The following is a 56780-nucleotide window of genomic DNA, read 5'->3' as shown; positions in this document are numbered from 1 at the left end:
GCGCTGACCCACGCGGGCCAGTACGACGCCATTTTGCTTGATGCGCCCTGTTCGGCCACCGGCACCATTCGCCGTCACCCCGACCTGCCTTTTGCCCATGAGGGCGAGCGGATTGCCGATCTGATCGGGTTGCAAGCCGCAATGCTGGACCACGCGCTGACCCTGCTGAAGCCCGGCGGGCGGCTGGTCTTTGCCACCTGTTCGCTGATCCCCGATGAGGGCGAATGCCATGTCGAAGAGGCACTGGCGCGCCATCCGGGCCTGCGTGTGCTGCGCCCCGAGGCCCCTTGGATCGAAGACAGCTGGCGCTCTGACGAGGGCGGTTTGCGCCTCAGGCCCGATTTCTGGGCAGAGCGCGGCGGGATGGACGGCTTTTACATGGCGCTTTTGCAGCAAGGTTAACTCTTTGATGACTTCCTGAGGTGAGCGCGGTATCCTGACCGCAACAAGCCCGGAACGGGCGACCTTGAGGCAAATCGCAGAGCACCGGCACATGTCCACGGCGCGAAACTGGCGGACCACGCATGCGCGTTTGATGAACCGCATGCAGGCACGGATGGCAGCGCATGCGCGGCCAGCCGAGGGATTCGTATCGCAACCCGAACCGCGCACCGTCGGTTTTTTTGCCCGTGGCCGTCAGATGCTGGCGGGGAACCTGATGTTTGCCGGCCATCTGGTGCAGGCCGAGGGCCGCTCGATCTGGGCGATCGAGGCCCCGGATGCGGCCTTTCAGGAAGAAATACAGGGGTTTGCCTGGCTGGATGACCTGGCCGCCGTGGGCGACAGCAAGGCGCGCGCGCTGGCGCAGGACTGGCTGTGGGAGTGGATCCGGCGCTATGGCAAGGGCAAGGGGCCGGGCTGGTCGCCAGAACTGACCGGGCGGCGGTCGATCCGCTGGATTCATCACGCGCTGTTCCTGTTGCGCGGCCGCAAGGCCGACGACAGCGAGGCGTTTTACACCGCCCTTGCCGCGCAGACCCGTTTTCTAGCCAAGCGCGCCCATGTGGCCGCCCCCGGCTTGCCACGCTTTGAGGCGATGACCGGACTGCTGTATGCGGGCCTCTCTCTGCAGGGGATGGAGGCCCATGTGGCCCCCGCGCGGGAGGCGCTAGGCAGCGATTGCGCCCGGCAGGTGGATGCGCAGGGCGGCATTCCCACCCGCAACCCCGAGGAACTGCTAGAGGTCTTTACCCTGCTGACATGGGCGCAGCAGGCCTTGCATGAGGCTGATCTTGACCCCGACCCGCGCCATTTGGAAGCCATTCGCCGCATCGCGCCGACCCTGCGCACCCTGCGCCATGCGGACGGCGGGCTGGCGCGGTTTCACGGCGGCGGCCGGGGCCTTGAGGGGCGGCTGGACCGGGCGCTTGCGGCATCGGGAAACCGAAAAAGGCAGGCCGACGGGCTGGCCATGGGCTTTGCCCGGCTGTCGGCCCTGCGCACCTCGATCATTGTCGACGCGGCACCACCCCCCGGCGGGGCGGCCTCGGCCCATGCCCATGCCTCGACCCTCGCGTTTGAGCTGACCTCGGGCCGCAGGCCGTTGATCGTCAACTGCGGCTCCGGCGGTGGTTTTGGCGAGGATTGGCGCCGCGCGGGCCGCGCCACGCCGTCGCATTCCACGCTGTGCCTGCAAGGCTATTCCTCGGCCCGCTTGGGCGCGCCGCGCTGGCTGGGCGAAACCCGGCGCGAACTGCTGGAGGACGCGCCGCGCCATGTGCCGGTGCAGATGAGCCACCTGCCCGAAACCCTGCGCTTCGAGGGCGGGCATGACGGTTATGTCACTGTGCAGGGTCTGACCCATGCGCGCAGTCTTGAACTGTCGCTGGACGGGCGCGAACTCAAGGGCGAGGACTACCTCGTCGCGCTGGATGCGCCGTCGAAAAAGCGGTTCGACCGGGCGATGGATTCGATGAGACTGGCGGGCCTGCCGTTCGAGATCCGCTTTCACCTGCATCCAGAGGTGGACGTGGCGCTGGATATGGGCGGCACCGCCGTATCGATGGCGCAGCGCTCTGGTGAAATCTGGGTGTTCCGCTTTGACGGGGCGGCGGACATCTCTCTGGAGCCGTCAGTTTACCTCGAAAAGGGCCGTTTGCAGCCGCGTGCGACGAAGCAGGTCGTTTTATCCGGCCGCGCGATGCAGTATGCGACGCGCGTTCGCTGGTCGCTGGCCAAGGCGCAAGAGACGGCTTTTGCCGTCCGCGACCTTGTCCGCGACGAGGTGGACGAGACCGCGTAAGCGGCCTCTGGCCCGAGACAACTGAGACCCGAAGGAACATCCATGTCCGATCTGCAGCCCGTGCGCCGTGCGCTTCTTTCCGTATCCGACAAGACCGGCCTGATAGAGCTGGGGCAGGCGCTGGCCGCGCGGGGCATCGAACTGCTCTCGACCGGCGGATCGGCCAAGACGCTGCGGGATGCGGGGCTGGCGGTGCGCGATGTGGCCGACCTGACCGGCTTTCCCGAGATGATGGATGGTCGGGTCAAGACGCTGCACCCCAAGGTGCATGGCGGTCTGCTGGCGCTGCGCGACAACGGCATGCATGTGGCGTCGATGGCCGAACATGGCATCGTGCCGATCGACCTGCTGGTGGTGAACCTCTACCCGTTCGAGGCGGCGCTGGCGCGCGGGGCCGACTACGATGAGATGATCGAAAACATCGACATCGGCGGCCCGGCGATGATCCGCGCCGCGGCCAAGAACCACGCCTTTGTCACCACCATCGTCGATGTGCAGGACTACGACGCGCTGCTGGCGGAACTGGACGCCAACGATGGTCTGACCAGCATCGAGTTCCGCAAGCGGCAGGCGCAGATCGCCTATGCCCGCACTGGCGCCTATGACGCCGCCGTCAGCACATGGATGGCCGCCGCGATTGGTGAGCCCACCCCGCGCCGCCGGGTCTTTGCCGGGACGCTGGCGCAACCGCTGCGCTATGGGGAAAACCCGCACCAGAACGCGGCCTTCTACACCGATGGGTCAGAGCGCCCCGGCGTGGCGACCGCTGAGCAGCTTCAGGGTAAGGAGCTCAGCTACAACAACATCAACGACACCGATGCGGCGTTCGAACTGGTGTCGGAATTTCTGCCCACCGATGGCCCGGCCTGCGCAATCATCAAACACGCCAACCCCTGTGGCGTGGCCAAAGGCGCGACCATCAAGGAGGCCTACCAAAAAGCGTTCGATTGTGACCGCACCTCTGCCTTTGGTGGCATCGTGGCGCTGAACGGCGCGCTGGACGGCGAGACCGCAGAGGCCATCGCCGAGATTTTCACCGAGGTGGTGATTGCCCCGGCGATCCATCAGGACGCCAAGGACATCTTTGCCAAGAAGAAAAACCTGCGCCTGATCCTTGCCCCCGGTCTGGCCAACCCCGCACAGGCGGGCGTGGCGTGGAAACAGGTGTCCGGCGGTCTGCTGGTGCAGGACCGTGACAATGGCGCCCGCGCGCTGGACGATCTGAAAGTGGTGACCAAACTGGCCCCGACAGAGGCGCAGATGCAGGATCTGCTCTTTGCGTGGAAGGTTGCCAAACACGTCAAATCCAACGCCATCGTCTACGTCCGCGACGGGGCCACCGTCGGCGTCGGTGCAGGCCAGATGAGCCGGGTTGATTCGGCGATGATCGCCGCCAAAAAGGCAGAGCGCATGGCAGAGGCACTGGGCCTCTCCGCCCCCCTGACCCAAGGGTCCGCCGTGGCCTCGGACGCGTTTTTCCCCTTTCCTGACGGGTTGATGGAGGCCGCGGCCGCCGGTGCCACCTGCGTGATTCAGCCGGGCGGGTCGATGCGCGACGATGAGGTGATCGCCGCCGCCGATGAGGCCGGATTGGCGATGGTCTTTACCGGGATGCGCCACTTTCGCCACTAAGGGCAGGCCGGTACGGCGCGGGCAAAGCCGCTTGCGCCGCCTGCGGCAGGCCACTAGGTCTGCCGCGTCAAAACGGACAGTGCAGGAGAAACGGCAGTGGCACAGGCAAAGACAGGCGGCTTGCGACTGGTGTTCTGGGTGACGCTGGCTGTTTTCGTGCTGGACCAGGTGTCGAAATACCTTGTCGTACATGGCATGGGGCTGGCCAATCGTCTGTCGATCGAGGTTTTCCCGCCGTACCTGAATTTCCGCATGGCGTGGAATTATGGCGTCAACTTTGGCCTCTTTGCCGGGGACGCCACCGCAACCCGCTGGATCCTGATCTCTGTCGCGTTGGGCATCGTGCTGTTTGTCCTTGTCTGGATGCGCCGCGACCCGCCCGGGCGGCTGGGCCTGATCGCGGCGGGTTTTCTGATCGGCGGCGCGCTGGGCAATGTCATCGACCGGCTGATCTATGGCGCGGTGGCGGATTTTCTCAACATGTCCTGCTGCGGTTTCGACAACCCCTATGCGTTCAACGTGGCGGACATCGCGATCTTTGTCGGCGCATTCGGGCTGATCCTCTCTCCATCCGGCAAAAAGGCCCCGTGACGCCGGTTGCGAGATGGGTTAAGTCTGGCGAAACTCAAGTGGAGGACTGCGATGCGGCGGGCGCATCTTGTTGCAATCATTGGTCTGGCGGGCCTGGCCTCTTGCGCGGTTGTCGACCGCGACAAACCCCTGCGCGATCTGCGGACAAACAGTCCGCAGCCCGAGGAGTTTGCCATCGTCCCCAACAAGCCCTTGGTGCAACCTGAAAGCTATTCCGATTTGCCGCCCCCCACTCCGGGCTCGGCGAATCGCACGGATCTGACGCCCAAGGCCGACGCTGTCGCCGCCTTGGGGGGCAACCCCGCGCGGCTGGTCGCCCGGGGCGAAGGAGTGCCAGCGGGCGACGGTGCGTTGATCCAGCGCGCCAGCCGGTTTGGCCGCGACCCCAATGTGCGTCAGGAACTGGCGCAGACCGATGCACAGTTCCGCCGCTCCAAGTCGATCTTCAACTGGTCGATCGTGCCGCAGGACGACTATTACAAGGCGTACAAACGTGAGACGCTGGATGCCTATCGCTGGTTGAACATCTATCGCCGCGCCGGCGCAAAGACGCCGACCCCGCCGCCGCAATAACCCCTTTGGTCCCACACCCGGTCACGTCCGCGTCACACAGTGTCACGGCGGGTTGAAGTCGGGCCAGACCCGCGTACTTAATGCAGCATCCGAACAACATGAGGATGCTGCATGCGCCCCCTGACCCTGTTATTCGCTTTCGCCGTGTCTTGCGCGTCGACCATCGCCGCCTCTGCGCAGGAGGCGGGCAAAGTGACCACCTTCGGCCTCGACAATGGCATGGACGTGGTGGTGATCGAGGATCACCGTGCCCCCGTTGTTGTCCACATGGTCTGGTATCGCGCCGGATCGGCGGACGAACAGCCCGGCGTCTCAGGGGTTGCCCATTTTCTGGAACACCTGCTGTTCAAGGGCACCGATACGCTGGCCCCCGGTGAGTTCAGCGCCACGGTGGCGGCCAATGGCGGGTCGGACAACGCCTTTACCAGCTATGACACCACCGCCTATCACCAGCGCATTGCCGCTGACCGTCTGGGCCTGATGATGAAGATGGAGGCCGACCGCATGGTCAACCTCCGCCTGTCGGAGGCCGACATCCTGACCGAACGCGAGGTCATCATCGAGGAACGCAACCAGCGGGTCGAAAACAGCCCCGGTGCGCTGTTCCGCGAACAAAAGGACGCCGCCCTCTACCTGAACCACCCCTACGGCACGCCGATCATCGGTTGGCGCCATGAGATGGAGCAGTTGGATCTGGACGACGCGCTGGCCTACTACGGTGAGTATTACGCGCCCAACAACGCTATCCTGATCGTCGCAGGCGACGTGACCCCGGATGAGGTCCGCGCGCTGGCCGAAGAACACTATGCCCCGCTGCCGCCGAACCCGGACCTGCAACCGCGCGCCCGCCCGACAGAGCCGCGCCACCTGTCCGAACGCCGCATGACCTTTCGTGACCCGCGTGTTTCGCAGCCCTATCTGACCCGCAGCTACATCGCCCCCGCCCGCACCAGCGGCGCACAGCAAGAGGCTGCGGCCCTGTCCCTGCTGGCGCAGGTTCTGGCCGGTGGGCAGACCTCTGTCCTGACGCAAAAGCTGCAATTTGACAGCCGCAAGGCCGTCTACACCGACGCCTACTACGACGACACCTCGATGGATGTGGCCAACTTCACCCTTGTCATGGTGCCGACCCCCGGTGTCAGCCTTGAAGAGGGGGAGGCCGCATTGGACGCGGTGCTGGCCGAGCTGATCGAAACCGGCGTCGACGCCGGTCAGTTGGAGCGGATCAAGTTCCAGATCAAAGCCTCGCATATCTACGCGCTGGATAACCCCAACAGCATCGCGCGCCGCTATGGCAACGCGCTGACCACCGGGTTGACGGTGCAGGACGTGCAGGACTGGCCCGAGGTGCTGCAAGCGGTGACAGGGGATGACATCATCGCCGCCGCCAAAAAGGTCTTTGATCGCCGCCAATCGGTGACCGGCTACCTGATGGGCCCCGAGCAACAGACCCCGCTGCAGGAGGTGACGCAATGATCCGCCGTTTCGTATTGGCCGTCGGCCTGATCTGCGGCGGGTTCGCCGCCCATGCCGAAATCGACATTCAACAGGTCACCAGCCCCGGCGGGATAAACGCATGGCTGGTCGAGGAACCCTCGATCCCCTTTGTGGCGCTGGAAATCCGCTTCCTTGGTGGGGCGTCGCTTGACGAACCGGGCAAGCGTGGCGCGACCAACCTCATGGTTGGCTTGCTGGAGGAAGGGGCCGAAGGCATGGACGCCCGCGCCTTTGCCGAGGCCCGCGACGGCATCGCCGCGCGGTTCAGCTATGACGCAAGCGATGACACGGTGCGCGTGTCGGCCAAGTTCCTGACCGAAACGCAGGACGCGGCGGTCGATCTGCTGCGCGCCTCTCTGGTGGCACCCAGCTTTGACGAGGTGGCCATCGAACGGGTGCGCGAACAGGTGCTGTCCGGTCTGCGGTCCGACGCCACCGACCCGGATGAGATCGTGGGCAAGGCGTTCTACAGCGCGATCTTTGGCGACCACCCCTATGGATCGTCGGAAAACGGCACCATTGAAACCGTGACCGCATTGACCCGCGATGACCTGATCACCGCCCATCGCAACGCCCTTGCGCGCGACCGCATCTATGTCGGCGCGGCGGGGGACATCAGCGCCGAAGATCTTGGCGCGCTGCTGGACACACTTTTTGCCGATCTGCCCGAAACCGGCGCGCCGCAGCCTGCGGATGTGGACGTGCAAACCACCGGTGGCGTGACCGTGGTGCCCTTTGACACGCCACAATCGGTTGCCATGTTCGGCCACAAGGGCATGAAGCGCGATGACCCGGACTTTTTCGCCGCCTATGTGATGAACACGATCTTTGGCGGCGGCGGGTTCGAGGCGCGGCTGATGCATGAGGTGCGCGAAAAACGCGGCCTGACCTATGGCATCTATTCTTATCTCTCGCCGCGCGAACATGCGGAACTGTTCCTTGGCCGCGTCGCCTCGGCCAATGACCGCATCGGTGAGGCGGTCGAGGTGATCCGCGATGAGTGGTCCAAAATGGCCTCTGATGGCGTCACGCCAGAGGAACTGGACCGTGCCAAGACCTATCTGACCGGGGCCTATCCGCTGCGGTTTGACGGCAACGCGCCGATTGCGCAGATCCTTGTAGGGATGCAGATGGACGATCTGACGCCCGACTACATCACCACACGCAACGCCAAGATCGAGGCGGTGACGCAGGAGGATGTAGAGCGGGTGGCGGCAGAACTGCTGAAGCCTGAGGATCTGCTGTTTGTGGTTGTCGGTCAGCCAGAGGGGCTGGAGGCGACGGTGGGCCAATAGACACACGCCGCAACCGGAAACGAAAACGGGCCGGAAACTGTGCGGTTTCCGGCCCGACCTGTCTGTGGACTCCGTGCTGGCCTAGATCACTTCAGCAAACCGGCATGCACCAGCGCCACGTCCATCTTGGCCTTGGTGGCATCGGTCAGCGGCAGCAGCGGCAGGCGCACCTCTTCGGAACACAGCCCCAGCCGCGCCATGCCGTATTTCGCACCCACCAGACCCGGCTCGGTAAAGATGGCCTGATGCAGCGGCATCAGCTTGTCCTGAATTTCCAGCGCCTTGGCGTAATCCCCGGCAAGGCAGGCCTCTTGCAGTTGCGAACACAGCTTGGGCGCGACATTGGCGGTGACAGAGATACAGCCCACGCCGCCTTGGGCGTTGAACCCGTGCGCGGTGGCATCCTCACCAGAGACCTGGATGAAATCCGGGCCGCAGGTGATCCGCTGCATGCAGACCCGCGCCAGATCCGCCGTGGCGTCCTTGACGCCGACAATACGCGGCAGCTTGGCCAACTCACCCATGGTGCCGGGCAGCATGTCCACAACCGACCGGCCGGGGATGTTGTAGATGATGATCGGAATATCGGCGCTGTCATGCACGGCGGTGAAATGCGCGATCAGTCCGGCCTGGGTCGGCTTGTTGTAATAGGGTGTCACAACCAGCGCGCCATTGGCCCCCACGCGGGCGGCGTATTGGGTGAACCGGATCGCCTCGGCGGTGTTGTTTGACCCGGCCCCGGCGATCACCGGGATGCGGCCTGCCGCGGCCTCGACCACGCAGGCGATGACCTCTTCGTGCTCTCGGTGGGTCAGGGTCGGGCTTTCGCCGGTTGTCCCCACAGGCACCAGCCCGTGAGAGCCTTCGGCGATGTGCCACTCGACCAGCTTTTTGAGCGTGTCGAAATCCACGGCGCCGTCCTTGAACGGCGTGACCAGGGCAGGCATTGAACCTTGAAACATGACACGCTCCTTTCGTTTGTCGCTGTCCGGCGTTTGTTACGGTGGAAACCCGCCGACCCCTCAACTATGTGAGTTGCATGGCCGCGCGCCGGACGTATCCTCTGCAAGAAGCGTCTATTCCTTTTCATCACGGAAAAAGCAAGTCGATGTCACGTCTCCTTGCCTTGTTGTTGCTGCTTGTCACCGCTCTGCCCGTACTGGCGCAAGAGCGCGGTGCAGGTTTGGCCAAGGCCATGCAATCCATGCGCGAAGGCAACTGGGCCGCGGCCCGGATTGCGGCGCGTGCCGACGGGCAGGCGGCGGTGGATGTCATCCTGTGGCACGCGCTGCGCGCGGGCCGGGGCGACGTCCGCGAAGTGCAGGATTTCATTGCCCGTCACCCGGATTGGCCGGGGATGGATTACCTGCGCGAAAAATCCGAACCCACCATGTCAGAGGCCACGGCCGAGTCGATCCGCGCCTTTTTCGACGGTAATCTGCCGCAGACCGGCAGCGGCGCTTTGGCGATGGCGCGGGCGCATATGGCCGCCGGGGACGAGGGCGCAGCGCAGGCCGATATCGTGTTGGCGTGGCGCACCCTGTCGATGACCTCGGACGAACGGCGCGCTTTCATTGAAAACTGGGGCGATATCCTGCGCGACCACCACGTTGCCCGGCTGGACATGGCGCTGTGGCAAGGGTGGAGCGGCAATGCCGGTCAGATGATGAGCCTTGTAGACGACGGCTGGCAGGCGCTGGCACAGGCGCGGATCGCGCTGCGCACCTCTGCCCCCGGCGTCGACACGCTGATTGCCAAGGTGCCTGCCGAGCTTGCCGATCATCCGGGCCTTGCCTTTGAACGGTTCCAGTGGCGCGTGCGCAAGCGGCGCACAGCGGACGCGATCGAACTGCTGCGCCAGCAATCCACTAGCCGCGCGACACTGGGCGAACCCTGGGCCTGGGCGCCCGAACGGGTTGATCTGGCCCGCGAACGGATGCGCGACGGCGCCTACGCCGAGGCCTATGAGATCGCCGCCCACCACTGGCTGGTCGAAGGATCAGAGTTCGCCGAACTGGAATGGATCGCCGGTTTTCTGGCGCTGCGCTATCTCGACCGCACCGATCTGGCGGTCGCCCATTTCGAGAATTTCCGCGATGGCGTCTGGACGCCGATCTCTGTCGGGCGCGCGGGCTATTGGCTGGGCCGCGCCTATGAGGCCGCCGGTCAGGCCGACAAGGCGAAAGAGGCCTACGCCCACGGCGCGCAGTTCCAGACCTCGTTCTACGGGCTGCTGGCCGCCGAACGCGCCGGCCTGCCGCCCAGTCCGACCCTGTCGGGGATTGAGCCGTTCGGCGACTGGCGCAACGCGGAGTTCGCCAAATCCAGCGTCTTCGAGGCGGGCATTCTGCTGCTCGCCGCCGGTGAGATCAGCCTCGGCGAACGCTTTCTCACCCATCTGGCCGAATCGCTGGACCGCACCGGCATGGGCCAGATGGGTACCATGTTGATGGACATGGGCCGCCCGCATATCCAGGTCATGCTGGGCAAGCGCGCGGCACAATTCGGCATCGAACTGCCGGGGCCGTACTATGCGCTCGACCCGCGGGTGACAGAGGGCGAATACCCGGTGCCCAAGGAAATGGTGCTGGCCATCGCGCGGCGCGAATCTGAATTTGACCCCGGCGTGATCTCTGGCGCGGGGGCGCGCGGCTACATGCAGCTGATGCCCGGCACGGCGAAACTGGTCTCGGGGCAGTTGGGCATCGAATACGACATAGACCGCCTGCTCAGCGATCCGGCCTACAACGCGCGGCTGGGATCGAACTACCTTGCCGGTCTGGCGGACCGGTTCGATGGCAACGCCGTGATGATGTCGGCAGGCTACAACGCCGGTCCGGGGCGTCCAGTGGGCTGGATGGACCGCTTTGGCGACCCGCGCAAAGGCGACATCGACATCATCGACTGGATCGAAATGATCCCCTTTGATGAGACGCGCAACTACGTCATGCGCGTCACCGAAAGCCTGCCGGTCTACCGCGCCCGTCTGGGCAAACCGCCGCATCCGGTGCCGTTCAGCCAGGAACTGCTGGGCAACACGCTGCAATCGGCGGTCCGCTGAGGGCCGCGATTAGCCGCGCGCCTGCCGTTCCCGCCACAGGGTAAACAGCCCCGCCGCCACGATCAGCCCCGCGCCAAGGCCGACGTTCCAGCGGATGCTTTCGCCAAACACCGCGATGCCCAGCGTGCTGGCAAAGACCAGTTGCAGATAGGCAAAGGGTTGGACTGCGCTGGCCTCTGCCACCTCGAAACAGCGGATCATCAGGTAATGCCCGCTGGCCCCGGTGATGCACAACAGCCCCATCCACAGCCAGTCCGAACCTGTCATCGGCACCCAGAACCCGACCCCGATGGCCGTGGCCACCACCACCCCGGCGACCCCGGTGTAGAAAAACGATGTCGTGGCGCTGTCCGCCCGCGCCACATAGCGCGTCAACAGCGCGTAGAGCGCGAACATCGTGGCCGCCAGCAGCGGGATCGCCGCGTAGGGGGAAAACACCCCGCCCGACGGTTGCAGGATGATGATCACCCCGACAAACCCGATGCCGATGGCCACCCAGCGCCGCCAGCCCACGCGCTCACCCAGAACCGGGCCGGACAGAGCCGCCACCAGCAGCGGATAGACCGCAAAGACCGCATGGCTTTCGACCAGTCCCAGAAAGACAAAGGCCAGCACCATGACGTTGATTTCCACCACCAGCAGCGCGCCGCGAAAGACCTGCAACCACGGAAACGCGCTCTGTGCCGCCGCCCGCAACCCGCCCGACTTGCGCGCCGCCACCGCCAGCACAAAGGCGGCAAAGAACCAGTAGCGGATCATCACCACCATCATGGTGTTGTATTCCGCCGCCAGATGCCGCGAAATCCCGTCCTGCAAGGCAAAGACAAAGGTGGTGGCGACCATCAGCCAGATGCCAAGACGGGTGTTCTGCTCAGCCATGAGGCGCGCTTTCTGTGTGGTGGGTGGGGTGGGGGCGACCGCCCGCCGTCTGCGCCGCCGGGTCAGGCGCTCGCAATCGGTTTTGTGGCAATCGTCATGTGACGCTTTCGGCCATAGCCCGACACGCGCATGACCTCAAGCCCCGCAGCCGCCAGCGCCCGGCGCACATGGCCCGCCGCCGTATAACTCGCCGCCGTGGCGCCGGGGGCCATGTGGCGGGCCACCTGTGCCATCAAATCGGCGTTCCACAGCTCGGGGTTCTTGGCGGGCGAAAACCCGTCCAGGAACCATGCGTCCACCGCGCCGGGCCACTCGGGCAGGGTTTGCCGCGCGTCGCCCTCGATCATCTGGAACGTCAGGTCGGGCAGGGCAAAGGCGTGCTGCCCCCAAAGCGGCGCCAGTTCCTGCGCCAAGGGGGCAAGTTCGGGAAACGCCTGTTGCGCGCGGATCATCTGTTCCGGCGTCAGCGGATAGGCCTCGAACGTGGTGAAGAACAGCCTGCCGCGCTGGCCGCTCTGCCGCCACAGGTCCAGTGCCGCCAACAGGTTCAACCCGGTGCCGAACCCCAGTTCGGCAATGTGGAACCCGTCGCCAAATCGGTCCGGCAACCCGTTGCCGGTCAGAAACACATGCCGCGTCTCGGCCAGCCCGTTTTCCAGCGAGAAATATGGATCGTCAAACCGGGTCGACACCGGGGTGCCCTTCCGCCAGTCCAAACCTGCGCTCTGGTCGGCCATCGCATTGTTCCTTATCAACGGCCCCAAGTTCTGGCGAGGAGTGGCAGCAATGGCAAGCGTCGACGTGACGGTGCGCGGGGCAGGGATCTTTGGCCTGTCGGTGGCTTGGGCCTGCGTGCGGCGGGGCGCGCGGGTGCGCGTGGTCGATCCTCACGGTCCGGGGGCCGGATCATCCGGCGGAGTCGTGGGGGCGCTGGCCCCGCATGTGCCGGAAAACTGGAATGAGAAAAAGGCGTTCCAGCTCGACAGCCTGCTGATGGCCGAATCCTATTGGGCAGAGGTTCACGACACCGGCGGCGTCAGCGCGGGCTACGCGCGCAGCGGCCGGTTACAGCCCTTGGCCGATGAGCACGCGCTGACACTGGCCCAGCAGCGCGCCGCCGGGGCGGCGACGCTCTGGCAGGGTAGGGCGGTCTGGCAGGTGATCCCGCAGGTCGCGGCGGGTGCCTTCGCGCCGCTGTCGCCCAGCGGCTATCTGATCCACGACACCCTGACCGCCCGCATGTGCCCGCGCCGCGCCTGCGCCGCGCTGGTCGCCGCGCTGGAGGTGTCAGGCACTCAGATCGTCACAGAGGCGCCAGATGCCGGCGCGGTGATCTGGGCCACCGGCTGGCAGGGGTTGCTGGATCTGTCAGACGATTTGGGCCGCAAGATCGGCGATGGCGTCAAGGGACAGGCCGCGCTACTGCGCTTTGCCGCCCCCGACGCGCCGCAGCTGTTTGTCGACGGGTTGCACATCATCCCCCACGCGGATGGCACCGTGGCCGTCGGCTCTACCTCCGAGCGGGAGTTTGACGCCCCCACCAGCACCGACGCCCAATGCGATGCGCTGGTGGATCGCGCCTGCGCGGCAGTGCCTGCGCTGCATGGCGCTGCGGTGCTGGAACACTGGGCCGGCGTACGTCCGCGTGCCCGGACCCGCGCGCCGCTGCTGGGCGTATGGCCGGGACGCGACGGTCAGTACGTCCTCAATGGCGGGTTCAAGATCGGCTTTGGCATGGCCCCCAAACTGGCCGAGGTCATGGCTGATCTGGTGCTGGAGGCGCGCGACACCATCCCCGAGGGCTTTCGCCTGATCGCCTGAGGCGGCTCAGTAGACCCAGCCAACCCCCGGCTCCCACCGCAGTCCGGCGCGCGCCTTGCCGTCCGACAACCCGTTGGAATAGGGGAAATCAATCGCCGGACGCTGGCAGGTCAGCGTGGCAATCTCGCGCCCGCCCTTGGACACGGTCACGCCGCCATACATCGCATTCGCCAGGTTGTTGCCCTGGTACTGCCGATCGACGCCGCCGTGCACCAGATAGGTGTAGCCGCCGTTGTAAAACGCGACCTCTTCCCAGATGTCGCGCCCGACGCCGGGCCATGGGCGGTAATCCAACGTATCGTAGCGTTCCACCAGCTCCAGTTCGGGCCGCCCCTGCGGACCAAAGCGGTACACCGCGCCGTAGGATTCAGCGCAGACCTCCAGTTGTTTGGAACTCCCCTCCACCCGGCACCACAAAAACGTGGTGTCAGCAGAGGAACAGGCGGCGGCGGCAGGACCGGCGGCCAACAGGATCAGGGGCAATATGCGCAACATGGGAATACCTCGGGAGGAAAGATCCCCCCAAGGGTACGCCGATTTGCGGCCCGCGCGATAGAGTAGGTTTTCCCGACCTCAGTCGAATTTGCGCGACGGGGCCAGCACCTTGGCCTCGCCAATCAGGACTTTCTTGCCGTCCACCGCGCAATGGGTTTCCAGCGTCACCCGGCGCTTGGCATGGTCGATATCGACCACCTTGACCTCGGCATAGACCATGTCGCCGGGGCGGACAGGGCCGAGAAACTTCAGCGTCTGGCCCATGTAGACCGTGCCATGCCCCGGCAGTTGCTCACCGATCACCGCAGAGATCAGCCCGGCGGTCAGCATCCCGTGGGCGATCCGCCCCTCAAAGATGGTGTCCTGCGCATAGTCATCGTCCAGATGCACCGGGTTCCGGTCGGTCGACACCTCTGCGAACATCTCGATGTCCCGATCCGTCACCTGTTTGCGCAGGTAACGGGTCATCCCCATTTCGATGTCTTCGATGCAAATCGTGCCGCGAGGCATATTGTCCAACATCCGGCCCTCCATGTGCAGGTCGCTCGGTAATAAATGCGCGCCAAACCGGCGCTTTCGGTAATTTTATTACTTTGCGACCGCAGCAATGGCAAGCAAAATCTGACCTAGCGCAACATGCCGATAGAGTAGCTGGGGTTGATCATTTCCTTTTCCACATAGGCGTTTAGCGCCTCTGCCTCGGGCTGCTGCGACGTTTTGGTCTCTGCCCGCGCCAACCCGCCGGTGATGAACAGGGAATCGATGTCCTCGCCCATGGCGCCGTCAATGTCGGTGTGCGCGCCGTCGCCGATGGCGAGGATCTCGGCGTCCTGCACCCCCATGCGGTGCTTTGCCAGACGGCGGCGGGCAAGGTCATAGATCGGCGGATAGGGCTTGCCGAAGTACAGGCTCTCGCCGCCCATCTCGGTGTAGAGTTTCGCCAGCGCACCGGCGCACCACTCGCGCCGCTCACCCCGGTCCACGACAATATCCGGGTTGGCGCAGAGCAGCTTCAGCCCCTTTTGCTTGGCATACAGGAACTGCGGCCGGTTCACCGCCGGATCGGCGTGCGGGTCAAACGGGCCGCAACAGACGATGCCCTCGGCCTCTTCCAGCGGAACCTGTTCAATCTTGACCGGGTCGTCGATGATGTTGAGCGGGGCAAAAAACGTCTCGTCGAACGTCTGCCCCATGAACCACACCTTGGACCCCACCGCGCCCCGGAACATCGCGGCGCGCGCGCTGTCTCCCGACGTGGCGATATCGTCCCAGGCGTCCTGCGGCACGCCAAAGCGGTCCAGTTGCTTGGCCACCTCGTGGCGCGAACGCGGGGCGTTGGTCACCAACACAACACAGCCACCGCGCGCGCGATAGGCCTGCAGCGCCTCGACGGCTGAGGGGATCGCACTCAGGCCGTCATGAACACAACCCCAAAGGTCGACGAACAGCGCGTCGTATCGGTCGGAAATCTCGGATAGGGAGTCGATGATCTGGGTCATGGCGGGGGTCCTCGTCACACGTCTGTTGACGTGGTCATCCCACATACCGCCGCCGCTGGAAAGCCCGGTGCCGCAAGGGTCCGGGCCGGGCTGGTCAGGCCTGATTCATCCGCTCGACGTAGACGCGCATTTCCTCGGCGTCGGACCGCGCTTCGCGCAATCCGTCCATCGCGGCACCCAGTTCGGCCTCGGCCTGCGCCAGCTGATTGGTCAGCTCGGCCTCGCGCTGTTGCAGATAGGTGATCGCCTGATCGCGGGTTTCCTCGGCCTCGTGCAGTTCCTGGCTCATCTTTTCCAACTGGTCCATGTCGGCCTGACTGACCCGCTTGAACCGATGCACCAGCCAATGCGCGAACCAGCCCAGCAGGAAGGCCACGAACAGGATGATCGCGGTTGTCACGATGAATTCGCCTCTATTCATCCGCTGTCCCTTCGCCCGCCGGGGGTTTGGCCGCATCCGGATCGGCCGCATCTGCCGCCACCGGATCCGAGTCGCCCGGATCTTTGTCCTCTTCACCCGCTTCGGCGGTGGGTTTCAAGAGCTTGAATTCGATCCGCCGGTTTGCTTCGCGGCCTTCTTCGGTGTCATTGTCGGCGATGGGCAGCGCCTCACCGTAGCCTTTGACCGAATAGGCCCGCACCGGCACCCGCCGCACACGCAGCGCATCCAGCACCGCCTGTGCCCGGTCACGGCTCAGTTCCTCGTTCATGATCTCGCGGCCCTGGCTGTCGGTGTGGCCGCCGATCTCCAGCGGGATGTCGCCGCATTGTTTCAGCAGGTCGGCCAGTTCGTCCATCAACCCGTTGGCCGAGGCGTCCAGCGTGGCAGAGCCGGGTTCAAAGGTGATCTTGCGATTGCCGATGATCTGGACAATCTTCGCTTCGCATTCCTCGGGTGTGGGAATGGCGGCAATCGGGTCCAGCGCCTCGACATATTCCACGTCGATCTCAAAGGCGGTGGCCTCGCCCAGCTTGGACACCAGCAGATCCGCGATTTGCGTGCTGGCATCGGCGTTGCCGGTCTTGCCGGAAATAGTCAACATGTCCGGCGTCACCGTGACCGCCCCATGCGCCAGCAAAGACAGCGCCTCCAGCGCCGCCAGGGTGCGCATCGACCAGTCGTTCGGCATGCCTTCGGTCACGCGCGCGGCGGTATAGACAGAGGCAGAGCTGAACAGCGCGCGGGCATAGCTGTCGGCGGTGGTGCGCGCCTGTTCCGACGCCAGTCGACCGCGCAGTTGCACGCCGCCCTCGGGGCTGAGCGTGGCGATGAACTCGGGGATACCTTCTGGCGGTGTCTCGGGGGCCTTGGGCAGCACGGCGGTCAGGGCAAAGATATCAGGCAGAGCGGCGTCCAGCTCACCGACGATGCGGTCGAACAGGGCCTGATTGGTGCCTTCGGTGGCAACCAGAGAGATATCGGCATTCGAAAAGGTCAGCGTGCCGCCGCCCAGTTCCGCCAGCTTGGCAATGGCGATTTCGGCGGCATCGGCCCAGCGGCGCGACGGCACGCCCAGACCCAGACGGCAGGTGGCCTTGCCCTCCAGCCCGGCCTTTCCGGCGGCGCGCAGGATACGGTCGCGCGCCGCTTCGGTGTCGGCAGAGCAGGCATCGAACCGCGCGCCGCCGTCGTCCAGCGAAAAGCGCAGGATGAAAGGAGAGATCACCGGGCGCGGCGCGGTCAGGTCCAGTGCAAGGCGCATGTCCTCGGGCTTGCGCCGCGTCAGCGCGGTTTCCAGACGGCTGCGCGCCTCCGGGCTTTCGGTTGTCGCCTTGATCGACACGCGGCCCGCCTCGACCGACACCTTGGACCGGGGTAGGTCGCGCAGGGAGGTTGCGGCGTAGTCCAGCGCCGCGTCCCAGCCGTCGGGGGCGGGGAAATCGGCGCTTTCCAGCAGGTCGGTCACTTCGACGCCTTCTGCCAGACGACTGAATCTTTCGACCAGTGCGGCGCGGTCGGTGTCGGCGGGCACCAGGCCGATCACCGACACGCCCGAATCGTTGCGCAGGATTTCCACTGAAAAGCTGGGCGGCGCGTGGTCATCGGGTTCCACGACCAGCATCTGGTCGATCACGCGGCTGGCGTCCACCACCCGGCCCGCGGCGCTGAGCGCCTGAAACCTTGTCGCCTCGTCCGGGGCGGTCCCGAACAGATAGACCTGCAGGCCGTTGGTATCGACCTCGGCCCATGTCAGCCCGTCGGCGTCAAGTTCCGACAACACGCCCGTCATGGAGGCGCGCTCAACCGCGCGTGCGGCAAAGTTCGCGGCCACAAGGCTCATTCCGCCCGCAGCGAGAAAGATACCACCGGTGATAAACAGCGAGGAGAGGCGCATGGGCGCTGTGTTTTCCTTGTTATTTCAATCCCTGATACGCAAGCACGGGGGCCTCTGCAATCAGGCGATCAGGGCGATGGCGAAAAACAGCACAGGCAACAGGCCCGCATCCCGGTTCGACCTGAAAAGACTGAGCAATCTGTCGTTGTCATCCAGCTTGACCCGGCCCAACTGCCAGACCATGTGCCAGCCCATCGCCCACGGCCCCGCGATCATCACGATCAACGCCAGCAGGTTGCCATCCGGCGCGGCCATGACAATCGCCAGCCCCATCAGCACAACCGTGGCCACTAGGAACCGACGCAGCCATTTCGGCGTCGCGTCGCCAAACAGCCGCGCGGTGGACTTCACCCCGATCAGCGCGTCGTCTTCGGTGTCCTGATGGGCATAAATCGTGTCGTAAAACAGCGTCCACGCCATGCCCGCCAGATACAACAGCACCGCCGGCCACTCCAGCCGCCCGCTATGCGCCGTCCACGCCAGCAGCGCGCCCCAGTTAAAGGCGATGCCCAGAAACACCTGCGGCCACCATGTGAACCGCTTGGCAAACGGATAGACCGCGACGGGCAGCAGGCTCAGCACCCCCAGCATCACGGCCAAAGGGGGAAAGCTCAGCAGGATGGCCAGCGAGATCAGGCATTGCACCACGGCCCACGCCAACGCCTGTTTCACAGACACCTGACCCGATGGAATGGGCCGCGACGCCGTCCGCGCCACCGATCCGTCAATCCCCCGGTCGGTGATGTCGTTCCATGTGCAGCCTGCGCCGCGCATCAGCACCGCGCCAATCCCGCACCCGGCAAAGATCCACAGATCGAACCACCGCGCCTGCCCGTCATGGACCATCGACAGCAACAGCCCCCACCAGCACGGCAGCAACAGCAGCCAGGTGCCGATGGGGCGGTCCGCCCGGCTGAGGCGCAGATAGGGTCGCGTCCACGCGGGGGCATACAGATCGACCCAGTTGCCGCGCACGGCGTCGGCAACCTGACCCTCGGCCTCTGGTCTCTCTTGCGTGCCGGACATATGTTCCCCCCATGACAGTGCAGACACCGAAAATCCGCCTCTATGTAGAGCACCCCTTGGGGCAGGAACAACAGGTCGGCCTGTCGCGGGAGCAGGCGCATTACCTCTTCGGCGTGATGCGGCTGACAACCGGCGCGCAGGTGACGCTGTTCAACGGCCATGACGGCGCATGGCGGGCCGAGGTGACGGAGGCCGCAAAACGCGGCGGCACGCTGGAATGCCGCGCACAGACCGCGCCACAAACCCTGCCGCCGGACCTGTGGCTGCTGTTCGCCCCGATCAAAAAGGCGCGCACCGACTTCATCGTCGAAAAATCGGTTGAGATGGGGGTGCGCCGCATCCTGCCGGTCCAGACCGCCTTTACCAATTCCGAACGCATCCGGCAGGACCGCCTGCAGGCCCACGCCACAGAGGCGGCAGAGCAATGCGGCGCGACATACGTCCCTGAAGTCACCGATCTGCACCGCCTCGACCGCCTGCTGGGCGACTGGCCAGAGGACCGCCAATTGATGTTCTGCGATGAGGCCCGCGCCGGTCAGCCCGCCACCCTGCCGCACAGCCCCGGCCCATGGGCCATCCTGATCGGGCCAGAGGGCGGCTTTTCCGACGATGAGCGCGCCAAACTGCACGCGCTGCCCTTTGCCCATGCCATCGCCCTTGGCCCGCGCATCCTGCGTGCCGACACCGCCGCCGTCGCCGCGCTGACGATCTGGCAAACCACGCTAGGAGACTGGCAATGATCCGCCCCGCCGCCGCTGCCGCCCTCAAACGCTGGCAAGAGGCGCTGATCGGCGGCGTCGTCATCCTGCTGGGCCTCTACTGGGGCTTTCTGACCGGCGGCGGGCTGCTGCACTGGGTCGGCTATGTGGTGATCGCGATTGGCATCGCCCTCACCGTCACCGGCATCCAGCGCGCGCGCTTTCGCACCGGCGATGATGGCCCCGGCGTGGTGCAGGTCGTGGAACGCCGGATCAGCTATTTCGGCCCGCTGTCCGGCGGCATCGTCGATCTGGACGCGCTGGAGGCGCTCAGCCTTGATCCGACCTCCAAACCGCCGGTCTGGCTGCTGATGGCACCGGGTCAGCCGCGCCTTGAAATCCCGCTGACCGCCAAGGGCGCGGATCAGCTGTTTGACGCCTTCGCCACCCTGCCGGGCATCCGCACCGAACACATGCTGCGCCAGATGCAAGAGCGCGCCGCACATACGGTTGTCATCTGGCGCGCGGCCTCTGTGCGCAACGCGGCGCGCCGTCTGCATTGACACTCTGCCCGATTGGCGACAACAGATTGGGCCACAACGGCCACCAGACCCGGAGAACGACATGTCCATTCCTCAATCCGGCGGCGGGCCGATCACTTCTGAACAGCAATTGGCCGAATACCTCGCCTCGGGCTGCAAGCCCAAGGAAGACTGGCGCATCGGCACAGAGCATGAGAAATTCGGCTACTGCAAGGACACGCTGAAACCGCTGCCCTATGACGGTGAACGGTCCATCCGCGCCGTGCTGGAGGGGCTGCGCGACCGCCACAACTGGGAGCCGGTGTCAGAAGGCGGCCATATCATCGGCCTGACCAAGGACGGCGCCAACGTGTCGCTGGAACCGGGCGGGGCGCTGGAACTGTCGGGCGCGCCGCTGGAAACCATCCACCAGACCTGTGATGAGGTGAACGAACACCTCGCGCAGGTCAAGGACATCGCCGATGAGATCGGCGTTGGCTTTATCGGCTTGGGCGCGGCGCCGATCTGGACCCATGACCAGATGCCGCTGATGCCCAAAGGCCGGTACAAGCTGATGGATGCCTACATGGACAAGGTGGGCACCACCGGCAAACAGATGATGCGGCGCACCTGCACCGTGCAGGTGAACCTTGATTTCGGGTCAGAGGCGGACATGGTGCAGAAGATGCGCGTGGCCCTTGCCCTGTCGCCCGTCGCCACCGCGCTGTTCGCCAATTCGCCGTTCTTTGAGGGCAAGCCCGTCGGCGTCAAATCCAAGCGGATGCAGATCTGGGAAACGCTGGACGACTCGCGCACCGGCATGTTGCCCTTTGTGTTCGAAGACGGTTTCGGGTTCGAGCGTTGGGTCGACTACGCGCTGGATGTGCCGATGTATTTTGTCTACCGCGACGGGGTTTATGTCGATGCGCTGGGCATGTCCTTCCGCGATTTCATGGCAGGAAAACTGCCCGCGCTGCCCGGTGAGACGCCCACATTGTCCGATTGGGCTGATCACCTGACAACCGCCTTTCCCGACGCCCGGATGAAGAAATACATCGAAATGCGCGGGGCAGATGGCGGCCCGTGGCGGCGGCTCTGCGCGCTGCCCGCCTTCTGGGTCGGGCTGATGTATGACCAGACCGCGCTGGACGCGGCATGGGATCTGGCCAAGGGCTGGGACGCGGAAACCCGTGAGGCGCTGCGCCTTGCCGCTACCCGTGACGGGCTTCAGGCGCAGGTGGGCAAGATCAACATGCACGATCTGGCGCGCGAACTGCTGACGATCTGCGAGGCCGGCCTTGTCGCCCGCGCCCGTCCGGGGGCCGGGGGTCTTGTCCCCGATGAGACCCACTTCCTCAACGCCCTCAAGGAAAGCGTGGAGACCGGCAAAGTCCCCTCGGATGAGCTGTTGGATCATTACAACGGCGACTGGAATGGCGACCTCAGCAAGATCTACGGCCAGTTTTCCTACTGACTCCGCAGGGTACGCTCCGCCGCCCCGGGCCTGACCCGGGGCGGAGAGGCCAAAACCCTAACGAAACGTAAAAACGCCTCTGTAAGCCATTGATCTTACACAGGCCGCAGGCTGTCCACGCGTGGACAGCCCCTCAATACTCGCCCCTCAATACCCGATGGCGCAGCCATCTTTGCGCGGGTCCGAGGCCCCCTCAAGCACGCCATTCTCATGGATCTTGATCGCCTGAGCGCCCCCAATCGGCGCGTCGGGCACCTCGATCTCATGCCCCCTCTCGATCAACTCGGCCACGACCGCCTCCTCATGGCCCCGCTCCAGCTTCAGCTTGCCACTGTCGGCAAAACTCCGGGGCGCATCCAGGGCCGCCTGCGGGTCCATTCCAAAATCGATCATGTTGGTCAGAACGCGCGCATGCCCATTGGGCTGATACTGCCCGCCCATGACCCCAAAAGGCATGGTGACGCGCCCCTTTTCCATCAGGACCGCCGGGATGATCGTATGCATCGGCCGCTTGCCACCACCCATCTCATTCGGATGCCCCTCTTGCAGGGTAAAGCCCGCGCCCCGGTTCTGAAACAGGATGCCGAACTTGTCCGAGGCAATCCCCGAGCCAAAGCTGTTGAACACCGAATAGATCAACGACACCGCCATCCGGTCACGATCCACGACGGTGATGTAAATCGTCTCGCGGTGGACCTCTTCGGTCAGCGGCGCGGCCGCGGCCATCGCCCGTTTCGGATCAATCAACGCCGCCAGCCGCGCCGCCGTCTCGGGGCTTTGCAGGTGATCCAGCCGGGTCATATGATCCGCATCGGCCAGGAACCGGTTGCGCGCGTCATAGGCCAGCTTCGCCGCCTCCGCCTCGATGTGGATCCGGTCCGCGCCAAAGGGGGCCATCGCCGCCAGATCGAAATGCGACAGGATGTTCAGCATCAGATGCGCGGTCACGCCTTGCCCATTGGGCGGCGTCTCCAGCAACTCGCGGCCCTTGTAGCCACCCGACAAAGGCGGGGTGATGGTGCAGGCGGTGGCTGCGAAATCGTCCAGCGTATGCGCCCCGCCCGCTGCGTTCAGGGCGGCGCACATGTCCTCGGCCACCTCGCCGGTGTAGAATCCGTTGCGGCCCTGTGCTGCGATTCGGCGCAGCACCTCGGCGTTGCCCGGCAGGCGAAAGATGTCGCCGACGCGTGGCACCGCACCGTCATTCAGAAAATGTCGGCGCGCATTTCCCTGAAGTTTGGAAGAGCTTTCCATCCAGTCAAACGCCACGCGCGGCGCCACCGGCACACCCTCGTCCATATAGCGGATCGCCGGGGCGACGCAGTCGGCCAGACCCAGCCGCCCCCATTTGTCCGACATGGTGCAGAACGCATCGACCGCGCCTGGGATCGTGACGGCAAAGGCGCTGGTCGGGGGGACGGTGTCATGTCCGGCCGCGCGCAATGCCCCAGCACTGGCAGCGGCGGGCGCGCGGCCCGATCCGTTCACCGCGATGACCTCATCGCCACCCGCCGGTGATACCAGGGCAAAACAGTCCCCGCCCAGCCCGGTCATTGCCGGCTCCGCGAGCCCTAGTATCGTGGCGCCTGCCAGCGCGGCGTCCATGGCGTTGCCACCGCGTTGCAGGATCTCGACCGCAGCCTGCGCCGCCAACGGATGAGACGTGGCACACAGCCCGTTCAAGGCAAAGACCGCTGATCGGCCGGGTTTGTGAAAATCGCGCATGCGCTGTCTTGCTCCCTCAGTTTCGGCTTGAGCATAGAAGGGCGTGAGGCGAGGTCAATCTGAGGGGGGATAAAGGCCTCGACGCCGCGCACTGGGTGGGGGCTGAAAACGCGCGACGCCGAGGGAAGCCATATGCAGCTACCCTTCCTTTGTACGACTCGAAAGGGGCGGAAATGTGGTGTGCTGCGGGTGATCTCGTGGCGGTCACGCGCTGCGCGGACTGGCGCGGCCCGTGCAGGTGTCCGGAATGATTTTGGGGGGAAAGTCGCCTCGGCACCGTGCACTGGGTGGGGGCTGAAAACGCACGGTGCCGAGTGAAGCCATATGCAGCTACAAGACCGTTTCTGACCGGGAATGCGGGCGACATTGAGGCGCAGAGAGGGCCATTCGGCGACGTGGAGTTCTCAGGGTCCTGGGCCATCATCCGGAATCTCGAAGAGGGACTACAGGGGCGTCCGGGGCGAAATCGGAATCGCCAGCGTCAGCAGATTACGCCTGCCATCGTGGCAATAGTTGAGGTTCTCGGTCAGCGACCGGATCAGAAACCAGCCAAATCCGCCTTCTGGCAGATCCTCCACCGGCACGTCCAGATTGGCTGGCGCGCCTGTAGGGGGCGCGCCGCTGGGCATCGGCAGGCCGAAATCGGTAAACTCGACGGTCAGACGGTCGTGGCCAAACCGCAGTTTGAGCAGGATGTCCCCTCCGGCGCGGTCCTGATACGCATGTTCAACGATATTGTTGAGAACCTCTGCAACCACCAATTCCCATGTGCAGTCGGGCGGCGGAGCGATTTCCTCACCCTGAAGCAGGTCATTGATGTCCAGCAGGGTGGTCTGGACATCGTCCGGGGTGCTGTCCATCCGACAGGAAATCAGAAAGGCACCGTCATCCAGCCGCTCCGCTTGCATGATCTGTCGCTCCGGTCCGGGGTCAGATACTGGCGGCGGCTTCGACGGATGGATGGATGGCAAAGATCGAATCCATCCGGGTCATGCGAAACACCTTGTCGACGGCGGGGCGCAGCCCGGCCAATTCCAGCTTGCCGCCCTTCGGCAACAGCTTCATCCCGGCGACGATGGCGCCCAGGCCGCTGGAGTCGATGAATTCCACCTGGTGCAGGTCCAGGACATAACGCGGCTTGTCCGTGCCCAGTACCTCGCGCATGCGATCCTTGAACTGAATCGCCACAGCGGCGTCGATGCGGGTGGCGTCGACGGTGATGATATCGACACCGTCCTGAAGATGCGTGGTCAGTTGCATGCGGTCCTCTTTCTCTCAGGTAGGCTGGACACTAGACGGCAATCCTTACCATTCTGTATGCAGATCCTGACAAAGGGAGACATGCACATGCAGACGGTTGTGATCACAGGGGCGGCCCGGACACCGATGGGCGGATTTCAGGGCGTGTTTGCCGAACAGCCCGCCAGCGCGCTGGGCGGCGCGGCGATCCGCGCGGCACTGGCTCAGGCGGGCGGACCCGCGGTGGATGAACTATTGATGGGCTGCGTTCTGGGCGCGGGGCAAGGACAGGCCCCCGCGCGTCAGGCCGGGTTTGCCGCCGGGCTGGGCGAGGACGTCCCGGCCACCACCCTCAACAAGATGTGCGGCTCCGGCATGAAGGCGGCCATGATCGCCTGGGACCAACTGGCACTGGGCACCGCCTCGACCATCGTCGCGGGCGGCATGGAATCGATGACCCTGGCCCCCTACATGCTGCCCAAGATGCGCAGCGGCGCACGGATCGGCCACGGCCAGGTGGTCGACCACATGTTCCTCGACGGGCTGGAGGACGCCTACGACAAGGGCCGCCTGATGGGCACCTTCGCCGAGGATTGCGCCGAGGCGTTCCAATTCACCCGTGAGGCACAGGACCAATACGCGCTGGCCTCGCTGTCCAACGCGCTGGATGCCGAACGTTCAGGCGCATTTGCCGATGAAATCACGCCCGTGACCCTGCACATGCGCCACGGCGAAGAGGTCATCACCACCGATGAACAACCCGGCAAGGCGCGGCCGGAAAAGATCCCGATGCTGAAACCGGCCTTCCGCAAGGATGGCACCGTGACCCCGGCCAATTCCTCGTCGATCTCGGACGGGGCCGCCGCACTGGTGCTGTCGACGCTGGATGCGGCGATTGCCTCGGGCGCAACCCCGCGCGCCAAGATCCTCGGCCATGCCAGCCACGCACAGGCCCCCGCGCTCTTCCCCACCGCCCCGGTGCCCGCCGCCCGCAAACTGCTGGACCGGCTCGGCTGGAAAATCGGCGATGTGGACCTCTGGGAGGTGAACGAGGCTTTCGCCGTTGTCCCCATGGCCTTCATGAAGGAACTGGGCCTGCCACGCGACATCGTCAACGTGAACGGCGGTGCCTGCGCGCTGGGCCACCCCATCGGCGCGTCGGGCGCCCGGATCATCGTCACCCTGCTGAACGCGCTGGAAAAACGCGGCCTCAAACGCGGCATCGCGGCCATCTGCATCGGCGGCGGTGAGGGCACCGCCGTGGCCATCGAACGGATCTGACGCACCCCGTTTCTTCTGTCTAAAAATATCCCGGGGGTCCGGGGGCAGCGCCCCCGGTCCTGTCCCCCCAAGAAAGCGCACCATGTCGATTGACTATGCCACGCTCGCCAAGACCATCGCCGCCCTGACCGCAGGCGAAACCGACGCCGTGTCCCTGATGGCGACCGTCACCTGTGAGGTCCACCACGCCGACGACCGTTTTGACTGGACCGGCTTTTATCGGGTCGTCGGGCCGGAGCTGTTGAAAATCGGCCCCTACCAGGGCGGACACGGCTGCCTTGTGATCCCCTTTTCGCGCGGGGTCTGCGGCGCTTGCGCCCGCACCGGACAGGTGCAGCGCGTCGCCGATGTCGAGGATTTTCCCGGCCATATCGCCTGCGCCAGCTCCACCCGGTCGGAACTGGTCCTGCCGGTGCGCGACGGGGCAGGGCGGCTGATCGCGGTGTTCGATATCGACAGCGACCAGCCGGATGCCTTCACGCCAGAGGACGCCACCGCCTTGCAAGCCATTCTGGACGGGGCGTTTCACAACGCGACCTGATCCCGTGAAAAAATGCTTTGAAATTTCACGCACCCGTGGCAGCGTGAAATTCAACCGCAATTTTTCACGACTCGCCCCATGTCCCACCCGCAACCCCTGCCCACGACCCTTGGCGCCGATCTGCGGGCGCTGCGGCGCACCCGTGGTCTGACGCTGCAGCAGCTGGCCGACCGGCTGGGCCGCTCCGTCGGCTGGCTGAGTCAGGTAGAGCGCGATCTGTCCGATCCGTCGATCACCGACCTGCGGCACCTCGCCAAGGCGCTGGATGTCTCGGTCTCGATGCTGGCCCGCCACGGCGCGGTGGCCGGGCCAGAGGCGGGCCGCATCGTGCGCCAGGGCGCGCGTCGGCCCATCGGCTCACGGATCACCGGGCTGGTCGAGGAATTGCTGTCGCCCGACCTCACCGATGACTTCGAGATGGTGCATTCCACCTTCGAGGCGCACTCCGAGATCGGCGAGACGGTGATGCGACCGACGCAGGAGGTGGGCTACCTGATTTCGGGCAAGCTGGAGCTGACCATAGGGGGGGACCGGTTCACCATCTCCCCCGGCGACAGTTTCCGCATTCGCGGAGAGCCGTTCCGCTGGGCCAACCCCTATGACGCGGCTGCGGTGGCGATCTGGGTCATCGCGCCCCCGGTGTATTGACGTGAGTGCGGTGTTCCTGACCTCGGACGCTGCGCGGGTGGCGACTGCGGGATGCCTCCGGCGGGGATATTTGAAGCCAGAAGAAACAGCAGGTCGCGCGCCTTTTTACCGACAGGAGTCAGCACCATGACCAAGGGCCAGTGCCTCTGCGGCGCCATCACCTTTGAAACCGACGCAGCCCCACAGGGGCCCAGCGTCTGCCATTGCGGCCAGTGCCGCCGCCAGTCCGGTCATCTCTGGGCCTCGGCCTATGTGCCGAAAGATGCTCTGACCATCGCCGGCCCGCTGCGCTGGTATGACAGTTCTGCGCAGGCGCAGCGCGGCTTTTGCCCGACCTGCGGCAGTTTCCTGTTCTGGCAGGCGTTTGCCGAGGACACGATCAGTTTTGCCCTTGGGGCGCTGGACGCCCCCACTGGGCTGCGGCTGCAAAAGCACATCTTTACCGCCGACAAGGGCGATTACTACGACATCGCGGACGACGTTCCGCAGACCAGCTGACAGGAGAGGCGATCATGTCCGAGTTTCCGACACAGGCCCGTGTGGTCATCATCGGCGGCGGTGCTGTAGGGGCCTCTTGCGCCTATCATATCGCCAAGGCCGGGTGGGAGGTTGTCGTTCTGGAAAAGAACGAGCTGACCGCCGGGTCCACATGGCATGCAGCGGGCAACTGCCCGTCCTTCAGCACCTCCTGGGCGGTGATGAACATGCAGCGCTATTCGCTGGATCTGTATCGCAGGCTGGCCGATGAGGTCGACTATCCGATGAACTACCACGTCACCGGGTCCATCCGTCTGGGCCACTCAAAGGAGCGGATACAGGAATTCGAACGGGCCTGTTCCATGGGGCGCGACCAAGGGCTCGATCTGGAGATGCTGGCGGTCTCGGACCTCAAGGCGCGCTATCCGTTCCTTGAGACCCATGACCTTTCCGGGGCGCTCTATGATCCCGACGACGGCGACATCGACCCCGCACAATTGACCCAGGCACTGGCCAAGGGCGCGCGTATGGCCGGGGCGCGGATCGAACGGTTCTGTCCCGCGACCGGCGTCAGCCGCGACAAGGGAGGCTGGATCGTACACACCGAAAAGGGCGACATCCGCTGCGAAAAGGTGGTCAATGCCGCTGGCTATTACGCCCAGCGTGTCGGCGAGTGGTTCAAGCCTTACGGCGGGCGCACCGTTCCCATGGCCGTCATGTCCCACCAGTATTTCCTGACCGAGGAAATCCCGGCCCTGAAGGAATGGTCCGACGCAAACGGCAAGCTGCCGCTCCTGCGCGATGTCGACAGCAGCTATTACCTGCGGCAGGAAAAGAACGGCCTCAACCTTGGCCCCTATGAGCGCAACTGCAAGGCGCACTGGATCACGCCGGACGACCCCATGCCCGAGGATTTCAGCTTTCAGCTGTACCCTGACGACCTGGAGCGGCTGGAATGGTACATAGAGGACGCCATGGCGCGGGTGCCGCTTCTTGGCGAGGGCGGCGTGGGCCGCAACATCAACGGCCCCATCCCCTACGCGCCGGACGGGCTGCCGCTGATCGGCCCGATGCCGGGTGTCCCCGATGCCTTTGAGGCCTGTGTCTTTACCTTTGGCATCACCCAGGCGGGCGGCGCGGGCAAGGTGCTGGCCGAATGGGTCACGCAGGGCCAGACCGAATGGGACATGTGGGCGGTCGATCCGCGCCGCTACACCGATTACACCGACCCGCAGTACTGCATCGACAAGGCGATCGAGGTCTACGGCCACGAATACGCCATGCACTTTCCGAACCACGAATGGCCTGCCGCCCGCGACCGCAAGCTGTCGCCGGTGCATGACCGGATCACCGCGCTGGGCGGCGTGATGGGGGCCTACAACGGGTGGGAGCGGGCAAACTGGTACGCACAGCCCGGCGATGACACTTCGGAGGAGGCGACCCATACTTGGGGCCGCTCCGGCCCGTGGCAGGCCCGCATCCGCGAGGAATGTCACGCGGTGCGCGACGCCGCCGGTATCCTCGATCTGCCGGGGTTCTCGCGCTACCGTCTACAGGGTCCGGGCGCGGCAGAGTACCTGCGCGGCCTGTGTACCGGCGGCATCCCCAAGGTCGGACGCATCGGTCTGCTGTATTTTGCCGATGACCGGGGCCGCATCGTGACCGAAATGTCCGCCATGCGACTGGATGAGGATGACTTTTTCCTGATCACCGCTGCAGCGGCGCAATGGCACGATCTGGAATGGCTGCAACGCCACGCCCCCGCCGACGCGGCCTTCTCCCTCACGGATGTGACGCGGGCGTTCTCCTGCCAGATCCTGACCGGCCCGAAATCCCGCGACATCCTGGCCAGCCTGACACAGGCCGACCTGTCGCAGCCCTGGCTGACCCACCAGTCCGCGCAACTGGACGGCACATGGGTGCAACTGGTGCGGGTGAGCTTCGCCGGGGAACTGGGCTGGGAGATCCACAGCCAGATCGCCGACACCGCGCGGGTCTTTGACACGGTCATGGCGGCAGGCGCGCCCCTGGGGCTGAAACCATTTGGCATGTACGCGCTCAATTCCCTGCGCCTGGAAAAGGGTTACCGCGCGTGGAAGGGCGATCTGTCCACCGATTACTCGATGTATGAGGGCGGGCTGGACCGCTTTGTCAAACTCGACAAGCCGCAGGATTTCCCCGGCAAAGCGGCGCTTTCGGCGGAAAAACAACAAGGGTCGAAAAAGCGCTTTGTCACCATGATCGTGGAAGCGGGCGCGGCGGACGCGCCCTACATGTCGACGGTCTGGCACGATGACAAAATCGTTGGTGAAACCACCTCCGGCGGCTGGGGTCACCGCATCGACGCCTCCATTGCACTGGGCATGATCCGCAGCGATCTGGCCGTGCCGGGCACCGAACTGGACATCGACATCTTCGGGGAAAAACGCCGCGCCGTGGTGCAAGAGGACAAACCGCTCTGGGACCCGCAAAACGACAGGCTGAAGGCATGAGTGTCGAGGCTTATCTGATCTATCTGGCGGCACTGGCGGCGTTCTTTGCCACGCCCCCCGACACCAGCCAGCTCTTGATCATGTCCAACAGCCTGCGCCATGGCCTGCGGCGCAGCCTGTGGACCGTCGCCGGAGATCTCAGCGCCAACATCGTGCAAATGACGGCAGCGGGATTCGGTCTGGTTGCGGTGATCGCGGCCTCGGCCAGCGTGCTGGTCTGGGTGAAATGGGCGGGCGTCGCCTACCTGGTCTGGATCGGCCTCAGCCTGATCCTGCGCGCGCCCGCAACGGACCGCCCCGGTGCGGCCCCACTGGCGCGCCGCCGGGTGCTGTTCCGGCAGGGGTTTCTCACCTCCGCGGCCAACCCCTACGCGGTTGTCTTCTTCGGTGCGCTGTTCCCGCAATTCATCGACCCAACGACAGCGGTGATCCCGCAACTTGTGCTGCTCGGCGGGACCTACCTGCTGGTCGACGGTGTGATCCTGATCCTCTGGGGCTATGCCGCCTCCCGCGTCCTGTCGGGGCCGCTGCGGCTCTCGGGGCGCATGCTGAACCGCGTATCGGGTGGGCTGATGATCGCGGCCGCGCTCCTGCTGGGCAGCCGTGATCTGGCACAGGAGGCCGAGCTGTGACGAAAATAACCCTTCTCGACGGCGGCATGGGTCAGGAACTGATCCGGCGCACCGGTCAACCGGCCAGCCCGCTCTGGTCGACACAGGTCATGATCGACCATCCCGGTCTGGTGGGTGAGGTGCACCGCGACTACGCCGACGCAGGCGCAACACTGGCCACAACCAACACCTACGCCATCCACCGCGACCGGCTGCGCGGCGGGGCCAGCAATCACTACGCCGCCGACGGCGCGACAATCCCCGACATGCAGGACCAGTTCGAGGCCCTGCACCAGGCTGCGCTGGCCGAGGCGGAGACCGTGCGCGACCGCTGTCGGGTCGCCGGGTCCATCGGACCGCTGGGGGCCAGCTACCGCGCCGACCTGCATCCGGATGTCGAAACCGCGATTCCCCTCTACACCGAGGTTGCAACCCTCCTCGCCAATCGCGCCGATCTGCTGCTGTTCGAAACCATCGTCTCACTCGACGCCGCGCGCGCCTGCCTTTCCGCCGGACGCAAGACAGACAAACCCGTCTGGTTGGCCTTTACCGTCGATGATGAGGACGGCACACGCCTGCGCTCGGGCGAACCGCTGGCCGAGGCCGCGCGCATCGCATCAGAGGCCGACGCAGTGCTGGCCAATTGCTCAGCACCAGAGGCGATGCCCGCCGCGCTGGAGGCCCTCTCGCAGGCCGGCGTGCCGTTCGGTGCCTATGCCAATGCCTTCACATTGATCACCAAGGCCTTTCTCGAAGGCGGGTCCACGGCGGAATCGCTCCAGGCCCGCCGCGACATGGGCCCCGAGGTCTATGGCCGCCACGCCATGACCTGGGTCGACGCAGGCGCCACCATCGTCGGTGGCTGTTGTGAAACCAGCCCGGCCCATATCGCCGAAATCGCCCGCCGCCTGCGCGCCGCCGGACATGTGATCACCTGATGTTTCTTCTCTGTGAAAATACCCATTCTTGCGCCCGCAGGGCGCTCTGACGTCCGCAACCGGAGACCCCGCCATGCCCCTTCCCACCAAAGCCCGCGCTGTCATCATCGGCGGTGGCGTCATCGGCTGCTCCGTCGCCTACCACCTGACGAAACTCGGCTGGACCGACGTGGTGCTGCTGGAACGCAAACAGCTCACCTCCGGCACCACATGGCACGCCGCCGGGCTGATTGCCCAGCTGCGCGCCACGGCCAACATGACCCGGCTGGCGAAATACAGTCAGGAACTCTACGGCAATCTCGAGGGTGAAACCGGCGTCGCGACGGGCTTCAAACGTGTGGGCTCCATCACCGTTGCCCTGACGGCAGAGCGGCACGAAGAGATCCGCCGCTCCGCCGCCATGGCCCGCGCTTTTGGTGTCGAGATCGACGAGATCGGCAGAGACGATATTTCTGCGAAATATCCCCATCTCAACACCGACGGCGTTCTGGGCGGTGTCTACCTGCCCAAGGACGGGCAGGGCGACCCGGCGAACATTGCGCTGGCCATGGCCAAGGGCGCCCGCCAGCGCGGCGCCACGGTGGCTGAGCGCACCAAGGCCACCGGCGTCACCACCGTGGGAGAGCGGATCACCCAAGTGCACTGGCAGGCCGAGGACGGCACCTCCGGCACCATCGACGCCGATCATGTGGTCAATTGCGCCGGCATGTGGGGCCGTGAGGTCGGCACCATGCTGGGCACCGACGTGCCGCTACAGGCCTGCGAGCATTTCTACATCGTCTCCGAGCCCATCGCCGGCCTGACCCAGCTGCCGGTCTTGCGCGTCCCCGACGAATGCGCCTACTACAAAGAAGACGCCGGAAAACTGATGCTGGGCGCGTTTGAGCCGGGCGCAAAGCCTTGGGCGCTGAACGGCCTCCCCAAAGACTTCGAATTCGACCAACTGCCCGAGGACTTCGACCACTTTGAGCCGATCCTCGAACAGGCGGTCAACCGGATGCCCATGCTGGGCGAGGCGGGCATCCACACTTTCTTCAACGGGCCGGAGAGCTTTACCCCCGACAACGCCTATTACATGGGGCTGTGCCCGGGGCGCGAAAACGTCTGGGTGGCGGCGGGCTTCAACTCCATCGGGATCCAGTCGGCGGGCGGCGCGGGCATGGCGCTGGCGCAATGGATGCACGACGGCGACAAACCCTTTGATCTGGGCGACGTGGACATCGCCCGCTCGCAAGGCTTTCAGACCAACACCCGCTATCTGGCGGACCGCGTCTCCGAAACCCTTGGCCTGCTCTACGCCGACCACTTCCCCTACCGGCAAAAGGAAACCGCGCGCGGGCTGCGCCGCTCCCCGTTCCACGACCGGCTGGCCCAAGACGGCGCGGTCTTTGGCGAACTCGCCGGGTGGGAGCGCGCCAACTGGTACGCGCAGCCCGGACAAGAGCGCGCATACCGCTACTCTTGGGGCCGCCAGAACTGGTTCGACAACGTGGCGCAGGAACACCGCGCCATCCGCGAAAACGTCGGCCTGTATGACATGTACTCCTTCGGCAAACTGCGCATCGAAGGCCGCGATGCCGAATCCTTCCTCAACCACGTCTGCGGCGGCGACATGTCGGTGCCGGTGGGCAAGATCGTCTACACCCAGTTCCTCAACACGCGCGGCGGCATAGAGGCGGATGTCACCGTCACCCGCCTGTCAGAGACCGCCTTTCTGGTCGTCACCCCCGCCGCCACGCGCCGCGCGGATGAGACGTGGCTGCGCCGCCATCTGGGGGACCGCAACGTGGTCATCACCGATGTCACGGCAGGCGAAGGCGTGCTGGCCGTCATGGGACCGCGCGCCCGCGACCTGATGCAGGCCGTGTCGCCCAATGATTTCACCAATGCCACCAACCCCTTTGGCACCGCGCAGGAGATCCACATCGGCATGGGGCAGGCCCGCGTGCACCGCGTCACCTACGTCGGCGAGCTGGGGTGGGAGGTCTACGTCAGCGCCGATATGGCGACCCATGTCTTTGACACGATCCACACCGCAGGACAGGACTTTGACCTGAAACTCTGCGGTATGCACGTCATGGACACTTGCCGCGCCGAAAAGGCGTTCCGCCACTTTGGCCATGACATCACCTGCGAGGATCATGTGCTGGAGGCCGGGCTGGGCTTTGCCGTCAAGACCGCCAAGCCGGACTTCATCGGCCGCGACGCGGTGCTGGCGAAAAAGGACGCCGGGCTGGACAAACGTCTGGTGCAGTTCCTGCTGAACGACCCCGACCCGCTGGTCTACCACAATGAGCCGATCCTGCGTGATGGCCAGATTGTCGGCTACCTGTCCTCTGGCGCCTATGGCCACACGCTGGGCGGCGCCATCGGCCTTGGCTACGTCCCCTGCAAGGGCGAAACCGCGCAACAGGTCCTTGCCTCCAGCTATGAAATCGACGTGGCGGGCACCCGCGTCCCGGCCACCCCCTCACTCAAACCGCTCTATGACCCGAAATCGGACCGCGTAAAGCTGTGAACACAGCGACGGGGGCCATTCCCTGCTGTACCCTGCGAGTCGACGACCCGTCACAGATCCATAGGGAAAGGCCATCACCATGATCACCACCAAGACCCTCATCGCCGGGGCGGTCGGGGCGGCCCTGCTCGCCGCCCCCGTCCGCGCCGATATCTGGTGGGAAACCGACATGGGCACCCTCTACTGGGAAACCACCGTCGAAACCTACAGCGTCTACCAGTTCTTTGTCGGGTCCTCTTCGGATATCGACCCCACGTTCAAGATCTTCGTCGACGGGACCAGCCAGTTGCACACACTTGACGAATTGTCGGGCAAGACCTTCGGCGGCATCTGGTACGACTACGAAGACGGTGACTGCGGCCTTGGCGCGCGTGATCCCAACGGCCAGACCGCGCGTAACTGGGGTCTGGTCACGATCACCTTCGGGGAGGGCGGGGATACCTTCTCTGCCGTGCTCAAGGATTGCGCCACCCATGACGTGGCCTACAGGCTGACCGGCACACCGGGGTTGTAGCGGCCAGGGCTACGGCGGTTTAGGCGGGTTGCGGCGGGGCGTGGCCTCTGGCACCAGAGGCGGATGTCCGAATACAATCCTCCCTCCGGCGAAATCCCTGTCCTGTATGAGGACAGCGACCTGCTGCTTGTCGACAAACCCGCCGGCCTGTTGTCCGTCCCGGGCAAGACCGAAGACCTGCAGGATTGCCTGCTGCACCGTCTGGAAAAGGCGTTTCCCACCGCGCGGCTGGTGCACCGGCTGGACCGGGACACATCGGGCGTGATGGTCTTTGCCCTGACGCCGCATGCGCAGCGGCACCTCAACCTTCAGTTTGAAACCCGCAAGACGAAAAAAACCTATCTGGCCCGTCTGCAAGGACGGCTACAGCCCTCAAAGGGAGAGGTGGACCTGCCGCTGATCGTCGACTGGCCCAACCGGCCCCGGCAGATGGTCTGCCACGAGACGGGCAAGCCCTCCCTGACCCTCTGGAAGGTGCTGAAAGCCTCGGACACGGAAACCCGCGTGCGGCTGTTCCCGCACACGGGCCGCAGCCACCAGTTGCGGGTGCATACGCTGGCGCTGGGCCATCCGATCCTTGGCGATACGCTCTATGCGCCAGAGACGGCGGATCAATACCCCCGCATGATGCTGCACGCCGAGGAACTGCGCGTGAACCATCCCGAAAGCGGCAAAGGCATGAGATTCCGCGCCCCGCCGCCGTTCTAGACCCGTCCCGGACCTCACCCAGAAGCACACCCAAGCGGCGTCACCATATGCCACGCTATCCCGCAGGCCGCCCCAGAGGGCTGCCATGAGATACGCACAGGAATCTTGACCGGTGCGCACCCTTGCCCCTTAATCGAAAGGGGGCATTCCGCTAGGGAATGTCGGCCAAAGCAGCGGTGTTTGCGCCTTTCGGTTGCGGCCTCTTGGCTTTGCGCAACCTGGAATGGGGAGCGGACAACATGACCTTCAGACTTACAATTGCTTTGCTGATCGGGGCATTTGCTTCATCAGCGGCAAACGCGGCCTGCTGGGGAGGAGGGGCTTATACCGAAGACCTCGAAGGTGTCTACAGTCAGAACTGGTGGGTCGAAAACGTGAATTCCAACGCCGACGGGTCTTGCTCTGTGACTGTCAAAGGCGAAGGCAAGGTGGGGGATTTCGGTGGCGCTCTGACCATCAGATGTGGTGCCTCACCAACGTGGAGCTGGGGGGCGGTCCACCAGGATTACCCAGGCACCCAGTCTGTCCCGCGCCAAGCACTCGTCTCATTAAGCGCCTCTGTTTGCTCTGGGTACTGAGCGTCAGGAATTCGCGTGGTCCACGCACTCGGGTTCCGTTGACGGGAATGCTCCAGATGAAAGGAATTAACATGATCAGGAAATTTTTATCTTTTGCGGTGCTCGCGGCGTCGGTCGGTGCGATGCCCTCGCCGTCGGCCGCCCAGACCTGCGTCGAAGCGGGATGCTCGGATTACTGCGGTCCGGGCTTCATCCAGATCGTTGGCGAGTGCCTGCATGTCACCGACAAGGGAGACCGCTGCGTGAACGAATCCTTTCGCACTCCGCTGAGCGGCGCGCCGCGCCCGGTCGGCACCCTTTGCACGGCAAAAAATGACGAAGGCGAGAGCTATTCCGGCTGGGTCGGACCCGGCTACTGACAGTCGGGAGGTATGTGCTCCCCGCCTGAAATTCGGACACCGACGTCATCAGTGCGAACGTGCCTCCGGGGTGCATTGAAGATGCAAAAACCGGGCCCCTCACAAGGCCCGGTTTCCTAAGTATTCGTTAAAACGCCTCTGTAACCCATTGATATTTCGTAGTCGCAAGGCTGTCCACGCGTGGACAGCCTTAGGGCGGGTGCTTTATTCAGCAGCCCAGCCAGAGACGGCTTTCACCTCGACAAAGTCATGGATGCCCCAGCTGCCACCCTCGCGGCCATTGCCCGACATTTTCATGCCGCCAAAGGGCGCGCCCGCACCACGGCTCTCTCCATTCATCTCGACCATGCCGGACCGCAACTGCCGCGCCAAACGCTGACGCCGCTCAGGGTCGGAACTCTGAACGTAATTGGTCAGCCCATAGGGCGTATCGTTGGCGATCTGAACTGCCTCTTCTTCGCTCTCGAACTTCAGGATCGACAGCACCGGGCCAAAGATTTCCTCCTGCGCGATGGTCATGTCGTTGGTCACGTCGGCAAAGACGGTGGGCCGCACATAGAACCCCTTGTTGAAGCCCTCGGGCCGCCCCGGACCGCCCGCAACCAGACGCGCCCCTTCGGCGATGCCCTTTTCGATCAGCGCCTGGATCTTTTCCCACTGGCTGCCGTTCACAACGGGCCCGATGTGGCGCCCCTCCTCAGAGGCGGGGCCAACGGTGACCTTGCCAGCAACCGCTGCCGCCTCTTCCACGGCGGCGTCATAGCGCGACGCCTCGACCACCATGCGGCTGGGTGCATTACAGCTTTGCCCGGTGTTGTTCATCATGTGCAGGACGCCGCGCTTGACCGCCTTTTCGTCCGCATCGGCAAACACAAGGTTCGCACCCTTGCCGCCCAGTTCCAGATGCACGCGTTTGAGCGTGTCAGCGGCCGCGATCGAGATCAGCCGCCCGGCGCGGGTCGAGCCGGTAAAGCTGACCATATCCACGTCCGGATGCGACGAAAGCTGGCTGCCAACGCCCGCGCCATCGCCGTTCACAAGGTTGAAGACCCCCGGCGGCAGGTCTGCGGCGTCCATGATCTCGGCAAAGATCATCGCGTCCAGCGGGCTTTCCTCGGACGGCTTCAGCACCATCGTGTTGCCCGCCACCAGTGCCGCACCGACCTTGAGCGTGATCTGGTTCATCGGCCAGTTCCACGGCGTGATCAGGGCGCAAACGCCGACGGCCTCATGGATGATGCGATCATTCGGGGCGTGATCGCCCAGGGGCGCCTCCCACGGGAACGCTTTGGCGGCGGTGATGAAGTTCTTGAGGTGGTACAGCCCGGCCCCGACCTGTTGTGAGGACGCCATGTCGATGGGGGCTCCCATCTCCATGCTGATTGCAGGGCCCAGATCCGCGACCCGCGCCTTGTAGGCTGCGTACACCCGTTCCAGCGCGGCGATGCGGTCCTCGACAGGGGTTGCCATCCAGCCGGGAAGGGCGGCCTTGGCGGCAGCCACGGCGGCGTTGGTGTCGGCCTCGCCGCCAAGGGAGATCACCGCGCAGGCCTCTTCGGTCGACGGGTCGATCACGTCATGCGCCGTGCCGGCCAGCGCCTCTACCCAGGCGCCATTGATATAGAATTGGCGTTTCTCGATCATCGCTCTACTCCTGCGTTGAAAGCTATCGACATGTGGTCCTTGGGATCATACCTACAAGGCGGCGGCCGATTTTGCGGCACTCTGTCACCCCGCCCGTCGGGGTGCAAGGCGGGGCTTTACATCTCTTTATCAGAATATATCTAAGCCCTGTAAGCCAAACCCGAGTTTTTCGGACAGGAAAGGACATCTTACCATGGCACTGCGTATCAACGACGTGATCCCCAACCTCACCGTGACAACCGATCTGGGAGAGGTCGTGCTGCATGACTGGATCGGCGACAGCTGGGCGATCCTGTTTTCGCACCCCAAGGATTTCACCCCGGTCTGCACCACCGAGTTCGGCGCCGTGGCGCAACTGGCGGCGGAATGGGACAAGCGCGGCACCAAGGTGATGGGCATTTCCGTTGACGGTGTGGACGAGCACAAGCAGTGGAAAGGCGACATCGAAAAGACATCCGGCGCGCCCGCCGGTTTCCCGATCATCGCGGATGAGGATCTGGCGGTGGCCAAGGCGCTGGACATGCTGCCCGCCGACGCCTACCTGCCCGATGGCCGCACCCCGGCGGACAGCGCCACCGTGCGCTCTGTCTTTATCATTGCACCGAACAAGAAGGTGCAGCTGATGATGACCTACCCGATGTCGGTGGGCCGCAACTTTGCCGAAGTGCTGCGCGCACTGGACGCGCTGCAAGCCACCTATGAGACCCCGATCGCAACCCCGGCGAACTGGGAATACGGGCAGGACGTGATCGTGGCGATGTCCCTGAACGACGAGCAGGCCAAGGAAAAGTTCGGTGAGGTCAATGCCGTGCTGCCCTATCTGCGCACGACAAAGATGCCTGCCTGATCATTGATCCCTGATCCGCGCGACCTTGAGGGCGTCCCATTGGGGCGCCCTCTTTATTTGTGCGTCCCGGTGCTTGCCTAAACCGCGCGCCGCGCCTAATCCGAAAGGCAGGAGGTGCGGTCATGAGAGAACCCTTCATCCTTGGGGATGAGTCCATTGCGGCTGGCAGTCGGCGCACGGTGGACTTGCCGGTTTCGGTGTTGTCGGATCATTCACCGGTCACGCTGTCGGCCCACGTCATACACTCCAAGCGGCCCGGCCCCGTGATGTTTGTCTCTGCCGGCGTTCACGGCGATGAGGTCATCGGGGCAGAGATCGTGCGGCGTCTGTTGCGTGCCGCGCCGCTATCGCGGATGTCTGGTACGCTGGTGGCTGTGCCGATTGTGAACTCATTCGGGTTTATCAACAGATCGCGGTATCTGCCGGATCGGCGCGACCTGAACCGGTGTTTTCCGGGTTCTCCTGCGGGGTCTCTGGCAGCGCGGCTGGCGCATCTGTTTCTGACCGAGATCGTGACACGCTGCGACGTTGGCATTGATCTGCATTCCGCGGCCGTGGGCCGGACGAACCTGCCGCAAATCCGCCTGACCCCCGGCAATCCGCGTCTGCGCGAGCTGGGCGAGGTCTTTGCCGCGCCGGTGACAATGACCTCCAAGACGCGCGAAGGATCGCTGCGGTTGGCCGCGTCCGAGGCGGGAGTGGATCTGCTGCTGTTCGAAGCCGGGGAGGGGCTGCGGTTTGACGAACATGCGGCGCGGACCGGGGTCGCGGGCATTCTGCGGGTCATGGCCAAGCTGGAGATGATCACCGGGCGCGGTGTGCCACGGGCGCGCGGCGCATCGGTCTATTGCGAGCGGTCCTCCTGGATGCGCGCGCCGTCTGGCGGACTGCTGCGCACACTGAAGCGGCGCGGCGATTTTGTTGAAAAAGGTCAAGTGCTTGGCGTGGTGTCCGACCCGTTCGGAGAGCGTGAGGCAGAAGTGTTGGCAGATGTCACCGGAATCGTGATCGGCCGGTCGGACCTGCCCGTGGTCAATGAGGGCGATGCCCTGTTTCATGTCGCTGAACCGCGCGAAATGGCTCGGGCCGAGGCGGCGGCGGAACGGTTCGAGGACGATCTGGACGCGCCGCCCTTGTACGACGAAGACGAAATCATCTAGCAGGCGGGGGCCCGTCGAAACATCGCCCGTCCGGGCGCGGTTGCGCGCGGCGGGCGGGCTTGGCAGTCTTGAGCCAACAAATCCGGAGAACCCACATGCCGTTTACCCTTGCCACCTGGAACATCAATTCGGTCCGCCTGCGGGCGGGGCTGGTCGAAAAGCTGTTGTCTGAGGAGGCACCGGACGTTCTGTGCCTGCAAGAGTGCAAGTCGCCGGTGGAAAAGATCCCGCATGATGTGTTCGCGGCCCTAGGCTACCACTACATGGTGGCGCGGGGGGAGAAGGGGTACAATGGGGTTGCGATCCTGTCCAAACGGCCGCTGGAGGACGTGGGCGACAAGGATTTCGCCAACCTCGGGCACGCGCGTCATGTGGCGGCGAAGCTGGAAAACGGGACGACGATCCACAATTTTTACGTCCCGGCGGGTGGCGATGTGCCGGACCGGGAAAAGAACGTGAAGTTCGGTCAAAAGCTGGACTACGTCGCCGAGATGCGTGACTGGTTTGCCGCTGAGCGTCCCGAAAAGGCGGTGCTGGTGGGGGATCTGAACATTGCCCCGCTGGAAGACGATGTCTGGGATCACAAGAAGATGCTCAAGGTGATCTCTCATACGCCGGTCGAGGTCGAGGCGCTGGAACAGGCCCAGGAGGCTGGGGGCTGGGTGGATGTCACCCGCAAGGATGTGCCCGTGGGCAAGCTGTACAGCTGGTGGTCCTACCGCGCGCGGGACTGGGACGAGGCCGACAAGGGGCGGCGGCTGGACCATGTCTGGGCCACGCCGGACATTGTGAACGCCTCACATTCCAGCCGCGTCTTGCGCCACGCGCGGGGGTGGGAAAAGCCGTCTGACCACGCGCCGGTCTTTGCCACGTTTGACCTGTAAGACACTAACGACCCGTCCGATGCTCCGGACATGCACAACCCCTGCGCACGCGGTGTGTGGGGGCTGTTGGCCGTTTGGCAACCGGATGGCGCACATCGCCCCGGCAAAGGGGCTGGGATTTGTGCCAAGCTGCCACCGACATGGCCAAGTGCGATCGGCTGGATGGCATGTGAGGCCGCAGGGGGGTACAGGGCACGAGGACGGGAAAGGCATGGACCGGCGGGACATGAGACGCCCGCGCCGGGGCGCGTCATTTCCCTTTGCCCTTGCCTTTGCCCTTTCCTTTTACTGAATCTTCTGTGTCTTCGACGACCTTGGCACCGGATTTTGCGGCCCCGCCCACGACCGCTCCGGCGGCTGCGGACCCTCCGCCGGTGGCCCATGCGCCAAGCGCACCGGCGCCTGCACCCACTGCGGCGCCCTTGACGTCCTCCCATGCCGTGTCCAGCACATAGTCGGCTGCCGAGGACAGGGCGTCCCCGATGGATCCGAGGAAACCCTTGGCCTGAACGTCGGGGACATCCTGCGGGTCGGTCGGTGTCTTGGAGGGGCCGACCCGGTCCAACATCCCAAGCATCCTGTAGTAGGGATGACGGGGGTCGTAGATGGTGTCCGCGCCATCCTCCAGCATTGCCAGGGCAACATCAACGCCGACGGCGCAGTCTGGTTTTCCGCGCAGCTTGCGCCGCAGCACGCGCAGGCTGTCCGCGATGTCAGAGAGGGTCTCAATCTCTGGCCGACCGGCATCGAAGTCTTCGAAAAAGGGGGCCAATTCCTCTTCGAGGCGCGGCAGGGCCTCCCTCATAGAAACAAGGCCGCCGATGACCTCGGCCATTTCCGACCGGGCGGAGCGCGGCAGCGCGGGGTCGGCCAAGGCGATGCGCAACGCGGTTTCGCCGCGCTGCCAGACCGAGATTTTTTCTGCAACCGTGGCCTTTTCAGGAAGCGGGTGTGGCTGCGCATGGCAAAGGAAATCGCACAATGGGTTCGGGTGGGGCCAACGCATCAGGATTGGCAGGCTGTGCATCATGACGGTATCGACAATGCGGGTATGGCGTGCCGCAGCACGGCTGAGCTCGGTGAAATCTGTCACCTTCATTCTCCTTTGGAGCAAAAATTGCTTTGATAAAAAGACCGCTGATGGCGGCGCACTCACAATCTTGAATGGGTTCAGAATACACAAAAACCGCCAAAAATCAATTTTAAGTTGTGTCGGGTGATCCGCCCACCCGTACAGCTCGCCGCCGGCCGCTGGCGTGCTCCCCTTGCATCCTTGCCCCCCCTGCGCCATCTACGGTTCGATACAAAGTCAACCTTATGGGGGCGAGATGCTGGAACTGGGTGGCGGCCAACAGGCTGCGGACAATTTGGTCAAGAATTTGGTCAAGGATGTCTCGGAAGCGGAGTTCATGGCCGAGGTCGTGGATGGCTCTGCCGAGACGCCGGTCATAGTCGATTTCTGGGCGCCCTGGTGCGGTCCGTGCAAGACATTGGGCCCGATGCTGGAGGACGCGGTCAAGGCGGCCAAAGGTGCTGTGCGCATGGTCAAGGTCGACGTCGATCAGGCGCCGAACATCGCCGGTCAGTTGCAGATCCAGTCGATTCCGACGGTCTATGCCTTTTACAAGGGCCAGCCAGTTGACGGGTTTCAGGGCGCTCAGCCGCAGTCTGAGATCAAGGCCTTTGTCGAGCGTGTTGTGCAGGCCTCTGGCGGGCTGGATGATGCCGTTGCGGCGGCAGAGGACATGCTGGAGCAGGGCGCGGCTGTGGACGCGGCACAGACCTTTGCCGCGATCCTGGGCGAGGAACCCGCCCATGCCGGGGCCTACGGCGGTCTGGTGCGGGCCCATATCGCGATGGACGATCTGGATCAGGCGGAGGCCATCCTGAATGGTGCCCCGGTCGAGATTTCCAAGGCGCCCGAACTGGAAGCGGCCCATGCGCAGTTGCAGCTTGCGCGGCAGGCGGCGGATGCCGGTCCGATCACCGAACTGACCGCCAAGGTCGAGGCCGACCCGTCGGACCATCAGGCAAGGTTCGATCTGGCGCAGGCGATGTATGCCGCAGGCGACGCAGAGGGTGCAGTGGATCAGTTGCTGGAGATCTTTCGGCGCGACCGCGAGTGGAATGATGGTGCGGCAAAGACGCAGTTGTTCACCATATTCGACGCGCTGAAAGCCAATGATCCGGTGGCCCTGCACGGGCGGCGCAAATTGAGCTCGATGATATTTGCCTGACCGGGTGGGCAGTCTACCTTATCCGGTATGAAAAGGCTCAAAGATCTGCCGGGGACAATCCCGGTCTTCCCCTTGCCCGGCGCGCTTTTGCTGCCTCGGGCGCGGCTGCCCCTTCACATCTTCGAGCCGCGCTATCTTGCGATGCTGGATGATTGCCTCAAGACAGAGGCGCGCCTGATCGGGATGGTGCAGCCGCACGTTGTCCCGGGGCGGGATGAGGACGGGTTGCACCGGATCGGCTGTGCGGGTCGCGTGACCCAGTTCTCCGAGACCGAGGACGGGCGCTATATGGTCACGCTGACGGGGCTGTCACGGTATCGCATTCAGGGTGAGGTCGACGGGTTCACGCCCTATCGGCGCTGTGAGGTCAGCTGGGACGGGTTTGAACGCGACCAGCAGGGGGCCGAGACCGACACCGGATTTGATCGGAGTACGTTCATGAACCTGTTGAACCGCTACTTCATGTCCAAGGAGTTGTCGGCGGATTGGGATACCCTGCAAGAGGCGGATGACGAGCTGTTGCTCAATTCGCTGTCGATGCTGCTGGAGTTCAGTCCCGAGGACAAGCAGGCGCTGCTGGAGGCGCCGTCGCTCAGTACGCGGCGCGAGACACTGGTGACGCTGATCGAATACACCCTGCGGGGTGGAGAAGAGGATCTGATGCAATGACAACGGAATTTGACCGCCGCATGCTGGAGGCGCTGATTTGCCCGGTGACGCAGACCGGGCTGCGCTATGACGTGGACAAGCAGGAACTGATCAGCACCGCCGCCGGGCTGGCCTATCCCATCCGCGACGGCATTCCGGTCATGTTGCAGGATGAGGCGCGGGCGCTGGACTGATCGGCCTTGGTCACTTGTTGGTGGTGCCGCCACTGATAATCATGAGGCCTTGAGGCAGTTCCACGAATTTCTTGCTGTCGCCGTGAATCGTGTACCAGTCGCCCTTCACATGGCTGCCGATCTTGACCTGATTGAATACGGACGACACCGTCGGAGCGTAGAAAATCGGTTTTTTGCGGACCGAGAGCATGCCGATCTTGACGATGGTGCCGTCGGTGTAGAATCTGCCAGTGGCGGTCAGGGGAGCGGTGGTTTTTACTGTGGTCCGTTTGTCGGAGGCTGCGGAAACAAGGATCTTCAGCCCTGACCTGACCTGCACATACTCTCGCGTTCGATCCTGAACCTTGTACCAGTTCTCAAAGACATGTTCCCCAAGAACAATCGAGCCGGAGATTCTGATCTTTACCTCTGCCTTGGTTGAGGGGGTGCCGTAGACAGAGTGTTGGGACACCTTGAGCACGGAGCCCGGCGCGTAGACATTGGCTGCGTTTGTCGTCTGTTCGACCATCGATGTTGGCGCGGTGGACGTGACGGTCTTGGCGGTGGTCTGCGCTTGGCCTGTCGAGGAGACGAGGATTTTCAGCCCTGACCTGACCGGCACGTATTCGCTCGGGCGGTCCTGAATCGTGTACCAATTCCCACGGACATGCGTTCCCAGGACAATCGAGCCAGAGATTCTGGTCTTTAGCACTCCGAGGGCCGAGGGGGTGTCGTAGACAGGGTGGCGGGACACCATGAGCACGGAGCCCGGCGCGTAGACATGGGCTGCGTTTGTCGTCTGTTCGACCATCGATGTTGGCGCGGTGGACGTCTTGGCCGTGACGGTTTTGGTGGTGGTCAGCGCGTCGGTTGATGAGGAGACGAGGATCTTCAGCCCCGACCTGACCTGCACGTATTCTCGCGCCCGATCCTGAACCTTGTACCAGTTGTCAAAGACATGCTTTCCCAGAACAATCGAGCCGGAGATTCTGGTCTTTACGTCTGCCTTGGTTGAGGGGGTGGCATAGACAGAGTGTTGGGACACCTTGAGCACGGAGCCCGGCGCGTAGACATTGGCTGCGTTTGTTGTCTGTTCGACCATCCGAGTAGGGGTGGTTATTGACTTCGGGGGCAGGGTGCCGGACGCCTTGGCCGTTGCGTCAGACGTGGCAACAGGCTGCGCATCGTCGGGAACATGCACGAACCGGCCTGACTTCCCGTCGACCTCGTACCAGCCATTACTGGCATATGGGCCCAGCGTGACTTGACCAAAGACAGTAGAGACGGCGGCAGCCGTGGCGTTGGGGCCATTTCGCACAGTCAGCGATGAAATTTTCAGGACCGTTCCCTCTGAAAAGCGGGCGGTGCTGCCCGTTGTGCTAACGGGTCTGGTTTGTGTTGCGGGCTTGGGGGGCACGGCTGGCACCGCAGTCTTGGGACGTTTTAGCGTTGTCAGCGTGGCGCGGGCGGCGGCAGCGGCGGGGGGGGTGTCGCCATAGGTGCGCAACATCTCCTCCAGCGCGCGGCGCTGAGCGTCGGTATCCGTCAGGATCAGCGCCGCCAGCAGCGCCTCATTGGCCTTGGCCACTTGTGCGCGGTCGTTGGCGGCCACTTGCGAGCGCCGCAACCCGTCCAGTCGCATCCGCGCGGTGCGGGCCGCCGGGGTGCCGGGGAAATCGGCGATAAGCTTGTCCAGTCCGGCCGAAAACGCGGTGTCGTCCTGAAGGCCGAACAGGCGCGCCAAAGCGCGGTCGGCCTGCGTGTCGCGGTCCGGCTTGACCGGGACCGGGGCAACCTGGCTCACGGCGGCTTTCAACACGCTGCTGTTTCTCAGGATGGCGGTCATGGGCACCGCGTAGTTAATGCTGTTGCGGGCGGACCCTGCGTGGTGCAGCGCGATCACCTTCTGGGTGCCCGCGTCGATCACCGGAGAGCCAGAGTTTCCGGGTAGGGTATCGCAGGTGTGCAATACGCGGTCCTTGGACAGGGCAGGCGCGTTGGCACGGCATTTCTCACGGCTGATGCGCTGCGCCTCTCCCATCGGGTGGCCGATGATCCAGAACGGCGCATTGTCGTCGGGGTCTATTCCCGCGAGCGCCAAAGTGCCGTACTGCTTGCCGGGTTTGGAGTCCAATATGCGCAACAGGGTGTAATCCAGCTCTTTGCTGGTCTCGACCGGCACCGGGTTGACCAGAAAACGCTCGCTGCCTTCCTCGATGCCTTCTTGCAGGTAGCCCGCGACGAATTGCACGCCGACGATGGCGGTGGCCCCGGCCCGGTCGTGGTCAAGGATGCCGGGCACGCAGTGGTGGTTGGTCATCAACAGGTCGTCGTCGACCAAAAAGGCGGTGCAGGGAAAGACGCCCGCGTCTGTGGCCACGTCCAGCCGACCTACCGCGCGGCCCATCTTGGCAAAGACCGATTTTGGTGAATAGGTCGCAATGAACTCATTGTTGTAGGAGCCAAAAGCGGCCTCAAGCATGATGTCGCTCCCTGCCGCTTGATTGTTCGACAGGACGGTCTTGCCAAAGGAAGACAGGTCAAAACCGATCAGATCCTGTGACAGGGCGGGGCTGGCGACCAGTAGAGCTGCGAACAGGGAGGTCTTGAAAGTCATGAGATCAATTTCGCCTTTGAAAGACTGTCACGCAGGTTAACACGAAAATCCGGTTGCGGGTGAGGGAAAGTCAGTCAGCCCATCAGGGCAACAGGCGGCGCATTGCCTCCTGTGTTCGCTGGCCAAAGTTGCCATCGATTGCGCCGGAATAGACGCCCTCAGTTGCCAGCGCCTGTTGCAGCGCGCGGGCGGTGTCGGGCTGCCAGTCTGCGCTTGCGCGGTTGATCGACCAGTCGTTGCCCGCTTTCAACGAGGCGACGTAGAGGCGTGCGGCCTCTGTCGCGTCAAATGCAACGCCGCGGCCCTGTTCGGTAAGCCATCCAAGGGCGAACATCGCGCCGGCGTTGTTGCCGTCCACTGCGGTCTTGTACCAACGGGCGGCCTCGGTTTCGGATTGGGTCACGCCCCGGCCCCACAGGTACATATTGCCAGTGGCCAGTTGCGCATCCGAATGATCCTGATCTGCGGCGGCGCGGAACAGCCGGACGGCGGTGGCATCGGATTTCTCAACGCCGGTTCCCAACATGTACAGCTGACCAAGGTTGAATTGCGCATCTGCGTTGCCCTGTGCGGCGGATTTCTCGAACCATTCGGCGGCGGTCTTGTCCGATTGCGCGACAATTTCGCCTGTAAGGTAGAGATCGCCCAACTGGTCTTGTGCGCCGTGATAACCCGCCTCTGCTGCCTCGACGAACAGGGCCAGTGCGCGGTTGGGGTCAGCGGTGACGCCCTGTCCATATTGATAGATCACGCCAAGGCCGGTCTTGGCGATCGGGTGGCCTTGGGCCGCGGATTTCTCCAGCCATTCGCGTGCCGTTTGCGGATCGCTGTCCGTTCCCAACCCCCAGAGATACGAGATCCCAAGTCCGGCCTGACCAATAGCATCCCCGGCGAGGGCGGCAGTGCGGTAGGCGGCAAACGCTTCGTCGGATCGGTCTGCCGCGCTGAGGGCCTCTGCCAGAAAACCAGTCAGGCGCGGGTGGTCGGGAAAGTTGGCCAGCGCGCGACGGCAGGCGGCGATGGCGGGGTCCGGGTCGATCTCTTCGAACACCATGCCCTTGGCCAGCATCAGACCGCGCGCCCGGTCGGGGTGATAGCGGTCGCCGGCAAGGCGGTCGCAGTCCTGCACGTCGGTATCGGCGGCCATGCGCTCGGCCTGCGTGGGTTCGGGCGGTGCTGGGGCAGGCACCGGCTGCATCGCGGCAATCAGGCGGGTGGCCGTACGGGCGGCGGCGGTGTTGGGGGTCTCTGCCACCAAGGCCTCCAATGCGGCGCGGCGGGCGCTGTCGTCGCCCAGATCCAGCGCCTCTGACAGGCGGGCAAAGGCGCGTGTCTCTGACGTGTCCGGCGCTGGGGCGGGCGCGGTGCCGGTGGCGGCGGTCAGGACGGCGCTGTTGGCAAGGATCTGCGCCATCGGGATCGCGTAGTTGATGCTGTTGCGCGCAGATCCCGCGTGATGCAGCCCGATCACCTGCCGCGATGTCGCGTCAATCACTGGCGAGCCGGAGTTGCCGGGCAGCGTATCGCAGGTGTGCAGCAGCTTGCCATCCGACAGCGCGGGCGCGTTGGCGCGGCATTTCTCACGGCTGATGCGCTGCGCCTCGCCCATCGGGTGGCCGATGATCCAGTAGGGGTCATTGTCGAGCGGCGTGGCAGAGGCCAGTTGCAAGGTTCCGAAATCACGTCCGGGCGTGTCCCCGAGGATGCGCAGGACGGTGTAGTCCAGCGGCTTGGACGTCTCGACCGGGGCAGGATCGACCAGGAAAGAGGTGGTGCCCTCTGTCACGCCCTCATTGGTGTAGCCCATGACAAAGCGCACCCCGACGATAGAGGTGGCATTGGCCTTGTCGTTGTCGATGATGCCCGGGACGCAATGGTTGTTCGTCATGATCAGGTCATCGGCAACCAGAAAGGCGGTGCAGGGAAAGACCCCGTTGTCGGTGGCCACGTCCAGGCGCCCGACAGAGCGCCCGATGCTGGCAAAGATCGATTTCGCCGAATAGGTCGAGATGAATTCGTTGTTGTAGGCGCCAAAGGCGGCCTCGGGGATGGCATCACCGCCGAACTGCTTGCGCGACAACACGGTGTGGCCAAAGGAGTCGAGGTCAAAGCCGATCAACTCCTGCGCCCCTACCGGGGCGGCACAAAGCAGGACAGCGGCAGAGAGCGAGGCAAGGCGTTTCATCTGTAGTCCCCTTGAGTCCAAGGCTACACTATAGCACCTGTGGCGCGCCTTGGGGGCGGAGGAATACCGGACCCGTCTTTTAACCGGCCAAGGCGCGGATCAGCACATCCGGGTCAAGGTTGCCGCCAGAGATGGTGCAGATCACGGCGTCACCCTCTATTTCAGGGCCGTGGAACAGGGCTGCGGCAAGTGCTGCGGCCCCGCCCGGTTCGGCGATGACCTTAAGGTGGCGGGCCGCAAGCGCCATGGCCTGCAACACCTCATCGTCGGTGACAACGATGCCCGGCCCGCAGAGACGGGCGTTGATCGGAAAGGTGATCTCTCCGGGGCTGGGTGTCAGGATCGCGTCGCACAGGCCACCGGCCTCGGTTGCGTTGGTTTCGCGCTGGCCAGAGCGCAGGGACCGCGCGGTGTCGTCAAAACCTATCGGCTCGGCGGGGCGCGGGCGCAGGCCGGGGGCGCGCGCTTCCAGCGCCAGCGCGATCCCGGCGGTTAGCCCGCCGCCGCCGCAACAGACCAGCACGTCGGCCTCTGTCACGCCTTGCTCTGCCGCCTGTTCGGCGATCTCCAGCCCGCAGGTGCCCTGACCGGCGATGACTTGCGGATCGTCGTAGGGCCTGACCAGTGTCAGGTCGCGGGCGGCGGCAATCTCTGCACCGATCTTCTCGCGGCTTTCGCGGCCCCGGTCATACAGCACCACCTCTGCGCCGTAGGATCGCGTTCCGTCGATCTTGGCGGCGGGGGCGTCCGAGGGCATCAGGATCACCGCAGGCACACCCAGTCGTTGCGCCGCAAGCGCCACGCCCTGCGCGTGGTTGCCCGAGGAAAAGGCGATCACGCCTTTGGCCCGCTGGTCGTCCGGCAGGGCGGTCAACGCCGACCATGCGCCGCGGAACTTGAAGCTGCCCGTCCATTGCAGGCATTCGGGTTTCACCAGAACGCGTCGACCCGCGAAGGCGTCAAGCGCCTGCGCCGACAGCAGCGGCGTGCGGCGGGTGATGCCGCTGGCGCGGGTGGCGGCGGCCTCGATCATCTGGATGTTCATGGAGTGCTCCGTCTGGCTGCGGGCAGGGGGCCGCAGGGGGCGCGGAATGTCAATCGCCCTTGAACGTCCCGCGCGGGCGGGGCAGCTTGGCCGCATGATTGAACGGCATGCACATCAGGACGGACAACGCAGCACCGCGTGGTATTCGCCTTGTGAGACCTATCGCTACGGGTTGCGCCGGGTCTGGGATGAGGATGCGGGAGAGGTTCTGTTTGTGATGCTGAACCCCTCGACCGCCAGCGAGTTGCACAACGATCCGACCATCGAGCGCTGTCAGCGGCGGACGCGGGCGCTTGGTTATGGGGCGATGCGAATTGCCAACCTGTTTGCCTATCGCGCGACCCGGCCAGAGGATCTGCGCCGCGCCAACGATCCCGAAGGACCAGAGAATGCCGCACTGTTGGCGGATTGGTCGGGCGTTGCGGATTTGACGCTGGCGGCCTGGGGGGTGCACGGCGCGTTGCAGGGCGCCGGGGCAAAAGCGGCGGCCTTGCTGTCGGGTGATGTACGCCATCTGGGTTTGACAAAGGCCGGGCATCCGCGCCACCCGCTGTATGTGTCCTATGCGGTTCTGCCGGAACCCTGGCCAAAGGAGATGCGCTATGCCGCTTGAAACCGACAACGATTTGCGCCTAGAGGTCGCCCGGCTCGCCGATGAGGTGGCGCTGCTGAACAGCCATCGCTTTGTGCGCATTCACAACAATGTGCCGCGCTTGATGTTCTTTCAGTTCTTGCGCGGCCTGATGTTGGGCCTTGGCACGGCGGTCGGGGCCACGGCACTGGTATCGGTGGCGGTTCTGGTGCTCAGCCAGATCGAGTTCATCCCCATCCTTGGCGATCTGGCCACCGCCCTGATCCAGGAAATCAAGATCGAGGTCACCGAGTAAGCACTGTTTAACCGTGCGGTGCGACACTCGAGGCTGCCTTTCGGGTGGCCCGGGCATTCCGTGCGTCGCCACCTGCGGGCGCGAAACGGGGCAGTACCGATGTATCTATTGGCCGGGCTCATGGGGCTCATGGCGCTGGGATCTGTTGCCATCGTCAGCATTGGCGATGACGCCGACGACACGCCTCACGAGGACACCGACGAACTTGACGCCGTCGCAGCCACTCTTGATGTCGATCCCGAACAAGAGGAGGCATGGCATCTGCATGACGATGATGCGCTGGCGGACGGGCGGTCCCTGTTCGACCGCATGGGGTTGATCAACATGTTGGACACGCCCCCTTCGGAGGCCGGGGGGGCTTCGTCAGAGCCTGTCAAAGAGGCGCAGGACGCGGTTGAGGTGCTCAAGCTGCACGGGTTCCGGATCGAGCCTGCCGAGGCCGTGCCAGAACAGGGGGTGCCTGGTGATGCAATGGCAAATGCCCGGTCAGAGCCGGTTGAGCGGCTTGACTATGACGCCACGGAAGACCAGCTGCTGATCGTGTTTGACGACAGCACGCCAGGGTCGGAGCCGGAGCTGGAACTGCGGATCAGCAAGGATGATCCCGATACGACCGAAATCAGGCTGGGCGACAGGGTGCTGGCGCACTTGCCCACCGATGAGGCGCCGCCACTGTCGTCCCTTATTCTGGTCGGTGAAAGCGACGCGGCAGCGCTGGGGCTGGGGGGCTGAGGATTGCCGCCTTGCCAAGCGGTCCGGAATCGCGTACCTGCGCGCATCCGCTTGTGCGGACCTCTCCACGGGCCTTGCTGGACGACATCCCGGCTTGTGCCATAACCCTTTGATCCGAAAAGGAGACCCCGATGTCGATTACTGCGGAAGAAAAAACCCGCCTGATGAAGGAATATGCCACCAAGGAAGGCGACACCGGCTCGCCCGAAGTGCAGGTGGCCATCCTGACCTCGCGTATCACCACGCTGACCGAACATTTCAAGAGCCACAAGAAGGACAACCACTCGCGTCGTGGCCTTCTGATGATGGTTGCACAGCGCCGCAAGCTGCTGGACTACCTCAAGGCCAAGGACGAAGCGCGCTACAAGTCGCTGATCTCCAGCCTGGGCATCCGCCGCTAAACGCGACGTTTCCCGACAAATGTACAGACGCCCGTCTCCAACCGGAGGCGGGCGTTTTCCATGGGGCTGCGGGCTGGGTGAGGCGAATTTTCGACGAAAATTCATTTCAACGTCGCGGATCAGACCAGCCGTCGCACCGGACCGCGACAGCAGATCACGATGAACCGGCCGCCGCCTTCGAGCAGGTGAAAGCCGCGCAATTGGACCTCTGCGACGAACCGCTCTCGCCCGATCTCATTCTCGACCTAGGCGAAAGAGCGGCGGATTACGCCGCCCTTCATCACCGCCTGTGCTGAAAACACCTGATCCAACCAGCGATCCGGGTATCTGGGCAGACCCTCGTTCATGAGGCCAACCTGCGGTATCGCGGTGAATGAAGGCCTAAACCAGATCCGGCTCGCGCCCAACCCGGTTGGCCAGCTTGCCCACGGTCAGCCCCTGCACAATGATCGAAAAGACGACGATCACATAGGTCGCGGTCAGGATCAGCGGTTTCCACTCGCTGTCCGGCAGCGACAGTGCCAGCGCGACAGAGATGCCGCCCTTCAGGCCACCCAACGTCATGATCGGTATGACGCCTGGCGCAAAGGTGCGAAACGGTTTCAACATCAGGATCGGCACCACCACGGCCGTCAACCGCCCGATCAGCGCCAACGCGATGCACAAGACGCCGGTGACCAGCATGTCGGTCTCCAGTTCCACGGCAAAGATCTCGACTCCGATCAGCATGAACAAGACCGCGTTCAGGATTTCATCCACCAGCACCCAGAACTTTTCGACATATTCGCGGGTTTCCTCGGACATGCCGTGCTTGGCACCGATGTCGCCGATCAGCAGACCGGCGCAAACCGCCGCGATGGGGGCGGAAACATGCAGGAAAATCGCCAGTTCATAGCCGCCAAAGGCCAGGGCGAGCGTTAGCAGCACCTCTAGCGCGTAGTCGTCGATTTGGCGCATGACGCGAAACGTGAGCCAGCCCAGCACGATGCCCAAGACAGCACCGCCAAGCGCCTCTTGCGTAAACAACATGGCCGCGTCCATTGCCGGGCTGCCGTGTGAATCGCCATGCGACAGCGCCGGAAAGGCAAGGCCGACAAGGACAAGGAACACGACATAGCCGACGCCATCATTGAACAGGCTTTCGCCAGCGACCTGTGTTTCCAGCGACTTGCGCAGATTGGCCTGTTTCAGCACACCCATGACCGCCACCGGATCGGTGGGAGAGATCAGCGCGCCAAAGACCAGCGCAATCAGGATCGGCGCGCCGGTCAACCAATGAAAGCCCATACCGATGACGGCAGTGGACAGCGCCACGCCGATGGTCGCCATCAGCAAGACGGTGGGCCAGACCGCGCGCAGGTCTGACAGTTTCACATGCAAGGCTCCGGCGAACAGCAGCAGGCCCAGCATCCCCTCCAGAAGCGCGTCGGAGAAATCGATACCCGCCACCACGTCGCGCAGCGTCTCTGCAATCCCCAGCGTGGGCAGCATCAGGTCCAGACCCAGCGCCGCCATCGACGCCAACAGAGCCACCACAAGGATGCCGATGGCCGACGGCAGGCGAAAGAAAAAGTAGTTGATGGTGCCGAAAACCCCGGCAAGGACAATGAGAAGAGAGGTGATCTGGAGCAGGGTCATGGGCGCACTTCACTTGAAACAACTGCGCGGCCTGTAGCATGGCGCAGCCATCGTGGCGAAAGCTTTTGACGGCAGGGGACAATTGCCCGGCAGCCAAGGAGGTGGGGCCATTGGACGGCTTCACAAAGGCCGCCGTCTGCTGTAAGGCGCAGGCATCTGAGACGTGACGCACTGACCCGGCGCATGGGATGATGAAAGGGTCGGCGGCAATGGGGCCGCTAGTCAATCGGAGGACCCGGGCCAAGGGGGTCGGGAGTGCCTCCAAGAGGATTATTGATGTTCAAAGAAGTGAAGAAGACGCTGCAGTGGGGCGAAGAAACGCTCACGCTGGAAACGGGCAAGGTTGCCCGCCAGGCAGACGGCACCGTCATTGCCACATTGGGCGAAACATCCGTCATGGCCAACGTGACGTTTGCAAAGCACCAGAAGGAAGGCCAGGATTTCTTCCCCCTGACTGTCCACTACCAGGAAAAATACTATGCGGCGGGCAAGGTGCCCGGCGGTTTCTTCAAGCGTGAGGCGCGGCCCACCGAAAAGGAAACGCTGACCGCGCGCCTGATCGACCGTCCGATCCGCCCGCTGTTTGTGCCCGGCTTCAAGAACGAAGTTCTGGTCATGTGCACCGTGCTGAGCCACGATCTGGTCAACGACCCCGACATCGTCGCGATGATTGCCGCCTCTGCCGCGCTGACTATTTCCGGCGCGCCGTTCCGTGGCCCGATCGCCTGTGCACGCGTTGGTTTTGAGGACGGCGAATACGTCCTGAACCCGACAGTCGACGACATGCACCAGCTCCGCAACAACCCCGAGCAGCGGCTTGATCTGGTTGTCGCAGGCACCAAGGACGCGGTCATGATGGTCGAATCCGAGGCCTATGAGCTGACCGAGGATGAGATGCTGGGCGCGGTCATGTTCGCGCATGAAAGCATCCAGCCGGTGATCGACACGATCATCGAACTGGCCGAGGAAGCCGCGAAAGAGCCGTTTGACTTTCAGGCGCCCGATTATTCGGCGCTGTTCGAAGTGGTCAAAGGTCTCGGCGAAGAGAAGATGCGCGCCGCCTATGCGATTTCTGACAAGCAGGAACGTGTTGCCGCCGTGTCTGCGCTGAAAGAAGAGATCAAGGCCGGTCTGAACGAAGAGCAGCTTGCAGATGCCAACCTTGGCTCGGCGATGAAAAAGCTGGAGTCGATGGTTCTGCGCGGTGACGTGGTCAAGAACGGTCGCCGTATCGATGGCCGTGCGCTGGACCAGATCCGCCCGATCGTGTCGGAAACCGGCCTGTTGCCGCGGACCCACGGGTCGGCGCTGTTCACCCGGGGTGAAACCCAGGCACTGGCTGTGACCACGCTGGGCACCGGCGACGATGAGCAGTTCATCGACGCCCTGCATGGCAACTTCAAATCCAACTTCCTGCTGCACTACAACTTCCCGCCCTATTCGGTTGGCGAAGTTGGCCGTGTGAGCGGCCCGGGCCGTCGTGAGATCGGTCACGGCAAGCTGGCATGGCGTGCGTTGCAGGCGGTTCTGCCGGCGGCGACGGATTTCCCCTATACCATCCGCATCGTGTCCGAGATCACCGAATCCAACGGCTCCAGCTCTATGGCGTCGGTCTGCGGTGGCTCCTTGTCGATGATGGACGCTGGTGTTCCGCTCAAGGCGCCGGTGGCCGGTGTGGCCATGGGTCTGGTGCTGGAAGAGGACGGCTCTTACGGCATTCTGTCCGACATCCTGGGTGATGAGGATCACCTCGGCGACATGGACTTCAAGGTGGCCGGGACTGAAAACGGCATCACCTCGTTGCAGATGGACATCAAGGTTGCGGGTATCACGCCCGAGATCATGAAAGCCGCGCTTGCACAGGCCAAGACGGGTCGTCTGCACATCCTGGGCGAAATGTCCAAGGCGATCACCACGGCCGGTGAGTTCAGCGTTCACGCGCCGCGCATCGAGACCATGCAGATCCCGACCGACAAGATCCGTGAAGTGATCGGTTCGGGCGGCAAGGTGATCCGCGAGATCGTCGAAATGTCGGGCGCCAAGGTCGACATCAACGACGAAGGCATCATCAAGATCGCCTCGCCGGACGGCGAGTCCATCAAAAAGGCCTACGACATGATCTATTCGATCGTGGCAGAGCCGGAAGAGGGCAAGGTCTACAAAGGTACGGTCGTCAAGATCGTCGACTTTGGTGCCTTTGTGAACTTCTTTGGCAAGCGCGACGGTCTGGTGCACGTCAGCCAGATCGAGAACAAGCGCCTGAACCATCCTTCGGACGTTCTGAAGGAAGGCCAGGAAGTTTATGTCAAGCTGCTGGGCTTTGATGACCGTGGTAAAGTGCGTCTGGCAATGAAGATGGTCGACCAGACCACCGGCGAAGAAGTCGCCAAGGACGCGAAAGAAGACGCCGACGGCTGATCGCGCCCTCTGCGTTTCTGTGACAAGACCCCAAAGCCCCGGACCGCAAGGCCGGGGCTTTTTCGTGTCCCGTGGACCGGTGTCAGTTGTCGTCGCTCGCGCCGCGCACCACAGACCGGGTGTCTGCCTGTCCGGGATGTCGCGCGGCGTCTAGACAAGGGTGGACTGTTTCTGGTCCCCGACGCGCCAAGTTTTCCCTATTCTGTTTGGCCCGTCTGGCGCAAAGGTCTGCCCGAGGGCTTGCGCCGCGCCGCCGACATTGCGCTGCGCGAGGTTGCGGACGGGCTGTCGGCAAAGCAGGATCGGGCCATGTCCCGTCTTGAGGCGATCAGCAAGGAAAGCCCGGGTCGGCTGGACAACGAGCGGTCAGGGGGAGGGCCATGTCGATGAGTAAGCGTAGTGGCGAAGGTCTTGCGGGCGGTGCCTCAGAGGCCCGGGGCGGGGATATTCTGGTCCTTGAAAACATCATCAGCGACCGGGGCTCGCGCTATGCGGTGTCCGGCGGGCCGTGCGAGACACCGGATGCGGCTGCGGCGTTTCTGAAAGACCTTAAGCGACGCAAGAAATTCGCCAAGGCGACGCACAACACCTGGGCCTGCCTGACGGCCGACGGTCCGCTGAAGAACGACGACGGTGAAAGCGGGGCGGGTATGGTGATCCTGCGGATGTCAATCGGCACGCAATCCTGACCCCCTATCGGCGCCCAAAAATGACCCCCTTATTTTGCGCAGGGGTAGCTGGCCCGATGCGGTGTAGCCATCACACAGCGCAGCCGCGTCGGGCCAGCGGGGCCTGGGTTACTCCCTGGTCTTGAAGCGCCAGCTCTCGTTGCCGGTTTCGACGATGTCGCAGTGGTGGGTAAGGCGATCAAGTAGCGCTGTCGTCATCTTGGCGTCTCCGAAGACCGATGGCCATTCACCGAAGTCGAGGTTGGTCGTCACGATGATGGACGTGCGCTCGTAGAGACGACTGACGAGGTGGAACAGCAGCTGGCC

The 56780-nt window shown here is 64.1% G+C and carries 52 protein-coding genes and 2 pseudogenes (1 of these 54 running past the window's edge); 35 read left to right on the top strand and 19 right to left on the bottom strand.

Going from position 1 to position 56780, the window contains the following annotated elements:
- The 7 genes from CHB90_RS13485 to CHB90_RS13455 all read left to right on the top strand — a co-directional run.
- A protein-coding gene (locus CHB90_RS13485) for an RsmB/NOP family class I SAM-dependent RNA methyltransferase (protein WP_089278395.1) crosses the window boundary here: on the top strand, window positions 1-402 show its end. 846 nt of this gene lie to the left of the window's left edge; the window shows 402 of its 1248 coding nt (coding positions 847-1248); the start codon falls outside the window, past its left edge; the stop codon is at window positions 400-402.
- Between the two features lie 91 nt (window positions 403-493).
- Window positions 494-2242, top strand: a complete 1749-nt coding sequence (locus CHB90_RS13480) for a heparinase II/III family protein (RefSeq protein ID WP_089278394.1) — start codon at window positions 494-496, stop codon at window positions 2240-2242.
- A 42-nt stretch (window positions 2243-2284) separates the two neighbouring features.
- Window positions 2285-3874: a bifunctional phosphoribosylaminoimidazolecarboxamide formyltransferase/IMP cyclohydrolase gene (gene purH / locus CHB90_RS13475; RefSeq protein ID WP_089278393.1), complete on the top strand. Its 1590-nt coding sequence runs from the start codon at window positions 2285-2287 to the stop codon at window positions 3872-3874.
- A 120-nt stretch (window positions 3875-3994) separates the two neighbouring features.
- Entirely contained in the window at window positions 3995-4465 is a 471-nt protein-coding gene (gene lspA / locus CHB90_RS13470) for a signal peptidase II (protein WP_089278409.1), read from the top strand.
- Window positions 4466-4516: 51 nt separating this feature from the next.
- A complete protein-coding gene (locus CHB90_RS13465; RefSeq protein ID WP_089278392.1) occupies window positions 4517-5038 on the top strand; it encodes a DUF3035 domain-containing protein in 522 nt (173 codons plus the stop codon).
- Window positions 5039-5149: 111 nt separating this feature from the next.
- The gene (locus CHB90_RS13460; RefSeq protein ID WP_089278391.1) at window positions 5150-6514 is read left to right on the top strand and encodes a M16 family metallopeptidase; all 1365 of its coding nucleotides are present in this window, start codon (window positions 5150-5152) and stop codon (window positions 6512-6514) included.
- Complete coding sequence (locus CHB90_RS13455; protein ID WP_089278390.1) at window positions 6511-7830, top strand: M16 family metallopeptidase; 1320 nt, start codon at window positions 6511-6513, stop codon at window positions 7828-7830. The genes CHB90_RS13460 and CHB90_RS13455 overlap by 4 nt, the downstream gene beginning before the upstream one ends.
- 86 nt (window positions 7831-7916) lie before the next feature.
- On the opposite strand, the gene dapA is transcribed toward CHB90_RS13455, so the two are convergent.
- Window positions 7917-8792 carry a 4-hydroxy-tetrahydrodipicolinate synthase gene (gene dapA, locus CHB90_RS13450; RefSeq protein ID WP_089278389.1) on the bottom strand — a complete coding sequence of 292 codons (876 nt, stop codon included), beginning with the start codon at window positions 8790-8792 and terminating at the stop codon, window positions 7917-7919.
- A gap of 146 nt (window positions 8793-8938) precedes the next feature.
- Here dapA and CHB90_RS13445 point away from each other — a divergent pair, with 146 nt between their 5' ends.
- Window positions 8939-10891, top strand: coding sequence for a lytic transglycosylase domain-containing protein (locus CHB90_RS13445; RefSeq protein WP_089278388.1), 1953 nt, complete (start codon window positions 8939-8941; stop codon window positions 10889-10891).
- Window positions 10892-10900: 9 nt separating this feature from the next.
- Here CHB90_RS13445 and CHB90_RS13440 read toward each other — a convergent pair whose 3' ends face one another.
- Both CHB90_RS13440 and mnmC2 read right to left on the bottom strand, forming a co-directional pair.
- On the bottom strand, window positions 10901-11770 hold the full coding sequence (locus CHB90_RS13440) for a DMT family transporter (RefSeq protein WP_089278387.1): 870 nt from the start codon (window positions 11768-11770) through the stop codon (window positions 10901-10903).
- 62 nt (window positions 11771-11832) lie between these two features.
- A complete protein-coding gene (mnmC2, locus tag CHB90_RS13435; protein WP_089278386.1) occupies window positions 11833-12507 on the bottom strand; it encodes a tRNA (5-methylaminomethyl-2-thiouridine)(34)-methyltransferase MnmC2 in 675 nt (224 codons plus the stop codon).
- A 49-nt stretch (window positions 12508-12556) separates the two neighbouring features.
- Here mnmC2 and CHB90_RS13430 point away from each other — a divergent pair, with 49 nt between their 5' ends.
- Window positions 12557-13591 carry an NAD(P)/FAD-dependent oxidoreductase gene (locus CHB90_RS13430; RefSeq protein WP_089278385.1) on the top strand — a complete coding sequence of 345 codons (1035 nt, stop codon included), beginning with the start codon at window positions 12557-12559 and terminating at the stop codon, window positions 13589-13591.
- A 6-nt stretch (window positions 13592-13597) separates the two neighbouring features.
- Here the strand turns inward: CHB90_RS13430 and CHB90_RS13425 are convergent, their stop codons facing one another.
- From CHB90_RS13425 to ubiA, 6 genes are all read right to left on the bottom strand, one after another.
- Window positions 13598-14086, bottom strand: coding sequence for a hypothetical protein (locus CHB90_RS13425; protein WP_089278384.1), 489 nt, complete (start codon window positions 14084-14086; stop codon window positions 13598-13600).
- Window positions 14087-14164: 78 nt separating this feature from the next.
- Window positions 14165-14608, bottom strand: a complete 444-nt coding sequence (locus CHB90_RS13420) for a MaoC family dehydratase (protein ID WP_089278383.1) — start codon at window positions 14606-14608, stop codon at window positions 14165-14167.
- A gap of 104 nt (window positions 14609-14712) precedes the next feature.
- Window positions 14713-15585 (bottom strand): TIGR01459 family HAD-type hydrolase, encoded by an 873-nt coding sequence (locus CHB90_RS13415; protein WP_089278382.1) that lies wholly within the window; start codon window positions 15583-15585, stop codon window positions 14713-14715.
- Between the two features lie 94 nt (window positions 15586-15679).
- Window positions 15680-16006: a hypothetical protein gene (locus CHB90_RS13410; protein WP_089278381.1), complete on the bottom strand. Its 327-nt coding sequence runs from the start codon at window positions 16004-16006 to the stop codon at window positions 15680-15682.
- Window positions 15999-17921: an OmpA family protein gene (locus CHB90_RS13405; protein WP_089278380.1), complete on the bottom strand. Its 1923-nt coding sequence runs from the start codon at window positions 17919-17921 to the stop codon at window positions 15999-16001. The genes CHB90_RS13410 and CHB90_RS13405 overlap by 8 nt, the downstream gene beginning before the upstream one ends.
- Before the next feature lie 60 nt (window positions 17922-17981).
- Window positions 17982-18947 (bottom strand): 4-hydroxybenzoate octaprenyltransferase, encoded by a 966-nt coding sequence (gene ubiA / locus CHB90_RS13400; RefSeq protein ID WP_089278379.1) that lies wholly within the window; start codon window positions 18945-18947, stop codon window positions 17982-17984.
- An 11-nt stretch (window positions 18948-18958) separates the two neighbouring features.
- Between ubiA and CHB90_RS13395 the strand changes: the two genes are divergently transcribed.
- The 3 genes from CHB90_RS13395 (at window position 18959) to CHB90_RS13385 (ending at window position 21640) form a co-directional block, all read left to right on the top strand.
- A complete protein-coding gene (locus CHB90_RS13395) occupies window positions 18959-19687 on the top strand; it encodes a 16S rRNA (uracil(1498)-N(3))-methyltransferase (protein WP_170941062.1) in 729 nt (242 codons plus the stop codon).
- Window positions 19684-20208, top strand: coding sequence for a hypothetical protein (locus tag CHB90_RS13390; protein WP_089278378.1), 525 nt, complete (start codon window positions 19684-19686; stop codon window positions 20206-20208). Before CHB90_RS13395 ends, CHB90_RS13390 begins: the two co-directional genes overlap by 4 nt.
- A gap of 61 nt (window positions 20209-20269) precedes the next feature.
- The gene (locus tag CHB90_RS13385) at window positions 20270-21640 is read left to right on the top strand and encodes a glutamate--cysteine ligase (protein WP_089278377.1); all 1371 of its coding nucleotides are present in this window, start codon (window positions 20270-20272) and stop codon (window positions 21638-21640) included.
- Between the two features lie 147 nt (window positions 21641-21787).
- On the opposite strand, the gene CHB90_RS13380 is transcribed toward CHB90_RS13385, so the two are convergent.
- The 3 genes from CHB90_RS13380 to CHB90_RS13370 all read right to left on the bottom strand — a co-directional run bounded on the left by CHB90_RS13380 (window position 21788) and on the right by CHB90_RS13370 (window position 24625).
- On the bottom strand, window positions 21788-23365 hold the full coding sequence (locus CHB90_RS13380; RefSeq protein WP_089278376.1) for a gamma-glutamyltransferase family protein: 1578 nt from the start codon (window positions 23363-23365) through the stop codon (window positions 21788-21790).
- A gap of 443 nt (window positions 23366-23808) precedes the next feature.
- Window positions 23809-24273 (bottom strand): ATP-binding protein, encoded by a 465-nt coding sequence (locus tag CHB90_RS13375; protein ID WP_089278375.1) that lies wholly within the window; start codon window positions 24271-24273, stop codon window positions 23809-23811.
- Window positions 24274-24295: 22 nt separating this feature from the next.
- A complete protein-coding gene (locus tag CHB90_RS13370; protein WP_089278374.1) occupies window positions 24296-24625 on the bottom strand; it encodes an STAS domain-containing protein in 330 nt (109 codons plus the stop codon).
- A gap of 87 nt (window positions 24626-24712) precedes the next feature.
- Between CHB90_RS13370 and CHB90_RS13365 the strand changes: the two genes are divergently transcribed.
- From CHB90_RS13365 to CHB90_RS13315, 11 genes are all read left to right on the top strand, one after another.
- Entirely contained in the window at window positions 24713-25885 is a 1173-nt protein-coding gene (locus CHB90_RS13365; protein WP_089278373.1) for a thiolase family protein, read from the top strand.
- Window positions 25886-25967: 82 nt separating this feature from the next.
- Window positions 25968-26426 (top strand): GAF domain-containing protein, encoded by a 459-nt coding sequence (locus tag CHB90_RS13360; protein WP_089278372.1) that lies wholly within the window; start codon window positions 25968-25970, stop codon window positions 26424-26426.
- Between the two features lie 78 nt (window positions 26427-26504).
- The gene (locus CHB90_RS13355; protein ID WP_089278371.1) at window positions 26505-27074 is read left to right on the top strand and encodes a helix-turn-helix domain-containing protein; all 570 of its coding nucleotides are present in this window, start codon (window positions 26505-26507) and stop codon (window positions 27072-27074) included.
- Window positions 27075-27200: 126 nt separating this feature from the next.
- Window positions 27201-27572: a GFA family protein gene (locus CHB90_RS13350; protein WP_089278370.1), complete on the top strand. Its 372-nt coding sequence runs from the start codon at window positions 27201-27203 to the stop codon at window positions 27570-27572.
- A gap of 14 nt (window positions 27573-27586) precedes the next feature.
- Window positions 27587-30043, top strand: a complete 2457-nt coding sequence (locus CHB90_RS13345; RefSeq protein WP_089278369.1) for a GcvT family protein — start codon at window positions 27587-27589, stop codon at window positions 30041-30043.
- Window positions 30040-30675 (top strand): LysE family translocator, encoded by a 636-nt coding sequence (locus CHB90_RS13340; RefSeq protein WP_089278368.1) that lies wholly within the window; start codon window positions 30040-30042, stop codon window positions 30673-30675. The genes CHB90_RS13345 and CHB90_RS13340 overlap by 4 nt, the downstream gene beginning before the upstream one ends.
- The gene (locus CHB90_RS13335) at window positions 30672-31592 is read left to right on the top strand and encodes a homocysteine S-methyltransferase family protein (protein WP_089278367.1); all 921 of its coding nucleotides are present in this window, start codon (window positions 30672-30674) and stop codon (window positions 31590-31592) included. The genes CHB90_RS13340 and CHB90_RS13335 overlap by 4 nt, the downstream gene beginning before the upstream one ends.
- Before the next feature lie 73 nt (window positions 31593-31665).
- The gene (locus CHB90_RS13330; RefSeq protein WP_089278366.1) at window positions 31666-34110 is read left to right on the top strand and encodes a GcvT family protein; all 2445 of its coding nucleotides are present in this window, start codon (window positions 31666-31668) and stop codon (window positions 34108-34110) included.
- 79 nt (window positions 34111-34189) lie between these two features.
- Complete coding sequence (locus CHB90_RS13325) at window positions 34190-34624, top strand: hypothetical protein (RefSeq protein WP_089278365.1); 435 nt, start codon at window positions 34190-34192, stop codon at window positions 34622-34624.
- 63 nt (window positions 34625-34687) lie between these two features.
- On the top strand, window positions 34688-35332 hold the full coding sequence (locus CHB90_RS13320; RefSeq protein ID WP_089278364.1) for an RluA family pseudouridine synthase: 645 nt from the start codon (window positions 34688-34690) through the stop codon (window positions 35330-35332).
- Window positions 35333-35966: 634 nt separating this feature from the next.
- Entirely contained in the window at window positions 35967-36269 is a 303-nt protein-coding gene (locus CHB90_RS13315) for a hypothetical protein (protein WP_141135878.1), read from the top strand.
- A gap of 204 nt (window positions 36270-36473) precedes the next feature.
- On the opposite strand, the gene CHB90_RS13310 is transcribed toward CHB90_RS13315, so the two are convergent.
- Window positions 36474-37913: an aldehyde dehydrogenase family protein gene (locus CHB90_RS13310; RefSeq protein WP_089278362.1), complete on the bottom strand. Its 1440-nt coding sequence runs from the start codon at window positions 37911-37913 to the stop codon at window positions 36474-36476.
- A gap of 193 nt (window positions 37914-38106) precedes the next feature.
- Between CHB90_RS13310 and CHB90_RS13305 the strand changes: the two genes are divergently transcribed.
- The 3 genes from CHB90_RS13305 to CHB90_RS13295 all read left to right on the top strand — a co-directional run bounded on the left by CHB90_RS13305 (window position 38107) and on the right by CHB90_RS13295 (window position 40804).
- On the top strand, window positions 38107-38760 hold the full coding sequence (locus tag CHB90_RS13305; RefSeq protein WP_089278361.1) for a peroxiredoxin: 654 nt from the start codon (window positions 38107-38109) through the stop codon (window positions 38758-38760).
- Between the two features lie 122 nt (window positions 38761-38882).
- A complete protein-coding gene (locus CHB90_RS13300) occupies window positions 38883-39920 on the top strand; it encodes a succinylglutamate desuccinylase/aspartoacylase family protein (RefSeq protein WP_089278360.1) in 1038 nt (345 codons plus the stop codon).
- 95 nt (window positions 39921-40015) lie between these two features.
- Window positions 40016-40804, top strand: a complete 789-nt coding sequence (locus CHB90_RS13295; protein ID WP_089278359.1) for an exodeoxyribonuclease III — start codon at window positions 40016-40018, stop codon at window positions 40802-40804.
- Window positions 40805-41054: 250 nt separating this feature from the next.
- Here the strand turns inward: CHB90_RS13295 and CHB90_RS13290 are convergent, their stop codons facing one another.
- Complete coding sequence (locus tag CHB90_RS13290) at window positions 41055-41897, bottom strand: hypothetical protein (RefSeq protein WP_141135877.1); 843 nt, start codon at window positions 41895-41897, stop codon at window positions 41055-41057.
- 235 nt (window positions 41898-42132) lie between these two features.
- Here CHB90_RS13290 and trxA point away from each other — a divergent pair, with 235 nt between their 5' ends.
- The 3 genes from trxA to CHB90_RS13275 are packed head-to-tail and all read left to right on the top strand — an operon-like array spanning window position 42133 to window position 43883.
- Complete coding sequence (trxA, locus tag CHB90_RS13285) at window positions 42133-43041, top strand: thioredoxin (RefSeq protein ID WP_089278357.1); 909 nt, start codon at window positions 42133-42135, stop codon at window positions 43039-43041.
- Between the two features lie 27 nt (window positions 43042-43068).
- On the top strand, window positions 43069-43710 hold the full coding sequence (locus CHB90_RS13280) for an LON peptidase substrate-binding domain-containing protein (protein ID WP_089278356.1): 642 nt from the start codon (window positions 43069-43071) through the stop codon (window positions 43708-43710).
- Entirely contained in the window at window positions 43707-43883 is a 177-nt protein-coding gene (locus tag CHB90_RS13275) for a Trm112 family protein (RefSeq protein WP_089278355.1), read from the top strand. Before CHB90_RS13280 ends, CHB90_RS13275 begins: the two co-directional genes overlap by 4 nt.
- A 10-nt stretch (window positions 43884-43893) precedes the next feature.
- On the opposite strand, the gene CHB90_RS13270 is transcribed toward CHB90_RS13275, so the two are convergent.
- The 3 genes from CHB90_RS13270 to CHB90_RS13260 all read right to left on the bottom strand — a co-directional run bounded on the left by CHB90_RS13270 (window position 43894) and on the right by CHB90_RS13260 (window position 49709).
- Window positions 43894-46479, bottom strand: coding sequence for a trypsin-like serine peptidase (locus tag CHB90_RS13270; protein WP_089278354.1), 2586 nt, complete (start codon window positions 46477-46479; stop codon window positions 43894-43896).
- Window positions 46480-46561: 82 nt separating this feature from the next.
- The gene (locus CHB90_RS13265) at window positions 46562-48664 is read right to left on the bottom strand and encodes a trypsin-like peptidase domain-containing protein (protein WP_089278353.1); all 2103 of its coding nucleotides are present in this window, start codon (window positions 48662-48664) and stop codon (window positions 46562-46564) included.
- 79 nt (window positions 48665-48743) lie between these two features.
- Window positions 48744-49709 carry a threonine ammonia-lyase gene (locus CHB90_RS13260; protein WP_089278352.1) on the bottom strand — a complete coding sequence of 322 codons (966 nt, stop codon included), beginning with the start codon at window positions 49707-49709 and terminating at the stop codon, window positions 48744-48746.
- A 94-nt stretch (window positions 49710-49803) separates the two neighbouring features.
- Here CHB90_RS13260 and CHB90_RS13255 point away from each other — a divergent pair, with 94 nt between their 5' ends.
- The 4 genes from CHB90_RS13255 (at window position 49804) to rpsO (ending at window position 51729) form a co-directional block, all read left to right on the top strand.
- Window positions 49804-50322 carry a DUF1643 domain-containing protein gene (locus CHB90_RS13255; protein ID WP_089278407.1) on the top strand — a complete coding sequence of 173 codons (519 nt, stop codon included), beginning with the start codon at window positions 49804-49806 and terminating at the stop codon, window positions 50320-50322.
- Complete coding sequence (locus CHB90_RS13250) at window positions 50312-50596, top strand: DUF5665 domain-containing protein (protein ID WP_089278351.1); 285 nt, start codon at window positions 50312-50314, stop codon at window positions 50594-50596. Before CHB90_RS13255 ends, CHB90_RS13250 begins: the two co-directional genes overlap by 11 nt.
- Window positions 50597-50695: 99 nt before the next feature.
- Complete coding sequence (locus CHB90_RS13245) at window positions 50696-51328, top strand: hypothetical protein (protein ID WP_089278350.1); 633 nt, start codon at window positions 50696-50698, stop codon at window positions 51326-51328.
- 131 nt (window positions 51329-51459) lie between these two features.
- Entirely contained in the window at window positions 51460-51729 is a 270-nt protein-coding gene (gene rpsO / locus CHB90_RS13240) for a 30S ribosomal protein S15 (RefSeq protein WP_089278349.1), read from the top strand.
- 381 nt (window positions 51730-52110) lie between these two features.
- On the opposite strand, the gene CHB90_RS13235 is transcribed toward rpsO, so the two are convergent.
- On the bottom strand, window positions 52111-53367 hold the full coding sequence (locus CHB90_RS13235; RefSeq protein WP_089278348.1) for a cation:proton antiporter: 1257 nt from the start codon (window positions 53365-53367) through the stop codon (window positions 52111-52113).
- 276 nt (window positions 53368-53643) lie between these two features.
- On the opposite strand from CHB90_RS13235, the gene pnp reads away from it, so the two are divergent.
- Entirely contained in the window at window positions 53644-55785 is a 2142-nt protein-coding gene (gene pnp / locus CHB90_RS13230; protein ID WP_089278347.1) for a polyribonucleotide nucleotidyltransferase, read from the top strand.
- Window positions 55786-56231: 446 nt separating this feature from the next.
- Window positions 56232-56453, top strand: a pseudogene (locus CHB90_RS13225) (YigZ family protein); the annotation flags it as partial.
- A 129-nt stretch (window positions 56454-56582) separates the two neighbouring features.
- On the opposite strand, the pseudogene istB reads toward CHB90_RS13225, so the two are convergent.
- Window positions 56583-56780 (bottom strand): annotated as a pseudogene (gene istB, locus CHB90_RS13220) (IS21-like element ISPkr1 family helper ATPase IstB); the annotation flags it as partial.

This window comes from Antarctobacter heliothermus, from assembly GCF_900188425.1.
GTDB classification, from domain to species: Bacteria; Pseudomonadota; Alphaproteobacteria; order Rhodobacterales; family Rhodobacteraceae; genus Antarctobacter; species Antarctobacter heliothermus.
The sequence above is the reverse complement of the archived record's forward strand: the minus strand, read 5'-3'. Positions and strand labels throughout refer to the sequence as shown.

Bases quoted from the DNA above. Each gene is read 5' to 3' on its own strand.
- CHB90_RS13415 (WP_089278382.1), bottom strand. From the start codon at position 15,585: ATGACCCAGATCATCGACTCCCTATCCGAGATTTCCGACCGATACGAC.
- CHB90_RS13325 (WP_089278365.1), top strand. From the start codon at position 34,190: ATGATCACCACCAAGACCCTCATCGCCGGGGCGGTCGGGGCGGCCCTG.
- trxA (WP_089278357.1), top strand. From the start codon at position 42,133: ATGCTGGAACTGGGTGGCGGCCAACAGGCTGCGGACAATTTGGTCAAG.
- CHB90_RS13375 (WP_089278375.1), bottom strand. From the start codon at position 24,273: ATGCAAGCGGAGCGGCTGGATGACGGTGCCTTTCTGATTTCCTGTCGG.
- purH (WP_089278393.1), top strand. From the start codon at position 2,285: ATGTCCGATCTGCAGCCCGTGCGCCGTGCGCTTCTTTCCGTATCCGAC.
- mnmC2 (WP_089278386.1), bottom strand. From the start codon at position 12,507: ATGGCCGACCAGAGCGCAGGTTTGGACTGGCGGAAGGGCACCCCGGTG.
- CHB90_RS13480 (WP_089278394.1), top strand. From the start codon at position 494: ATGTCCACGGCGCGAAACTGGCGGACCACGCATGCGCGTTTGATGAAC.
- CHB90_RS13235 (WP_089278348.1), bottom strand. From the start codon at position 53,367: ATGACCCTGCTCCAGATCACCTCTCTTCTCATTGTCCTTGCCGGGGTT.
- CHB90_RS13465 (WP_089278392.1), top strand. From the start codon at position 4,517: ATGCGGCGGGCGCATCTTGTTGCAATCATTGGTCTGGCGGGCCTGGCC.
- CHB90_RS13280 (WP_089278356.1), top strand. From the start codon at position 43,069: ATGAAAAGGCTCAAAGATCTGCCGGGGACAATCCCGGTCTTCCCCTTG.
- CHB90_RS13460 (WP_089278391.1), top strand. From the start codon at position 5,150: ATGCGCCCCCTGACCCTGTTATTCGCTTTCGCCGTGTCTTGCGCGTCG.
- pnp (WP_089278347.1), top strand. From the start codon at position 53,644: ATGTTCAAAGAAGTGAAGAAGACGCTGCAGTGGGGCGAAGAAACGCTC.
- rpsO (WP_089278349.1), top strand. From the start codon at position 51,460: ATGTCGATTACTGCGGAAGAAAAAACCCGCCTGATGAAGGAATATGCC.
- CHB90_RS13455 (WP_089278390.1), top strand. From the start codon at position 6,511: ATGATCCGCCGTTTCGTATTGGCCGTCGGCCTGATCTGCGGCGGGTTC.
- CHB90_RS13265 (WP_089278353.1), bottom strand. From the start codon at position 48,664: ATGAAACGCCTTGCCTCGCTCTCTGCCGCTGTCCTGCTTTGTGCCGCC.
- CHB90_RS13315 (WP_141135878.1), top strand. From the start codon at position 35,967: ATGAAAGGAATTAACATGATCAGGAAATTTTTATCTTTTGCGGTGCTC.
- CHB90_RS13420 (WP_089278383.1), bottom strand. From the start codon at position 14,608: ATGTTGGACAATATGCCTCGCGGCACGATTTGCATCGAAGACATCGAA.
- CHB90_RS13275 (WP_089278355.1), top strand. From the start codon at position 43,707: ATGACAACGGAATTTGACCGCCGCATGCTGGAGGCGCTGATTTGCCCG.
- CHB90_RS13340 (WP_089278368.1), top strand. From the start codon at position 30,040: ATGAGTGTCGAGGCTTATCTGATCTATCTGGCGGCACTGGCGGCGTTC.
- CHB90_RS13370 (WP_089278374.1), bottom strand. From the start codon at position 24,625: ATGCAACTGACCACGCATCTTCAGGACGGTGTCGATATCATCACCGTC.
- dapA (WP_089278389.1), bottom strand. From the start codon at position 8,792: ATGTTTCAAGGTTCAATGCCTGCCCTGGTCACGCCGTTCAAGGACGGC.
- CHB90_RS13365 (WP_089278373.1), top strand. From the start codon at position 24,713: ATGCAGACGGTTGTGATCACAGGGGCGGCCCGGACACCGATGGGCGGA.
- CHB90_RS13345 (WP_089278369.1), top strand. From the start codon at position 27,587: ATGTCCGAGTTTCCGACACAGGCCCGTGTGGTCATCATCGGCGGCGGT.
- CHB90_RS13440 (WP_089278387.1), bottom strand. From the start codon at position 11,770: ATGGCTGAGCAGAACACCCGTCTTGGCATCTGGCTGATGGTCGCCACC.
- CHB90_RS13310 (WP_089278362.1), bottom strand. From the start codon at position 37,913: ATGATCGAGAAACGCCAATTCTATATCAATGGCGCCTGGGTAGAGGCG.
- CHB90_RS13360 (WP_089278372.1), top strand. From the start codon at position 25,968: ATGTCGATTGACTATGCCACGCTCGCCAAGACCATCGCCGCCCTGACC.
- ubiA (WP_089278379.1), bottom strand. From the start codon at position 18,947: ATGTCCGGCACGCAAGAGAGACCAGAGGCCGAGGGTCAGGTTGCCGAC.
- CHB90_RS13330 (WP_089278366.1), top strand. From the start codon at position 31,666: ATGCCCCTTCCCACCAAAGCCCGCGCTGTCATCATCGGCGGTGGCGTC.
- CHB90_RS13395 (WP_170941062.1), top strand. From the start codon at position 18,959: ATGACAGTGCAGACACCGAAAATCCGCCTCTATGTAGAGCACCCCTTG.
- CHB90_RS13270 (WP_089278354.1), bottom strand. From the start codon at position 46,479: ATGACTTTCAAGACCTCCCTGTTCGCAGCTCTACTGGTCGCCAGCCCC.
- CHB90_RS13300 (WP_089278360.1), top strand. From the start codon at position 38,883: ATGAGAGAACCCTTCATCCTTGGGGATGAGTCCATTGCGGCTGGCAGT.
- CHB90_RS13390 (WP_089278378.1), top strand. From the start codon at position 19,684: ATGATCCGCCCCGCCGCCGCTGCCGCCCTCAAACGCTGGCAAGAGGCG.
- CHB90_RS13425 (WP_089278384.1), bottom strand. From the start codon at position 14,086: ATGTTGCGCATATTGCCCCTGATCCTGTTGGCCGCCGGTCCTGCCGCC.
- CHB90_RS13255 (WP_089278407.1), top strand. From the start codon at position 49,804: ATGATTGAACGGCATGCACATCAGGACGGACAACGCAGCACCGCGTGG.
- CHB90_RS13405 (WP_089278380.1), bottom strand. From the start codon at position 17,921: ATGCGCCTCTCCTCGCTGTTTATCACCGGTGGTATCTTTCTCGCTGCG.
- CHB90_RS13380 (WP_089278376.1), bottom strand. From the start codon at position 23,365: ATGCGCGATTTTCACAAACCCGGCCGATCAGCGGTCTTTGCCTTGAAC.
- CHB90_RS13350 (WP_089278370.1), top strand. From the start codon at position 27,201: ATGACCAAGGGCCAGTGCCTCTGCGGCGCCATCACCTTTGAAACCGAC.
- CHB90_RS13250 (WP_089278351.1), top strand. From the start codon at position 50,312: ATGCCGCTTGAAACCGACAACGATTTGCGCCTAGAGGTCGCCCGGCTC.
- CHB90_RS13260 (WP_089278352.1), bottom strand. From the start codon at position 49,709: ATGAACATCCAGATGATCGAGGCCGCCGCCACCCGCGCCAGCGGCATC.
- CHB90_RS13410 (WP_089278381.1), bottom strand. From the start codon at position 16,006: ATGAATAGAGGCGAATTCATCGTGACAACCGCGATCATCCTGTTCGTG.
- CHB90_RS13295 (WP_089278359.1), top strand. From the start codon at position 40,016: ATGCCGTTTACCCTTGCCACCTGGAACATCAATTCGGTCCGCCTGCGG.
- CHB90_RS13355 (WP_089278371.1), top strand. From the start codon at position 26,505: ATGTCCCACCCGCAACCCCTGCCCACGACCCTTGGCGCCGATCTGCGG.
- CHB90_RS13385 (WP_089278377.1), top strand. From the start codon at position 20,270: ATGTCCATTCCTCAATCCGGCGGCGGGCCGATCACTTCTGAACAGCAA.
- CHB90_RS13430 (WP_089278385.1), top strand. From the start codon at position 12,557: ATGGCAAGCGTCGACGTGACGGTGCGCGGGGCAGGGATCTTTGGCCTG.
- CHB90_RS13445 (WP_089278388.1), top strand. From the start codon at position 8,939: ATGTCACGTCTCCTTGCCTTGTTGTTGCTGCTTGTCACCGCTCTGCCC.
- CHB90_RS13245 (WP_089278350.1), top strand. From the start codon at position 50,696: ATGTATCTATTGGCCGGGCTCATGGGGCTCATGGCGCTGGGATCTGTT.
- CHB90_RS13320 (WP_089278364.1), top strand. From the start codon at position 34,688: ATGTCCGAATACAATCCTCCCTCCGGCGAAATCCCTGTCCTGTATGAG.
- CHB90_RS13305 (WP_089278361.1), top strand. From the start codon at position 38,107: ATGGCACTGCGTATCAACGACGTGATCCCCAACCTCACCGTGACAACC.